The 40704-nt window shown below is 60.5% G+C and carries 38 protein-coding genes; 17 read left to right on the top strand and 21 right to left on the bottom strand.

Going from position 1 to position 40704, the window contains the following annotated elements; genetic code table 11:
• Positions 1-122: 122 nt before the first annotated feature.
• The 9 genes from mutM to WCA10_RS26400 all read right to left on the bottom strand — a co-directional run bounded on the left by mutM (position 123) and on the right by WCA10_RS26400 (position 8587).
• Positions 123-986: a bifunctional DNA-formamidopyrimidine glycosylase/DNA-(apurinic or apyrimidinic site) lyase gene (mutM, locus tag WCA10_RS26360; protein WP_472825539.1), complete on the bottom strand. Its 864-nt coding sequence runs from the start codon at positions 984-986 to the stop codon at positions 123-125.
• Positions 987-1058: 72 nt separating this feature from the next.
• Entirely contained in the window at positions 1059-1619 is a 561-nt protein-coding gene (locus tag WCA10_RS26365) for a nuclear transport factor 2 family protein (protein ID WP_472825540.1), read from the bottom strand.
• Between the two features lie 194 nt (positions 1620-1813).
• Complete coding sequence (locus tag WCA10_RS26370) at positions 1814-2101, bottom strand: putative quinol monooxygenase (protein WP_472825541.1); 288 nt, start codon at positions 2099-2101, stop codon at positions 1814-1816.
• A gap of 50 nt (positions 2102-2151) precedes the next feature.
• Positions 2152-3468 carry an adenylosuccinate synthase gene (locus tag WCA10_RS26375; RefSeq protein ID WP_472825542.1) on the bottom strand — a complete coding sequence of 439 codons (1317 nt, stop codon included), beginning with the start codon at positions 3466-3468 and terminating at the stop codon, positions 2152-2154.
• A gap of 446 nt (positions 3469-3914) precedes the next feature.
• Positions 3915-4922 (bottom strand): hypothetical protein, encoded by a 1008-nt coding sequence (locus WCA10_RS26380; protein WP_472825543.1) that lies wholly within the window; start codon positions 4920-4922, stop codon positions 3915-3917.
• Between the two features lie 173 nt (positions 4923-5095).
• Positions 5096-6256, bottom strand: a complete 1161-nt coding sequence (locus WCA10_RS26385) for a hypothetical protein (RefSeq protein ID WP_472825544.1) — start codon at positions 6254-6256, stop codon at positions 5096-5098.
• 230 nt (positions 6257-6486) lie between these two features.
• Positions 6487-7398, bottom strand: a complete 912-nt coding sequence (ku, locus tag WCA10_RS26390) for a non-homologous end joining protein Ku (protein ID WP_472825545.1) — start codon at positions 7396-7398, stop codon at positions 6487-6489.
• A 180-nt stretch (positions 7399-7578) separates the two neighbouring features.
• Complete coding sequence (locus WCA10_RS26395; protein WP_472825546.1) at positions 7579-8340, bottom strand: hypothetical protein; 762 nt, start codon at positions 8338-8340, stop codon at positions 7579-7581.
• Positions 8341-8380: 40 nt separating this feature from the next.
• The gene (locus WCA10_RS26400) at positions 8381-8587 is read right to left on the bottom strand and encodes a hypothetical protein (RefSeq protein WP_472825547.1); all 207 of its coding nucleotides are present in this window, start codon (positions 8585-8587) and stop codon (positions 8381-8383) included.
• Between the two features lie 260 nt (positions 8588-8847).
• Here WCA10_RS26400 and WCA10_RS26405 point away from each other — a divergent pair, with 260 nt between their 5' ends.
• The 4 genes from WCA10_RS26405 (at position 8848) to WCA10_RS26420 (ending at position 11547) form a co-directional block, all read left to right on the top strand.
• Positions 8848-9810: a hypothetical protein gene (locus tag WCA10_RS26405; RefSeq protein WP_472825548.1), complete on the top strand. Its 963-nt coding sequence runs from the start codon at positions 8848-8850 to the stop codon at positions 9808-9810.
• A 39-nt stretch (positions 9811-9849) separates the two neighbouring features.
• Entirely contained in the window at positions 9850-10416 is a 567-nt protein-coding gene (locus WCA10_RS26410; protein WP_472825549.1) for an RNA polymerase sigma factor, read from the top strand.
• Positions 10413-10913, top strand: a complete 501-nt coding sequence (locus WCA10_RS26415; protein ID WP_472825550.1) for a hypothetical protein — start codon at positions 10413-10415, stop codon at positions 10911-10913. Before WCA10_RS26410 ends, WCA10_RS26415 begins: the two co-directional genes overlap by 4 nt.
• Positions 10914-10995: 82 nt before the next feature.
• Complete coding sequence (locus WCA10_RS26420; protein WP_472825551.1) at positions 10996-11547, top strand: DUF1697 domain-containing protein; 552 nt, start codon at positions 10996-10998, stop codon at positions 11545-11547.
• Between the two features lie 40 nt (positions 11548-11587).
• Here the strand turns inward: WCA10_RS26420 and folP are convergent, their stop codons facing one another.
• Positions 11588-12499, bottom strand: coding sequence for a dihydropteroate synthase (gene folP, locus WCA10_RS26425; protein WP_472825552.1), 912 nt, complete (start codon positions 12497-12499; stop codon positions 11588-11590).
• A gap of 110 nt (positions 12500-12609) precedes the next feature.
• Here folP and dacB point away from each other — a divergent pair, with 110 nt between their 5' ends.
• On the top strand, positions 12610-14304 hold the full coding sequence (gene dacB, locus WCA10_RS26430; protein ID WP_472825553.1) for a D-alanyl-D-alanine carboxypeptidase/D-alanyl-D-alanine endopeptidase: 1695 nt from the start codon (positions 12610-12612) through the stop codon (positions 14302-14304).
• Between the two features lie 124 nt (positions 14305-14428).
• On the opposite strand, the gene WCA10_RS26435 is transcribed toward dacB, so the two are convergent.
• From WCA10_RS26435 to WCA10_RS26445, 3 genes are read right to left on the bottom strand one after another with little or no spacing between them, the layout of a single operon-like run.
• Positions 14429-15544 (bottom strand): ABC transporter permease, encoded by a 1116-nt coding sequence (locus WCA10_RS26435; RefSeq protein ID WP_472825554.1) that lies wholly within the window; start codon positions 15542-15544, stop codon positions 14429-14431.
• Entirely contained in the window at positions 15541-16470 is a 930-nt protein-coding gene (locus WCA10_RS26440; protein ID WP_472825555.1) for an ABC transporter ATP-binding protein, read from the bottom strand. The genes WCA10_RS26435 and WCA10_RS26440 overlap by 4 nt, the downstream gene beginning before the upstream one ends.
• Positions 16467-17597: an HlyD family secretion protein gene (locus WCA10_RS26445; protein ID WP_472825556.1), complete on the bottom strand. Its 1131-nt coding sequence runs from the start codon at positions 17595-17597 to the stop codon at positions 16467-16469. The genes WCA10_RS26440 and WCA10_RS26445 overlap by 4 nt, the downstream gene beginning before the upstream one ends.
• Before the next feature lie 209 nt (positions 17598-17806).
• Between WCA10_RS26445 and WCA10_RS26450 the strand changes: the two genes are divergently transcribed.
• From WCA10_RS26450 to WCA10_RS26460, 3 genes are all read left to right on the top strand, one after another.
• Complete coding sequence (locus WCA10_RS26450) at positions 17807-18142, top strand: c-type cytochrome (RefSeq protein WP_472825557.1); 336 nt, start codon at positions 17807-17809, stop codon at positions 18140-18142.
• The gene (locus WCA10_RS26455; protein ID WP_472825558.1) at positions 18139-18564 is read left to right on the top strand and encodes a hypothetical protein; all 426 of its coding nucleotides are present in this window, start codon (positions 18139-18141) and stop codon (positions 18562-18564) included. Before WCA10_RS26450 ends, WCA10_RS26455 begins: the two co-directional genes overlap by 4 nt.
• Positions 18565-18664: 100 nt before the next feature.
• Complete coding sequence (locus WCA10_RS26460) at positions 18665-20722, top strand: S9 family peptidase (protein ID WP_472825559.1); 2058 nt, start codon at positions 18665-18667, stop codon at positions 20720-20722.
• Between the two features lie 69 nt (positions 20723-20791).
• On the opposite strand, the gene WCA10_RS26465 is transcribed toward WCA10_RS26460, so the two are convergent.
• Positions 20792-21082, bottom strand: a complete 291-nt coding sequence (locus tag WCA10_RS26465) for a hypothetical protein (RefSeq protein ID WP_472825560.1) — start codon at positions 21080-21082, stop codon at positions 20792-20794.
• A 68-nt stretch (positions 21083-21150) separates the two neighbouring features.
• Here WCA10_RS26465 and lipA point away from each other — a divergent pair, with 68 nt between their 5' ends.
• The 3 genes from lipA to WCA10_RS26480 all read left to right on the top strand — a co-directional run bounded on the left by lipA (position 21151) and on the right by WCA10_RS26480 (position 23366).
• Entirely contained in the window at positions 21151-22056 is a 906-nt protein-coding gene (gene lipA / locus WCA10_RS26470) for a lipoyl synthase (RefSeq protein ID WP_472825576.1), read from the top strand.
• Positions 22057-22128: 72 nt separating this feature from the next.
• A complete protein-coding gene (frr, locus tag WCA10_RS26475; RefSeq protein WP_472825561.1) occupies positions 22129-22713 on the top strand; it encodes a ribosome recycling factor in 585 nt (194 codons plus the stop codon).
• A 137-nt stretch (positions 22714-22850) separates the two neighbouring features.
• Positions 22851-23366 (top strand): DinB family protein, encoded by a 516-nt coding sequence (locus WCA10_RS26480; RefSeq protein ID WP_472825562.1) that lies wholly within the window; start codon positions 22851-22853, stop codon positions 23364-23366.
• 92 nt (positions 23367-23458) lie between these two features.
• On the opposite strand, the gene gcvT is transcribed toward WCA10_RS26480, so the two are convergent.
• A complete protein-coding gene (gene gcvT, locus WCA10_RS26485) occupies positions 23459-24613 on the bottom strand; it encodes a glycine cleavage system aminomethyltransferase GcvT (protein ID WP_472825563.1) in 1155 nt (384 codons plus the stop codon).
• Positions 24614-24731: 118 nt separating this feature from the next.
• Here gcvT and WCA10_RS26490 point away from each other — a divergent pair, with 118 nt between their 5' ends.
• From WCA10_RS26490 to WCA10_RS26500, 3 genes are all read left to right on the top strand, one after another.
• On the top strand, positions 24732-25313 hold the full coding sequence (locus WCA10_RS26490) for a CDP-alcohol phosphatidyltransferase family protein (protein WP_472825564.1): 582 nt from the start codon (positions 24732-24734) through the stop codon (positions 25311-25313).
• Positions 25314-25340: 27 nt separating this feature from the next.
• Positions 25341-25511 carry a hypothetical protein gene (locus tag WCA10_RS26495; RefSeq protein ID WP_472825565.1) on the top strand — a complete coding sequence of 57 codons (171 nt, stop codon included), beginning with the start codon at positions 25341-25343 and terminating at the stop codon, positions 25509-25511.
• 65 nt (positions 25512-25576) lie between these two features.
• Positions 25577-29542, top strand: a complete 3966-nt coding sequence (locus WCA10_RS26500) for a DUF2339 domain-containing protein (RefSeq protein WP_472825566.1) — start codon at positions 25577-25579, stop codon at positions 29540-29542.
• Between the two features lie 72 nt (positions 29543-29614).
• Here the strand turns inward: WCA10_RS26500 and WCA10_RS26505 are convergent, their stop codons facing one another.
• Entirely contained in the window at positions 29615-30049 is a 435-nt protein-coding gene (locus WCA10_RS26505; protein WP_472825567.1) for a hypothetical protein, read from the bottom strand.
• A gap of 168 nt (positions 30050-30217) precedes the next feature.
• On the opposite strand from WCA10_RS26505, the gene WCA10_RS26510 reads away from it, so the two are divergent.
• Positions 30218-30574, top strand: a complete 357-nt coding sequence (locus WCA10_RS26510; RefSeq protein ID WP_472825568.1) for a hypothetical protein — start codon at positions 30218-30220, stop codon at positions 30572-30574.
• An 83-nt stretch (positions 30575-30657) separates the two neighbouring features.
• Here the strand turns inward: WCA10_RS26510 and WCA10_RS26515 are convergent, their stop codons facing one another.
• A complete protein-coding gene (locus WCA10_RS26515; protein ID WP_472825569.1) occupies positions 30658-31755 on the bottom strand; it encodes a Rieske 2Fe-2S domain-containing protein in 1098 nt (365 codons plus the stop codon).
• A 361-nt stretch (positions 31756-32116) separates the two neighbouring features.
• Between WCA10_RS26515 and WCA10_RS26520 the strand changes: the two genes are divergently transcribed.
• The gene (locus WCA10_RS26520; RefSeq protein ID WP_472825570.1) at positions 32117-32923 is read left to right on the top strand and encodes a hypothetical protein; all 807 of its coding nucleotides are present in this window, start codon (positions 32117-32119) and stop codon (positions 32921-32923) included.
• 386 nt (positions 32924-33309) lie between these two features.
• Here WCA10_RS26520 and WCA10_RS26525 read toward each other — a convergent pair whose 3' ends face one another.
• From WCA10_RS26525 to WCA10_RS26540, 4 genes are all read right to left on the bottom strand, one after another.
• Positions 33310-34404, bottom strand: coding sequence for an electron transfer flavoprotein subunit alpha/FixB family protein (locus WCA10_RS26525; protein WP_472825571.1), 1095 nt, complete (start codon positions 34402-34404; stop codon positions 33310-33312).
• Positions 34404-35216, bottom strand: a complete 813-nt coding sequence (locus tag WCA10_RS26530) for a hypothetical protein (protein ID WP_472825572.1) — start codon at positions 35214-35216, stop codon at positions 34404-34406. Before WCA10_RS26530 ends, WCA10_RS26525 begins: the two co-directional genes overlap by 1 nt.
• Positions 35217-35287: 71 nt before the next feature.
• Positions 35288-37144 (bottom strand): hypothetical protein, encoded by a 1857-nt coding sequence (locus WCA10_RS26535; RefSeq protein WP_472825573.1) that lies wholly within the window; start codon positions 37142-37144, stop codon positions 35288-35290.
• The gene (locus WCA10_RS26540; RefSeq protein ID WP_472825574.1) at positions 37141-39366 is read right to left on the bottom strand and encodes an acyl-CoA dehydrogenase family protein; all 2226 of its coding nucleotides are present in this window, start codon (positions 39364-39366) and stop codon (positions 37141-37143) included. Before WCA10_RS26540 ends, WCA10_RS26535 begins: the two co-directional genes overlap by 4 nt.
• Before the next feature lie 517 nt (positions 39367-39883).
• On the opposite strand from WCA10_RS26540, the gene WCA10_RS26545 reads away from it, so the two are divergent.
• Positions 39884-40066 (top strand): hypothetical protein, encoded by a 183-nt coding sequence (locus WCA10_RS26545; RefSeq protein ID WP_472825575.1) that lies wholly within the window; start codon positions 39884-39886, stop codon positions 40064-40066.
• Positions 40067-40704: the final 638 nt, after the last annotated feature.

A 40704-nucleotide genomic window follows, 5' to 3' on the forward strand; every position in this document is an offset into this window, starting at 1 on the left:
CCACCCCGCTTACCCGGGCCGCGCCCTCGGCGCATACTGCCCCTCGATGCAACTCACAAGCCGCCAAAACACGCACGCTAAGCTTCAACCTCAAAAAACTCAGTACGTGTGAGACATCCAGGCTAGCGCTGGCAGTGCGCGCAGTAGTGGGTGCTTCTGCCCGCCACCACGATTCGCTTGATTGCGTTGCCGCATCTCAAGCAGGGCTCGCCTGTGCGCTGGTAGACGCAGTGCTCGAACTGGAAAAATCCCCGCGCGCCCTCGGCGTCGACATAGTCGGAAACCGACGAGCCGCCGAGCCGGATCGCCTGTTCCAACACATCGCGCAGTGCGAGCCTCAGTTTTTCGAGCTCCACGCGCGTGAGCCGTCCTGCCCTGCGCCGCGGACGGATTTCCGCGCGAAACAGCCCCTCATCCGCATAGATGTTCCCCACGCCCGCCAATAGGGTTTGATTCAAAAGCGCGGCTTTGATCGCCAGTTTTCGTCCGCGAAACAGCTCTGCAAACTCCGCCTGCTCGATCGCCAGCGGTTCCGCGCCCGGCCCGGCGAAGCCCTGCCGCTTGCCCAGGTCCCGGAACTCCAGCCGGCCAAACCGGCGCGGATCGACGAAGCGCAGCTCGCGGCCGCTCTGGAGCCTCAACCGGGCATGCGTATGCTTTGCGAAGGGGCCGTCCGGGGTTGTCACCTGCAGCCTTCCCGTCATGCCCAGATGCACAATCCACTGCGCAGCTATCGCGGGGGCCTGCCCATTCGAGTACTTCTTCCCACTGCGTGCGACCTCGTCGCCACCCAGTTCGATCACGATGTGCTTGCCGGTCCGGTGAACGGCTACGATCTCCCGATCAGTCAGCTCTTTGGCCTGTCGGGCCGCTGGCGTCTTAAAGGGTTCGCGATGCGTGCCGAACCAAACCTCGACGATGCGGTCACCGCGCACGCGCGCGTCGACGCCGCGGGCGATCGTCTCCACCTCAGGCAGTTCCGGCATTGGCTTATTTTAGAGCGAGAGGCCGGGGGCGCATCTTTGGGTGATTTCTCGGGAAAGAGTGGCAGACCCGCGCTAGTGCGGCTCTCCTTGCTCCCGGATCCTGCTGGCTTCGAAGCTTACGATGCGCCACACGCCGCGGGGGTCCTTTACATATACACGCGTGTACCGGTAGCTCCCGGAGATTTCGCCTTCTGGACCGGTAGCATTCACTTCGGCGCGCGAGGTCACCAGGGCGGTGGTTCCATACATGCGAATCTTTCTGTCGGTAAGCTCGATGGATTTGAAGTGCACGGTGCCGGAACGGAGGATGGCTAGCGCCTGCTCCTTGGATTGCAGGATGCCGGTTGGACTGATGGCGATGTAGTCGTCGGCGAGCAGCGCATCCATCGCCGTGATATTTCCCTTCAAAACGGCGGTGCGCCAGGCATCTTCGAGGTGTTCGATCTGATGCCGCGTCTCATGCTTCTCTGCGCGGGGCATGGCGGGTAGCTGGTCTGCCGCAAACAGCAGCACAACGAGGGCAACGCCCATCGCTAGACAACGGTCCCTGCTCGCCGGCGCGCTTGCCCTCCGCATTCCCATAGGCGTAACGGATAGTAGCCCGGAACTGCGGTTTGGGTCAATGCGCGCCACGTGAATGTTCCGTCATGCGAACTCCATAGGTCATTCGACGGCGTGACCGAAGGAATGTTCACGCATGCTCGTTTGACTGAGCGAAAAGGGGGTTGTCACGCTTGCGGCGCTTGCGAATTACTTTCGCCAAATCCTGAAAGGGATACGCCCAAGGCGTGCTTCGATCCTTCAGCCAATCCGCTCTTGACGAATTGTTACGCCAGCGCGGCCAGGTCTTCGCGGCTGCGTTCGAGCATCTTCTGGTAGAGGCCGGCGACGGCGTACTTTTTGAAGTGCGGCGACTGGCGGTGGGCCTCTTCGGCCATCTGGTCCTTGTATTGCTCGTAGATCAGCACGGCGCACGGCTCGCCCTGCACCCAATGCGGAATGAAGTTGACGCATCCCGGCTCAAGACGCGAAGCCTCAGTGAGCGCCTGCAGAATCTCGGCAATCTCCGCCCGATCTTGCTGGGCAAACCTCATCCGGACAGTAAAGCTGATCATGGAGAGCACTTCCTCAAACCAAGGTGAAAACTGCGGTCCGTCAATCCAGTCTATGCGTGAATCTCGTCAAGTGCCGCGGCAAATTCCGGGAGCACCATCGTCTGTTCGCGGTCCGGGCCCGTGGAAACCATGCCGATCTTCGCGCCGCTTTCGCGTTCCTGGAATCGCAGATACTCCTGCGCGGCTTTCGGCAGCTTATCAAATTCGGTGATGCCTTCTGTGGATGCGCGCCATCCTTTGAGTGTTGTGTACACCGGCTTGATGCGCTCCAGGCCCTGCACATCCGCCGGAATCTCGTCGCTGACTTTGCCGTCCAGCTGGTAGCCGACACAGATCGGGATCTCATCGAGTTCGTCGAGCACATCCAACTTCGTTACCACCAACCACTCCGCGCCGTTCACCAGGTTCGAATAGCGCAGCAGCGGGATATCGAGCCAGCCGCAGCGTCGCGGACGGCCTGTTACAGCGCCGTATTCGTTGCCGCGGGCTCGCAGCTGGTCGCCGATCGGGTCGTGAATTTCCGTCGGGAACGGACCCTCGCCAACACGCGTCACATACGCTTTGGTCACCGAGATGACCGTGCCGATCGCCGTTGGACCCACGCCCGTACCGGTGGCCGCACCCCCCGCCGTTGCCGACGAGGACGTCACAAATGGATAGGTGCCGTGATCGATGTCGAGCATTGTGCCCTGTGCACCTTCAAACATCACCGAACCGCCTTCGGCGATGATCTTGTGGAGCATACGGCCGGTGTCGGTGACAAAGGGACGAACCTCTTCGGCAGCGGCAGCATATTCGTCGTACATCTTCTCCGGATCCAGTGGATCGGTGCCGAACAGGGCATGGGCGATAGCGTTCTTTTCGCCGCAGGCAGCCTCGATGTGCTGGCGCAGCAGCGACGTGTTGAGCAGGTCGACGATGCGCAGGCCGCTGCGCGCCATCTTGTCTTCATAGGCGGGGCCGATGCCGCGGCTGGTGGTGCCGATGCGCTTGCGTCCCGGCGCGCTTTCAGCCGCAAGCTCGATCATGCGGTGATAAGGCAAAATCACCTGCGCGCGATTCGACACAAACAGCCGGTCGTCGACTTCAACACCCAATCCGCGCAGCTTGGCGACTTCTTTCAGGAAGGCGATGGGGTCAAGAACGACGCCATTGCCGATTATGCCTACGCAACCTGGCCGCAGCACGCCGCAGGGGATAAGCTGCAGCACGAACTTCTGGTTTCCGTGGATCACGGTATGCCCTGCGTTATGCCCACCGGCATAGCGCGCTACGGCGCTGAAGCCCTCGCTCAGCACATCCACAATCTTGCCCTTGCCCTCGTCGCCCCACTGGGCGCCCAATACCACTGCCGTCTTCGCTCGCATCCCTGCCCGCTTCCTCGAAAAGTCGCACACATCGGCCCGCCGCAGCGAATGCTGTGCGGGCAAAAAAGGTGGCGCAATTGCCTTGATGCCACGAACGATTCTAAACCCCGCGTTGCAAGGAAGGTGTGAGGAGAGGCAGTTCTGAATTCGCAGTTCGTAGTTCAGAGTTCGTGTAAAGGGCTGTTTCGACGGGGTCAGTGAGCGTTCAAAGAGATCGTCTTTTTGAAAAGCGGAAGTATCCTGCAAAGGCGACCACGAGTTTTTGCATTTGGTTTCAGGGGTTTAGCAACCTATGGACGGAGGCGGGGCTTGACACGGGCATTGTGCGGCGGCTTCTACCTGCTCCGTTCTGGGGCGAAATCGAGTCCCGGAGATGGGTTTTCTGGCTACGAATCGGGGTTCTTGAAGGCAAGGGCCATTTTTTCATGCGAAAGCACGCGCACCCGCTACCTGACGTTGCACTGTTTTTGCGCGAAGAGTAGTGAACTTCCGTCCGGTAATGCGGGAGAACCATTGTCCGCCTGGAGAAGGCCGACCATCATATTCGAGTTGATGAGAGAGTTCGCGAGAAGACTGCGCTGCGCCGTTCCGCCGATGTAGGCAGGCAGATCGAATTGCAGTCGCGCACTCCCCGTTGCGGTGGTCTGCTGGATGTTGCGGTTCACTTCGCCACGGGCTTGCCCCATGGTCATTTGCTGCGACGGCCCCCCCACGAGAACCAGATGCATCACGTCAGGTTGGCATGGTTGCGAAGTGCAGATTCCCGGCTGGATTGATCCCGATGCGGCGACGGCCTGAATGTGACCAAACTGGCTTCTCACAGTCTCCCCTGGAGTGACTCCTGCAGCGGCGCCGGCATCTACACCCTTGCCGAAGCCCTCGAAAGTTCCGTCGTCGTGCAGAACCAGCGGGACCTGGATTCCCTGCCCATTGTTAAGCGAACGGGCAGACCGTTCGGTGAGGCCCGCTGAGTTAATAGCGGTGGTGGTTATCACCTGCACTACAACCATGAACTGGGGACACACTGGCGACGGGCCTTTGCCAACGATCCTGTTTCCTGGACCACATCCAAGATGCTTCAGCGTTTCCTGGATCGCGTCTATCTCCGCTTGCAGGGCGCTCACTTCTTCCTGGAGCATTGTGACGTCAGTCCAGGGGGTTTGCCACGTCCAATTCCCTGATCGGCAGGAGGCGTCATGGAATTGTTGGTGGAGAGCGAAGTCCTGATCAAGGCAGGCTCCGGCAGATGCGGCTGGTACTCCGCAGAAAGGATCGTTGCTCCCGTTGAAGATGTCAGCATCCGGGAAAGTAGTGAGATCCTGGAATTGAAGCGCCTTCAAATAGGAGCGAATCTGCCCTTGCAAGGCGGTCCATTCCTGTTGACTGGCGATGGCTCCGGCGGCGGACTTCGTTTTGTTTGCGACCAGAGTCCTGATCCCTTCGAGTTTCTGCAACCGGTCTTTCAGTCTAAGGGCATCCTCACATGTGCACTTGGAAAGCAAGGTCGCTTGCGGTGCGCCTGAGCCTTGTTGTGCCCATAGGGCCATTGCACCCAACGACAAAGCCAGGCCGTTGAGCAAGCATCGAGTCGCTCCTCTGGCAGCCTGGTTCAGGAAAGTGGAATCCATCATGGTTTTGTTGCTCGCGCGTCATTGCTGACGGAAAAATCCCACACGGAGAAGAAGATACTCGTCTCGGCGCCGCCGCCAAGGCTTCCCTGTGCGCGTTTGCCTGGGTGAATTGCGCGCAGTACCACCGCGTATTCGCCCGGCTCCAGCGGTGCCCTGGGTTCAATCTGCACCTGGCCGCGCGCCAATCTCTCGGATTTTGCTGCGATGCGAACCTCTGTCACCTTTTCGTAGGCCTCGGTGCCGATCTGTCCCTGGGTGGTTTTCGTCGCCCCTACAAGACGCCAATTGTCTTTGCTTCCTACCAATCGGATGAGTTGCGGCTCGTAAGCGTCGGGATCGATGCCAAGCAGATTGCCGAAGGACATTTCGAATCGCGGATTGCTGCCCGACACGAGCGAAGCGGACTGCGGCCCAGGCAGCGCCCAGACATAGGTGACTTTAGGCGGGCCATGATGGCGACCCATGGCGCCCATACTTCCCATCATCCCCATGGCTATGCCTGCTCCGGGCCCTGCGAACATGCTTCCTCCGACCATGCCGAAACTCAAAGCCTGGCGGCCAAGACCCATCAACATTCCCGTCGCTGCAGATCCCGCTCCTGGCATGTTGTCGCCCTTTGTCTGCGTGCTTGCGACTTGCGCGATCGAAGGCTTAACGGGCTGTCGAGTATCTCCGGTCAGCTGGAACAGCGGAGGCAACTGGTTGGGATCGAGCATTCCAGACATGCCTGACCCAATGCCCGGACCACCTCGGCCCATGGCCATGGACATCATCTGCTGCAAGTAATCGCCACCTGCCCCCGGCATGGAGGGGTTCAGAACTGGCGCAGGCTGGCCCGGGCTTTGCGCAGGTGCGGGAGAGGTGCCCATCGACTGCCGCTTCTTGCCTTCCGCTTTCAGCATTGCCGCCATGACCGGGCTGCTCATGCCCGCATCTTTGAGGGAAGTCATGCCGCCGATGGAGACATCGAAGGCAGTGTCATTGGCATCGATCATGGCAACAATGACATCGTCGGTGAAGCCGCTCTTGACAAGCTTGATGATGTCATCGTTCGTGAGCGCGCGTTTTGCCTGGCCGAAGACTGGGATTGCAAGCGCAAGCACGAGCGCCAGACCAATGACTCGGAGGGCCCTTTGTGATCGCGCAGAATGGAGCATCGCTCACCGACCTCAAAGAATACGATAAGTTATCACTAAAACCGGGCCTTTGACATCAGAATGTAGACCGACGTCCAGTTCGCCGGAGCCGAAGAGGTTGGACCAGGTCGAGGCGAACACAGATTCGATCGGCGCGGCGGTTGAACTGGCAACGAAGTAGGCCGGAGCCACACTCGGGGCCGGGCGCGCTCAGGCGTCTGGTGCTTGACGCGTCTGGCGCCGAAAAAGCGTCAGGCTGATTTGCGTTTGGCGGACTTGGCTGGCGTCTTCACGATGCCAATGCCCTTGGCCGGTGCTTCCTTTACGCTCTTAGGCGGCTTCTTGGCCGAGGCTTTGTCCGATCCGATGCTCTTCCGCAATGCATCCATAAGACTGACAACGTTGCCGATGCGCTGTCTGGCCGGCGCTTCATCGATGGGCACGGGAAGGTGATTGACCTTCGCTTCCACCAGGGCCTTCACCGCTGTTTCATAGCCGTCTTCGAACTTACCGATGTCAAGCTCCGCCGACATCCGCGCGATAAGTGTCTCGGCGAGCTGAAGAGAATCGGCGTCGATGGCCGGCTGCTTGATATCGCGGAAGTAGTCCGCGCGGTTGCGGAGTTCGTTCTGATAGCGAAGGGTGTATGCCATCATGCCGGGGCTGTCGGCTCCCGCCGGCACGAGGGCGATGACGTTCTCCCGGCCGGAGAAGGACACTTTGCCAATGGCGGCCTTGCCGGACTTCACCAAAGCCTGTCGGACCACGTTGAAAGCTTCGGCCGACATATCGTTCTCGGGAGTGACGAAGTATGGCTTTTCAATGTATTCGGGATTCAAGTCGGAGACGTCGACGAATTGCGATACCGCAATGGTGTGCTTGGATGGGATGCGGAGGTTTTCAAGTTCGCTGGGCTCGATAATGACGTATTTGCCCTTGCTGTACTCGTAGCCCTTAACGATCTCGTCGCTTTCGACAGCCGTGGTGGCTTCTTTGCTTTCGGCCGCGCTCTCCAGTACTTTCTGGTGGCGGATGCGTTCGCCGGTGCGGTGGCTGATCTGGTGAAAGCTGATCTGGCCCTTGCTTTCGGTGGCGACGTAGAGGCTCACTCCAAACGCCACGAGCGAGATTTGAACGTTGCCGGACCAATAAGGACGTGCCATGAGACCTCCGATAAGGGCGGGCCGGAACGAGCAGAGGAAGCGCAAACCCGCAGACTGAGGAGTTTAGCGCATTTTGTAAACGTCGGAGAAGTGTATATATAGTAAATGACAGGACTTTCGTGTTGTCTTCGCCTCCGTTTTTCGCGGAAGATTCGAACGGGCAGCAACGACATGCCCTGGCTAGTGGGCGAACTCGATGCCGCGCCCGAGCACCACGATGTACGCCACACCGAAGACAGCCGCGACTATCCACCATGCCGCCTGGCGCGGGACCACCAGTGAGATTTCAGGCAGCGGCCGCGGAATCATGCCATCAAGCCAGAGCATGCCCGAGGATCCTCCAAACGCAGCCGGAATGGTGGACTCCAGAAGCAGCTTGATGCCTAGCGGATCAAAGATTCCGGCAGCGCAGCTGAAGATGCCGCTGGCGAGATAGGGCAACCGGCCGATGACGTTGTACGTTGCATGCGTGGCGCAGAAGGGCCGGACCGCGATGGCCAGCAGCCACGCAACCAAGACGTAGAGTCCGAGGCCGACGATCGACATCGCCGTGCGCAACAAGGCCTGGTGCGGCAGGCCGGCAATCACCTGCTCCCAGTCGCCGAAGCCGAAGATGCCGGAGAACATAAAGTAGCCGGTACCGGAGAAGAGATTATGCGCGGCAAGCAGCCAGCAGAAATAGCGAAGGCTGGCGCGTGTCCCGGCAGCGTGGGTGGCCAGGAGCGCCAATGTGCCGGCAGCCAGATTGACGAGGGTTCCGCCCGCCTCGACCCACCGATCTTCATGCAGGCTGGAGAGATGATTACTGGTGAGTTCGATCGGGACTCCGCCGCGGAGCCACGAAGTGACGGCATGGCCAACGCCCTCATGCAACAGCACGGTGAGGCCGGTGGCGACGATCGCCATGCTTACGATGGTTGCCTTGCTGTGGGCAGAGGGCATGGCGGGAATTCTATCTCATGGCCAACGCCGACTGCTCCGCTTACGTCCTGTGGATGAGATGGACAGCGGACCAGCCCACGGCAATGCCGACCGAACGCAGCAAGGTGGCCTCCAAGGGTAGAAAAAGTGCGAATCCGACAGCCGTGAAGGACCAGATGAAGAGGGCCCAGGTTAGAGTGTTGCGGCGATCTGCGTAGCTTTGCTTGAGTCGGGCGAGAAGTCTCGCCCGCTGATCATGGTCGTCCATTGTGTCGCTTGTCTCCTCTGCTGTGGAATCTATCGGGGAGATACCCGGAACACATCGTTTGAACCCAAAAGTGCTATCTGGGAATACGTATAAAGTAACCTGCCTTCGCCGTTACTTAAATACTCCTAACGGGGAATACCCCCACCCCAACGTGGATTTCAGGACAATTCGTGTCCACATAACTTTGTTAACGAGCCGACGGGTTCATTCGTTGTTCTCGATAGAAGGGCCGGGAAGGCCGCTTCGATTTCGGGGGAACAATGCAAACGCGTCGCCTGGTTTATCGGATCCTTTCTGCTGTTGCTCTTTCGGCACTACTTCTGGCCACCCTCGGCGTGGCACAACCTCGCACTTCGACCCCGGCATCCGCACCGGCACCGAGCGTCGAGACGGTTCCCAACGAGCGGGATGTGGCGGCGAACCAGACGGAACTCATCCAGCTATTGCGGCTGAGCCCGACGCTGACGACGGTGGTTGCGCGCGATCCTTCTTTGCTTTCGAACCAGGAGTACGTGGCGCGGAACAATCCGCAGTTGGCGGCGTTTCTCGCCGCGCATCCCGAGGTGGCGCGGAATCCCGAGTTTTACCTGTTCTCGCATCTCAAGCATGACGATGGACAGCCCGATGAGGCTCTGGAGCGCGCCGTGTGGCCCGATGTGTATCGCTCGCAGCCCAGGGAGTCTTCATTCGAACACGTGTGGGGCGATGCCGTACCTCTGTTGGCCTTTGCGTGCGGACTGACGGGAATCTTTCTACTGGCGCGCATGTTCATCGAGAATCGCCGGTGGGCCCGCATATTCAAGCTGCAGAGTGAAGTTCACGGCAAGCTAATCGACAAGTTCACCAGCAACCAGGAGCTAGCCTCCTATATGGAGACGGATGCGGGCAGGAAGTTTCTCGAGGCTGCACCGATTCCCATTGGCATCGAAGACCGCCGCATGCCCAGCGCTGTGGCGCGCGTGCTTACGCCGTTGCAGACAGGCATTGTGATGGTGCTGCTGGGCATTGGACTGCTCTCGCTGCGCCATGCTGGACCCGATATGGATGAGCCCATGCTGGTTTTCGGAACGGTCGTGCTGATGCCCGGAATCGGCTTTATCATCTCAGCAGGCGTTTCGTGGCTGCTGGCGGCAAAGCTGGGCCTGATGCCCGCCGACACTGCTGCGCAAAACAGGTTGGATTCGCCCCTCGGCGCTTCCTCGGGATTCAAGGACAGGCAGTGAGTCGCGGAGAGCGCTGTGAAGGTGAGGAAGCAGAGGCCCATGCCCTGGGAATCGACCATTCCGAACGTGCTGGCAGGCGAGAGACAACCTCTCGCCGCCGGTGCGCCCGCCGCGACGATGGATAACGAGCAGTTCGCCGGCTTTTATGCGCGCTCGGCCCGATCGCTCTGGGCGTACCTCGCGCGCGTGAGCCGCGATCGCGCGCTTGCCGACGATCTGACGCAAGAGAGCTATGTGCGTTTTCTGTGCGCCAGTCATCCTGCGGACGGCGAAGTGGCGGCACGGCGGTACCTGTTTCGAATTGCAACCAATTTGTTGCGCGATCACTGGCGGCGTCCGCAATCGTCCTCCATAGACGACATGCCGGAAGAGTTGTTCGCGGCGCGCTGCAGCCAGGGGCAGGCGGATTCTCTTGCAATGCTGGGCCCGGCAATGGCGCAGTTGCGTCCGCGCGACCGGCAACTGCTGTGGCTGGCGTATGCCGAGGGCTACTCGCATCATGAAATTGCCGAAGTAACGGGACTGGCTTCGGCGAGCATCCGGCTCCTATTGTTCCGCGCGCGGAGAAAGATGGCGCGATTGCTGCGTGAGCGAGGTGAAGCATGAGTCCATTTGCATGCACGCGCGAGCGAGAGGTAACGGAGTTGCTGCACCAGGGCTACTGGCCTGAAGCGTGCCCAGAGGAACTGCGCGCGCATGTCGAGACTTGCCGGTCCTGCTCGGATCTTGTGCTTGTATCCCAGGCAATGCAAGCTTCACGCAGGCAGACATTGGACATTCCACGCCTTGAATCCCCGGGCGCGTTGTGGTGGCGCGCCCAGCTTAGGCGGCGCAATGCGGCAATCGAGCGGGTAGGGCGGCCTATCCTGGGCGCGCAGATTTTCGCGTTGACGCTGTTGATTGTGGTCGGCGCGGGAGGGCTCGTTTGGAAGGGAAACCTGCTTAGGGCATGGCTGGAGAATCTGCCGCAGGCGCTGCATCTCGAGGCGCTGGTGCCGGCGGCGCTTTCGCAGTCCGGCGGCTTGGGGTGGATTGTGCCCGCACTGGCAACGGTGGCGCTGTTGAGCGGCGTTGTGGTTTACCTGGCCACGGAAAAGCAATAATCCGGTTGCATATTTCGTCTCTGCCAGTCTAATTCCATAGACCCCCGGACGCATTTACGATTTGACAGCAGAGGATTTTGCCATGCCGACCTATGTCATTCTTCTTCGCGCCGTCAATCTTGCCGGTCACGGCAAGCTGCCTATGGCGGACTTCAGAAAGATGCTGACCGGGCTGGGATTTGAGAAGGTCGAGACATACATTCAGAGCGGCAATGCGGTTGCCGACGCGAAGGGTTCAGCGGCAAAGGTCGCGCAGACAGTGGCAGCCGGCCTGGAGAAGCTGATGGGCGGGCCCTGCGGAGTGGTGGTGCGCACGCACGAGCAGTTGGATCGCGTGGTTCGCGAGAACCCCTATGCGGCCGAGGCGGCAGCGGATGGGGCCAGGGTGCATGTCGGCTTCCTCGCAGGCTCGGCCGGGACGAATGCGGTTGCCGGACTCGACCGCATCGTTACGATGTATCCCAAGCGGCGAGACCGGTATCACCTGGCCGGCGATACGCTCTACCTGCATCTGCCCGACGGCGCGGCGGAGACGAAGTTTACGGGCAAGGCGCTCGACAAAGCCATTGGCGTGATGGGAACCGCGCGCAACTGGAACACGGTTCTCAAGCTGCATGCGATGTCAAAGCGATAGGCAGCTGAATCTCAGCCGCCGAGAAGCTCCGGCGAGGCATCTAGTTTGCGGCGAGCACGGCGTCGGCAATGCGCGCGGCTTCGACTGCCGGCCGGGCATCGTGCACACGGACGATCGACGCTCCGTGCAGGATTGCCGCAACCAGCGCCGCGATGCCGGCGGTTTCGCGGAACTCGACGGGCGCCGAATCGCCACCAAAGAGCGGAGCCAGCGTGTGACCGAGAAAGGACTTCCGCGATACACCCGCAAGAAGCGGGCGACCGAGCGCGAGGAATTCGGCCTGGTGAGCGAGCAAGGTGTAGTTCTCGTCAAACTTCTTGCCAAAGCCGTAGCCTGGATCGAGAATCACGGACTCAGCCGCGATGCCTGCGCGCAACGCAAGCGCAAGGCTCTCAACAAGCCCGGCACGGATGGTTTGAATGAGCATCTCTGCGGGCAACTTCGCCTGCGTCCGCCATTCTTCGGGTCTGCCGCGCGTGTGCATCAGCACCACGCCGCATCCTGATTCCGCACAGACGCCCGGCATCGCTTCATCCCAGGTGAATCCGCTGACGTCGTTGATGATCTCGACGCCGGCGGCGAGTGCGGCGCGCGCGGTGGCGGACTTGTAGGTGTCGGCCGAAAGGATCGCATGGGGCCGCGCTTTGAGGATGCGTTCGATCACGGGAAGCAGCCGCGCCTGTTCTTCCTCCGCGCTGACCGCGGCCTCGGTGGGATTGCCGGCGCGGGAACCGGGCCTCGTACTTTCCGCGCCCAGGTCGAGCAGGTCCGCGCCGTCGTCGAGTAACGCGAGCGCCTGCGCCACTGCGGCTTCAGGATCGAGAAAGCGTCCGCCATCGCTGAAAGAGTCGGATGTAATGTTGACGACGCCCATCACCAGCGTTCGCCGGCCCAGTTCGAGCAAGCGTGTCCGCAGCTTCCAGTGCGAAATGGTGCGCGATAGAGGAGTCATCACATCGATCAGATTCACAAGGCCGTGAATCGCTACCGATTCGATTCTATGGGTTAGGCGGCATTCTGCGGCAAACGCGCGCAGGAATCACGGCCTGCTAAACTCCCTGCATGTTCCCCATCCGGCGAATGCTGGCGCTCTGCCCGGCGCTGCTTCTCTTCTCCGCCACCTGCACTTTTCCGCAGACCCACCATGCCCACAACTCCGCGCGGCGTCCGGCACACGCTGCGCCGACGAAGGGCACGATGGCCGAGCGCATTCAGGCCATCCTGTCCGATCCTGCGCTCAGCCATACGGAATTTGGCATCAGCGTAACTACGCTCGACGGTCAGCCGCTCTATGGACTAAACGAGGGCAGGCTGTTTACGCCTGCCTCGAACGCAAAACTCGCCACGACAGCCGCAGCATTTGCGCTGCTGCCGGTCGAGAGCCTTACATGGACGACCGATGTGGTTGCCGGCGGTGACATCGATGCTGGGGGTGTGCTTCACGGCAACATTCTGATCCTGGGCTCGGGCGATCCCACCATGAGCGAGCGGCAATATCCTTACAAGCCTCCTTCTCCGCCCGCACCGCCGCCGACACCCGCAAATCCTCCAGCGAAGTCGCCTACCGGGACGCCGGCTGCGACCCCGACGCCGCAAGAGGTTAAGGCTGAGCCGAGCGCCCTGAATGTCCTGGACCTGCTGGCCGAGCAGGTGGAGCAATCCGGAGTGCGGACGGTCGAGGGCGCCGTAGTGGGCGACGACAGCTTCTATCTCAATGAGCCCTATGGAACCGCCTGGGCATGGGACGACCTGCAATGGGGTTATGGTGCTCCCGCTTCGGCGCTTTCGTTCGCCGACAACACGATTGAACTGACGATAACAGCCGATCCGGCAAAGCCGGGAGCGACGCTGGGACAGTGGTCGCCGGACGTTGACTACTACACGCTTGAGAACTCGATGACGATGGCTCCGTCCGGGGATGTCGCGCATCCGGGCCTTGAGCGCAAGCCGGGAAGCTTGCTCGTAAGGGCCTGGGGAACGGCTCCAGCGCAGGGCCTGCACGCGCCGCTCGCGATCGAAGACCCAGCGGAGTTTATGGCCGCGGCATTCAAGGATGCTTTGCTGCACCGGGGAGTTAGGGTCGTTGGTGATCCGACTTCAGCACATCGCCTATCGATCGGGACGGGCGATTTCAGCGCGGAGCGTTCCGAGCCGCTGAAGCTGGCGCCGCGCATGCTCGATACCATTGAAGCGCCGCTCGATAATCGCAGAGTGTTGGCAAAACACGTCTCGGTGCCAGTTGCGCAGGACATCACCGTGACCAACAAAGTGAGCCAGAACCTGCATGCGGAACTTCTGCTGCGGCTGCTTGGCAGAACGTTTGCCAAGGATGGCAGTCTGGCGCAGGGTACGCGCGTGGTGCGGCAGTTCCTAGTGGACGCGGGCGTGAGCGACGGTGATTTCTTTTTCTACGACGGCTCGGGAATGAGCATGGACGACCGCATCACTCCGCGGGCCTATACGCAACTGCTGTCGTTCGCGGCGCGGCAGGCATGGGGAGTGCCATGGCGCGCGACATTCCCGGTTGCTGGCGTGGATGGAACGCTGGCTGGCCGGTTCCGGAATTCGCCGCTCCAGGGAAAGCTGTGGGCGAAGACGGGAACGCTGAATGAGACGAATGCAATATCAGGGTATCTGCAGACGGCGGGCGGAAGAACGCTGGCGTTCTCGATCCTGGTGAACGGACACCGGCCGGGGAGCCATGCGGAACTTCCTGCGATGGACAAGATCTGCGAAGCGATCGCGGCAAGCGACTGAAACCGGGTCAGACGAATGTTGGCACAGGAGCTAAAGCCCGCGCCTCTTATGCAGTCTTTCGGCACGCGACCCAGAGGGTACCCCGGGTCGTGCCCAAATACAAGACTGAATTGTACGCATGCTCTTAGCGAGCGCCTTGTTTGACGAAAAGCCTTGCGGCGAGCAGGGTGCTGCCGCAGCCCATCACGGTCAACACCAGCGCCTGGACCCATAGTTCGCGAATACCTGCTCCGCGCAGAATGATTCCGCGCAGAATCTCGATGTAGTACGTGGCGGGAATGAGCCGGCTGACACCCTGGAAGAATGTCGGCATGTTCTCGATCAGAAAGATGTAGCCCGAGAGAAAGACCGACGGCAGAATGGTTCCCATCGAAAGCTGGAACGCCTCGGCCTGCGTGCGTGCGCGCGTTGAGATCACAAGCCCGATGCCAAGCACGGTGAGCAGAAACGGCACGGAGAGCACGAGAAGCAGAAGCACGTTGCCGTGCACCGGCACAAGGAAAACAGTTCGCATAACGAGCAGGATGACGCAAAGTTCGCCGAAAGTAAGAACGCCATAGGGAATCATTTTGCCGACCATCAAGCCGAGCGGTGCCACAGGAGTCATGGTGAGCTGTTCGAGGGTGCCGCGTTCCCGCTCGCGAACCAGGCTCAGCGCGATCATCAGAATCGCCATAACTTGTAGGAGAATCGCAATCAGGCCGGGGACAAAGAAGTTTGCCGAGCGGGTTGCGGGGTTGTAGAGCACCGATGGGCGCACCTCGATGGGCATGGCGCCCCCGGGCAGCGCGCGGCCCAGCGACTCCTTGAGCGCGACGCCGGTGGCAGTGCTCATGGCCTGGCCTGCGACCGAAGAATCTGAGCCGTCAACGAGGACGAGGACGATGGCGGTGGTGCCATCCTGCAGGCGGCGGGCGTAGTCGTACGGGATGCGGATGCCGACGCGGACTTTGCCGCCACGGATCGCTTCGTACATCTGCTCCTGCGACTGTGCGTAGAGTTTCAAATTGAACACGTCAGACCCGGCGAAGGCCTGGAGCAGCCGGCGGCTGTCCTGCGTATTGGATTCGTCCAGCACAACCGTGGGGATCTGGCGGATGTTGGTATCGACCGCAAATCCAAAGAGAAACAACTGCAGCATGGGGATAAGCAGCGCGAAGAAGAGCGTGCCGGGGTCGCGGATGATGTGCAGAAACTCCTTGCGGCATATAGGCACGAGACCGCGAAAGAGGGCTCTCATCGTTGCGACTCCATGATGCGGTAAGTGAGGGTGACGAAGACGTCCTCAAGCGATGACTCGATGGTTTCGATGTGCGCTTGCGGAAGGTTGGCGCGCAGTTGCTCCATTTTGTCAGTCTCGGCAAGCGCGTGGATCGTGTGGCCAAAAACGGTGGCTTCACGAATGCCTGGAAGATGACGAATGCGGTCGAGCAATTCTGAAGGGTTTGGCACGTTGATCTGGATACGCGAGGTGCCCGTGGGATTGGCGTCGGGAAGTTTCTGCAACTCGGCGACAGTTCCGATGGCGATGAGCTTTGACTGGTAGATGTAGCCGACGCGACCGCAGCGCTCTGCCTCGTCCATGTAATGCGTCGTGACGAAGAACGTGACGCCCTGGCCGGAGAGTTGGAAGAGCAAGTCCCAGAGCGCTCGGCGCGCAACTGGGTCGATGCCGGCGGTGGGCTCGTCGAGAAATACAACTTCGGGCGAGTGGATGATGGCGCAGGCAAGGGCGAGGCGTTGCTTCCATCCACCGGAGAGCTGGCTGGTGCGGCGATCCATGTAGGGCTCGATGCCGGTGAGTGCCTGCAGTTCGCGTGTGCGTTGGGCGGCTCGATCAGCGGAGAGGCCGTAGACGCCGGCATAGAAACTCATGTTCTCGGCGACGGTGAGGTCTTCGTAGAGGCCGAACTTCTGTGACATGTAGCCGACGTGACGGCGAATTTCGGCCGCGTCTTCGCGGATGTCCATGCCGAGGATGTGGCCGGTCCCTTCAGAGGGGGGCAGCAGGCCACAGAGCGCCTTGATAATGGTGGTCTTGCCAGAACCGTTGGGGCCAAGGAAGCCGAACAACTCGCCCTTGCCGACTTCAAAGCTTACGTCGTCGACCGCCGTGAATGCGCCAAAGCGGATCGTCAGGTGATCGGCTGCGATGACGGCGGTCATTCCAGGCGCACCGTCGCCGACATGCCCGATTTCAAAACCTGCTGCGCATTATCGACGTACACCTTGACGCCGAAGACTTCGTGTTCGCGGTCGCTCTTGGTCTGCACGTTGCGGGGAAGAAACTCAGCTTGCGACGCAATCTGGCCTACGTGCCCCTCGAAGGCGCGATTGCCGAAGCTGTCCACTTGCACCGTCGCATGTTGACCGAGGCGGACGTGCGCCAGATCGGTCTCTGGAATGTAAACCTTCACCCAGAGCTGCGAGGCTTCGAGCATCGTCGCGACGATGCGGCCGGCGGGGACCAGGTCGCCGGGGCGGACGCTGACAACTTCAACGACAGCATCGGAAGGGGCGGTCAGCTCAGCCTCGCGCAAGCGTGCATCGAGTTCGGCCACAGAGCCTTGCGCTTCAGCAAGGCGTCCGCGCGCCGATTCAATGTCTTCCTTGCGGAATCCTTTGCGTGCGAGGATGGCGGCGGCTTCGGCCTGCTTGTATTTGTCTTGGGCAGCGCGCAGGTCTTCAGGGCGTGTGCCCGCCTGGAGCAGCGCTAGATGCTGTCGGGTCGACTCCGCGCGCTGTGCCGCGGCATCACGCTTTTCGCGGGCGTCGTCAAATTGCTGACGCGAGATCGTATCTGTTGCCACCAGCTTTTGCATGCGCTGGTAAAAGATCTCGGCGTTGGCGGCATCGGCGACGGCGGCAGCGAAGTCTGCCTGGGCCTGGTCGATTTCCTGCCGACGGGGGCCGTTGCGCGCCGCCTCGAATGTGGCTTGCTGCGCGCGGGCGGTGGCGTCGGACTGCGCGATCTCTTCGGGACGGTTTCCTCGCAGCATTTTGTCGAGATCGGCTTGTGCCTGCTCGAGCTTTGCCTCGGCCTGGACGCGCTGTGCCTTCAGTTCGTCGCATTCGAATAGGACGAGTGTTGTTCCTGCTTTGACGACCTGGCCTTCATCGACATGGACTTGGGTGACACGGCCGCCGATCTTCGATCCGATCTGGATTTCGCGGGTCTCGATTGTCCCGGAGTACACATAGCGGTCGCGCCGCGCTACCCAGGCGAAGATCCCCCAGATGACGGCAATCAGTACCGCCACGGCGACTCCGGCGATCAGGATGCGGCGCTTCATGCGATTTCCTCTCACAGAATCAGCGGCCGCGCACGGTATCGACGCGGGCCAACAATAAGCTTTGCGTTGCGTAGTGGAAAAAGGTTTCGCAACACTTTCAGCATGGCATGTGTGTGGAGAGGCGCTGTGAGCTGAAACACACAGTTCGGCGGGAAATCAATGGCTTATCATCGAAACCAGAGATGCGAACGCGGATTTGCAGTTCTTTATTGGCCCTTTTTGCTGGACTGGCAGCCTTCACGGCGACGACGGGATGCAAGTCGCTGCCACCCTCCAAGCCCGAGTCGGAGTGGACGCCGCAGGAGGCGCAGGGCGCGCAGGTGTTTCACCAGGCATGCGCAAAGTGCCACTATCCCACGTCGACCCACGGACTCCATGGGCCGGGGCTGCAGGCCATCACCAAGATCAAGGCCATGCCCTCGGGCGCACCGCCTACGGATGACCGCCTGTCGGCAGTAATCCTGCACGGACACGGCACCATGCCCGGCACCGCGCTCGACGACCAGCAGCTGCGCGATCTGCTGGCGTATCTGCATACGCTATGAGTGACGAAGAGCGCACGCCCGCAACCGAACCCGTAGGAAAGGAAAGCAGCCAGGTCGGCAATGCCGGAGAAGTGCGGAGCCTTCCGACGCTCAAGCGGGAGTTGCTGCCGTTGCCGGGGCTTGCCGCGATTTCGCTGTATCTCTTAGTCCTCGCAGTGGTCATCGTAGTCGGCGTGGTGGGCGGCCACTATCCCGCCTTGTTCCTGGTGCTGCCGGTATTTCTGTTTGCCGCATGTGGCGGATTGCTGATGCGGTTTCGCTGGGCGTGGGCACTGGCGTTGTCTGCCGTGCTGATGCTCGGCGGCTACAACCTGTGGATCTTCGCGCGCCAGTACATGGTGCCCTCGCTGATTCAGGGGATGCTGAACATGGTGTTCTTCTTCTACCTGGTACGCCCTGAAGTGCGGGAAAAACTGCGCTAAGTGCCAGCTTTCAGTGCGCTCAAAGTAAGAACGCGCGATGGTATTGAACTGAGAACATTCTCGTGGAATCCATGCGAGGCGGGATGGTAATCTCTTGCCCATGTCCCCGATAACATTGAGACGTGTTGCCGTTGCCTTCCTGATCATTGTCGCAACTTTTGCCGCAAACGCTGCAGATGCACCAAAAAAACGTGACATCAACCTCGAAGATCTTGCGAAGTTGCAACGCGTAGGCGGGCCTGTGGTCTCGCCCGATGGCGAATGGGTGGTCTACACGGTTGGCCAGGTGGATACCAAGGACGACAAAGGCCAGTCGCATCTCTGGATGGTGAAGTGGGATGGGTCGGTCCATCTGCAACTGACTTACGGCAAGGAAGGCGCATCGGCGCCGAAGTTCAGCCCCGACGGGCGCTACATCAGCCTCATGTCGTCGCGGCCGGGGACGGTGAAGGGCGACCAGGTGTGGGTGATGGATCGCCGCGGAGGCGAGGCTGAGCAGCTCACCAACATTACCGACAAGAACATCCAGGGCTATAGCTGGTCTCCCGATTCGAAGAAACTGCTGCTTACGCTTCATCCCAAGGCTGAGCCCGATCCGGAAGAGGGCAAGCCGCCCGCGCCTCCCAAGCCCATCGTCATCGATCGCTACCACTTCAAGCAGGACATCCAGGGCTATCTGCGCGACGACGCATACAACGCCCTCTACCTGTGGGATCTGACCACTAAGAAAGCCGAGAAGCTGACCACCGACAAGAACGTGAATGAGAACGACGCCGAGTGGTCGCCGGACGGCAAGTGGATCGCCTATGTGAGCAACCACGACCAGGATCCCGATCGCACCAACAATACCGATGTGTTTGTCGTCGAGCCGAAGGCAGGTTCGTCCGCGAAAAAGCTGACGACCTGGGGCGGACCGGATGGCGGGCGACTGGCGTGGTCGCCAGACTCGAAGTCAATTGCCTACACGCAGGGCGCGAAACTCGATCTGCTGGAATACTCGCAGGCGAAGCCGGCCGTAGTGACACTGGATGGAGCAGTCAGCTATCCCGCGGCGAAGTTCGATCGTGGCGTGAGCCAGCCGTTTTTCTCGGCGGATGGGCACCTCAGCTACCTCGTCGCCGACGACCGCAATGAGTATCCCGCGGAGGTGGAGCTTGTGGGGAATGGCATTAAGCGCGAACTCTCGCAGCAGGGCGCGGTGATGACGTGGGACCAGGCGGGCGCGCACACGGCCGTTCTCTACACCAACGACACCGCGCCGGCAGAGATTTATGCGCTTGAGAACGGTGCGCTGCGCAAGCTCACCACGCACAACGACGTGCTTGTGGCAGAGCTGAACCTTGTCTCAAGCGAAGACATTGAAGCAAAGGACAAGGAAGGCATCGAAGTCCACGGACTGCTGACCAGGCCGGCGGAAATCAAGGCAGGAACTCCCGTGCCGATGATCCTCTTTATTCACGGCGGGCCCAACGGGCAGGATGCGCATACCTTCGATTTCCTGCGCCAGTGGCTGGCAACCAAGGGCTATGCGGAGCTGAATGTGAATTATCGCGGCAGCTCGGGGCGCGGGCAGGATTATGCGAAAGCTATCGCAGGGGACTGGGGCCACTTCGAGGTCGAGGACCTGCTGGCGTGCGTGGACAAAGCCGTCGCGCTGGGCGTGGCCGATCCCAATCGGCTGGCAGTGACAGGCTGGAGCTACGGTGGAATCCTGACCGACTACACCGTGGCAAGCACCGACCGCTTCAAGGCCGGCATCAGCGGAGCGGGCGTGGCAGCGCCGATGTCGTTTTACGGAGTCGACCAGTACATCCTGCAATACGACAACGAACTCGGACCACCGTGGAAGAATCCGCAGCTATACGTCAAGATGAGCTATCCCTTCCTCGAAATCGACAAGCGGGTGCACACGCCCATGCTCTTCATGGGCGGAACCTCGGACATGAATGTGCCCCTGATTGGCGGCGAGCAGATGTACGAGGCGCTCAAGTCGCTGGGGCGGCCGACGGAACTGGTGGTGTATCCGGGACAGTTCCACGGATTCACGCGGCCGAGCTTTATCAAGGACCGCTATGAGCGCTGGCTCGGGTGGTGGGACAGGTATCTGAAGCCCGCGACTCCAGCGCCGGCGGCTGCGCCGAACAAGCAGGCGGAATAAACAAGCCGCTCAACACGGAATCCGGCAGGCGTTCGGCGAGAAGTTTTCCTCGATAGGCATGTGGAATTCCTATTCCTCGAATGCAGAGTCGCGGTGCCTGGTCGTCGGCGCGACGTCGCGCTTGCGGCGGAACATCCCGATCAGCGCGATTACGGTAGCGACGATCAGCAGGAACGAACCGATCGAAACCAAACCGACGGCCCCAGGCACGCCTGCGCCAGTCGTGGTGATGTCGATGTGAATCGAACATTCACTGAGCGCTGTGCCGAATTGCACGCCGGTGGTGCCATGGCAAAAGTAAAAGATGACGAACAGCCCCGCAGCCAGGCAAGCGACAGCAGTTACCAATACACCTTTCATTCCGAGCCCCTTTGCGCAGAATTTTAAACCCCGCTTCCGTTTCGCGCGCGCCCCGTACAATTGTGTTGATGGAACTGGTGCAGATCGAACCGGCGCGCAAGGCCCCTGCTCCCAAACCGGAGTGGCTAAAGGCACGCGCCCCGGTGGGTGAAAACTTCCACGCCTTGAAGCGGCTGGCGCGATCGCTTGGTCTGCATACTGTGTGCGAGAGCGCGCAGTGCCCAAACATCGGCGAGTGCTGGCACCATAAGACGGCCACCTTCATGATGCTGGGCAACCTGTGTACGCGGCGCTGCGGTTTCTGCGCAGTGCCCAAGGGCCGGCCCGAGCCCATTGATCTTGACGAACCGCGCCGCGTTGCCGAGGCCGTCGCGACGTTAGGCCTGGAGCATGCCGTCATTACCAGCGTGAATCGCGACGACGATTTAGTCGGCGGCGCGCGCATCTTCGCGATGGTGATCGAGGAGATTCGCATTCAGGCGCCGGGATGCCGCGTCGAGGTGCTGGTTCCCGATTTCCAAGGCAACCGCGAGGCCATCCGCACGGTCGTTGCCGCGAAGCCCGAAGTGATGAACCACAATACGGAGACGGTGCCGCGGCTTTATCGCGTGGTGCGGTCGGGGGCACGGTATGAGCGTTCTCTCGAGTTGTTACGCTACTCCAAAGAATTAAGGCCCGGAGGGCTTACGAAGTCGGGCGTGATGGTGGGGCTGGGCGAAGAAACGTACGAGCTGCTCGAAGTCTTTCGCGATCTTGCTGCAGTGGGATGCGACATTCTGACCGTCGGGCAGTATCTGCGGCCATCGCGCGACCACCTGCCGATGGCGCGCTTGTACACGCCGAGAGAGTTCGCCGAACTGAAGACCGAAGCTCTGAAGATGGGCTTCCGCCATGTGGAGTCGGGACCGCTGGTGCGCTCCAGTTATCACGCGCACGAGCAGGCTACGGCTACGGGCCTCACCGATCTAACATAGAGTGCTGCGTCTGCCACCTGCCGCGCAGGTTGTAGAATAGCCGTTGGTAAAGGGCTTACTGAGGAAATCGCAATGGCTTCGTTTATGGATGGCAATCCAGCACTTAAAGGACTCTCCAGCGATCTGAAGCGACGCATGGATGCGGCCGTGGCAACGTTTCAGGCCAGTCTTGCTTCCACGCGCACTGGGCGCGCGAGCGCGCACATGCTTGACCAGATTCGAGTGGACTACTACGGCACGATGACGCCGATCACGCAGATGGCACAGGTGTCCACGCCGGAGCCGCAGACGATTCTGATCCAGCCCTGGGACCCTTCCATCATCAAGGAGATCGAGAAGGCGATCCAGGCCTCCGATCTCGGCTTCAATCCACTGTCGGATGGCAAGATCATCCGCGTCCCTGTCCCACCGATGACCGAGGAGCGGCGCCGCGAGGTCGTGAAGCACCTCAACAAGGTGCTCGAAGAGCATCGCACCGCGGTGCGCAACGTGCGCCGCGACGGCAACGACGCGCTGAAGAAGCTTGCCAAGGAAAAGAAGATCGGCGAAGACGAAGAAAAGCGCGCTCTCGAAGAGGTCCAGAAGATGACCGACGAAGAGATTCGCCGCATGGAAGAGCTTTCGCGCAAGAAGGAAGCCGAAGTGATGCAGGTCTGAGGTAGCACGGGCCCTGACCTGGGAATAATCGCACACTGACCGCAAAGCCCAATGCAGAAGGCGTTGCGGTCTTTTGTTTGCATCGCTCCCGATCGGTTTCGCATCGAGTGGATATGGCACACAACCTGCAAGATACAATGGCTCTGCTTGCGCGCACGCCGGCGGCTCTGGATGCGCTGCTGCGCGGGCTGCCGGAAACGTGGACTCACCGCAACGAAGGCGAGGGGGCATTCACAGCGGTCGATGTCGTTGGGCACCTGATCTACGCCGACAAGGAAGATTGGGTGCCGCGAGCGCGCATGATCCTGGAATACGGCGAGAAACGGCCGTTCGAGCCATTTGATCGCTGGGGACATGTGCGGGAGTGCGAGGGCCGAACTCTGGTACAACTGCTCGACGAATTCGCACGCGTGCGCGCCGGATGCCTTGACGACCTGCGCGCACTCAATCTGTCGCTCTCGCAACTGAAGTTGCGCGGACGCCACCCCTCGCTTGGACCGGTCACGCTTTCAGAATTGCTGGCCACATGGGCGGCGCACGACCTGACCCACGTGCACCAAATCTCGCGGATCATGGCGCATCAGCACCGCGACAAGGTCGGACCCTTTGACGCATTTCTGGGTGTGCTGAAGTGCAACGGGCACTGCGCGTGAAACAGTTCGAAATTCTGAGTTCGTAGTTCAGAGTGACGAGGCGAACCGACTGTGGACTACGGACTAAGAACTGTGAACAGACGCGCTGTATCCTACTTCTTCGCCCGCTTGTAGAACGGGATCGGGACATGCTTTGCCCTCACGGAGTTGGCGCGGCACTGGACCACGATGTCGGTTCCGCTGGCGGCGACAGCAGCAGGCACCAGGGCCATGGCGATGTTTGTTTTGAGGAACGGCGCGGGTGAGCCGGAGGTGACGACGCCGATCTGGTTGCCTTCGAGATCGTGTACCGCGTACCCATCGCGCCCGATGCCGCGGTCAACCATCTCGAGTCCGATGATCTTGCGTTTCGGTCCCCCGGTGGCCACGACGGCGAGCAACGCATCGCGCCCGATGAATTCGCCTTTATCGAGCTTGAGAAAGCGATCGAGTCCCGCCTCAAGCGCGTTGATCTCCTCTGAGATCTCGTGGCCGTAAAGGCTCATGCCGGCTTCGAGACGCAGCGTGTTGCGCGCGCCCAAGCCGCAGGGGCGGATACCGAATTCCTCTCCGGCCTCCATCAGCGCATTCCACATTTTTACTGTGGTGGCTTCGTCGGACGGGATGTAGAGTTCGAATCCGTCTTCGCCGCTGTAGCCGGTGCGCGCAATCAGCACGTTGTGAATGCCGGCAACCTGTCCCCAGGTAAACCAGTAGTTCTTGATCGCGGCGAGGTCGACCTTCGTCAGCTTCCGCATCGTCTCAAGCGCGCGCGGTCCCTGCAACGCCAGTTGCGAATAATAGCTGGAGTAGTCCGTGATGTGAATGCCCGCCCAGCCGCCTACCTGCTGGCGAATCCAGGCATAGTCTTTATCTTTGGTTCCGGCATTTACTACCAGCAGGTAGTCATTCTCGCTGAGACGATGCACGAGAATGTCGTCGACAAACGTGCCCTGCGGCGTGAGCAGCGCGGAGTAGTGCGCCTGTCCATCCTTGAGGCGCGCCACATCGTTCATAGTGATCTGCTGAATCGCTGCCAATGAACCGGGACCGCGGAACTGAATCTCGCCCATGTGGCTCACATCGAACAGCCCCACACCCGTGCGCACCGCCATATGCTCGGCGATCAAGCCGCCGCCGGGGCCCGGGTATTCGACCGGCATATCCCAGCCGCCGAAATCGACCATCTTGGCTTTGAGCGCACGATGGGTGGCGTTAAGGGCAGTCTTTTTCAACGCGGGGGCGACGGTCAACTCTGGAGTAGTCATTCAAGAATTCCTCTCACAACCATGCTGTACCCTACCAACGATAGGGATTGGGCGGCATCAGGGTCAAACTCGGCACGCCGCAACGACTTTGCTTTGGCGCAAATCCATTCCGTGGTCTATGGTCGTGAGCCGCGCGCTGCTGGGCGTGGCCATTCCCCTTGCGGCCGCGCGTCTGCGTGCTCCGGAGGCATGGCTGGGAGCGATGATCGCGGTGGGTTTTCTTTCCGATATTTACGACGGTGTGCTCGCGCGCCGCTGGGGAACCGCAACCGCTGCCCTGCGCATCGCGGACTCGGCAGCCGACACGGTCTTCTATGTGGGCGTGCTGGTTGCCGTTGTGGAGCGCCATTGGCCGGTCATTCATGCACGGCTGTGGCTGCTGGCTGTTCTGCTCGGGCTTGAGGCCACACGCGTCGTTTTTGATTGGGTGAAATTTGGCCGGATGGCGAGCTACCACTCCTATGCGTCCAAGGCGTGGAGCGCGCTGCTGGCCCTGGCGACCATCGCGCTGCTCTGTTTCAACGGTGGATTCTGGCTCACCACGGTGGCGATTGCCTGGGGAATTATGTGCGACCTGGAAGGCCTGGCCATGTCGGCGCTGCTGCCGCAATGGACGCATGACGTGAAAAATCTGCGACGAGCCCTGAGGATCCGCCGCAAGATGCTGGCGCAGCCTCAGCCGGTCGCAAATTCGAGGTGAGCGGTTGAGTTATACGGGGAGCTGTCGATGAATCCAGTGCGCGGAATTCTGATGATTGTGGCCTCGGCCTTCGCGTTCTCGCGGGGCTGGCAGATTCATCATGGCAGGTATGCGTGGATGGCTTATGGGCTGGGAATTCTGGCCCTGGCACTGTCGGCGTGGCACTTCGTCCATGGCAGCCGCGATCGGTCGTTGTGAGGACGGGCTGCACGGCGCAGCCCCTTCGCTTCGAAATCCTCGTATAATTCCCGCCAATTACCTTTATGGATTATTTCCTGATTATTGTTCTGGGGATTGTTGTCCTTTCGGTCTGGAACAGCAGCCGCGACGCCAATGAACGCATGCGCGATGCCGTCAACCGGCTGGAGCGCGAGCTCGATTTTCTGCGTTCGCAGCTTGCGGCATTGGTGAGAGCGAACGCGAAGAGCGGTGAATCGGTTGCGCAATCGGCGCCCGCGCAACCATCAGGCGTAGAAGCAGCTCCCAAAGCGGCAACTCCGGCAGCAGCACAGGCCGCGCACAGTGCGCCGCCACCGATCGCAGCGTTTACGCCGGTAGCCACGCCCAAACCCGTCGAGCCGGTCGTTCCTGTCCCTGCACCTCCAAGTCCACAGCCGACTGCGCCGCCGCAAGCCGCGGCCGTTCCGCCAGCGCAAAAGCCCCCGGTTCAGTCGCCGGTTTTTGCGGCGATCCCGCCGGCAACATCGGATCTCCCGACCGCGAAGCAAGCGGAACCTCAAATTCCACCCGCAAAACCTCCGGAGCCGGTGAGACAAGCATCTGCGCCGCCGGCCCCGCCGGTTCATGCCGCAGCAGCCTTTCAAGGGGCACCGGCTGCGGCAGCCAAGGAGCCCGCTCCGGCGGCGCAACCCTTCTCGCTGGAACAGACGCTTGGCGCAAACTGGCTCAACAAGATCGGCATTGCGAGCGTTGTGATCGGGATCGCTTTTTGGCTCGCGAATAGGCTGCAAGCTTGGGGGCCTGGCGGCAAGGTACTCTGTGGATTCGCGGTCAGCCTCGTCCTTTTGGGCGGCGGAGTCTGGCTCGAGCGCAAGCCGACCTACCGCATCTTTGCGCGGGGCGGCATCGGCGGCGGATGGGCTCTGGCCTACTTCACCACCTTCGCCATGTACCACCTTCAGGCTGCGCGCATCGTCGACTCGCTCCCCTTCGACCTGGTGCTGATGATGCTGGTGGCAGCGGGCATGGTGGGCCATTCCTTGCGATACAAGTCGCAGACCGTGACCGCGCTAGCGTTCATGCTGGGCTTTGCCACGCTGCTCACGAGTCATGTGGAAGAACCGAACCAGACCGTCGTCTTCTCGCTGGCGGCGAGTGCGATTCTGGCGATTGCCCTTGTCGTCGTCACCACCATCCGCCATTGGGCGGTGCTGGAGTTCTGCGGCCTGATCGCCGTCTACGTGAGTCACCTCGTCTGGCTCACCAAGGTGCTCCCTGACAACCACGCCGACTTCGCCGAGTTCTGGCCATCGACGGCGCTCATTCTGCTGTACTGGCTGATCTTCCGCCTGGCCTACGTGCTGCGCACGCCGCTCGACAAGCGTGAAGAAAACCTGTCGAGCGTTTCCGCGATTGTGAATTCCGGCGGCGTCCTGGGTCTGCTCAAATTCCAATCCGCGCATCCCGAATGGGCTTTCTGGGCGCTGGTCGCTCTCGGCGCTTTCGAGATGGGGCTGGCCTGGTGGGCGAAAGAGAAGCGCCGCCAGGCGTTCGTCGTGCTGTCCACAATCTCCGTGGTCCTGCTGGTCTCGTCGGTACCCTTCCGCTTTCACGGCGTAAGCTGGCCGGTGCTGTGGCTGGTGCAGGCGCAGGTGCTGGCCATCGCCGGCTTGCGGCTGGGCGAACCCGTGTTCCGGCGGCTTGGTCTTCTTACGGGCGTGATCACGGGCGGCGTGCTGGCGCTGCACGATGTAATGCCTCTGGCGATTGAGCGGGTGATGGCAGGCGATACCAGCCGCCACTGGTCGCTCACGGTTGGATTGGCGCTGGCGGCAATTCTTTATTGGACCCATGCCGAGGTGTACCCGCGCCGCTGGCCGGAGATTGCAGCGAACGCCCTCGAGAGCCTGGCGCTCAAGCTCTCAAGCTGGCTGGCGCTGGGAGCGGCAGCAACATGCCTGTGGGTGGTGCTGCCGGAGCGGTGGCTGGCATTCGGATGGCTCGCTCTGTTTCTCGTTCTCGTGTTTGCAGGTCACCGCTTCCGCGCCACCATGCCGCTGGTGGAGGGCGATGTGCTCGCGCTCGGCGCAGCGGGGCTGCTGGTGTTCGATCACGTGTTGCCTCTGGCGTATTTCCGGCTCAGCAACGCGGACCTGGGCCATCATCCGGTCGACACATCGGTGCTTGCCTTTGCTGCGCTGGCCTACTGGTTGCGAAGCGAGGTGTTTCCGCGTGTCCTGCCGCAGTTGGACGAGCCAGGCTCGCCGGCGAAGACGCTTGCGGGCTGGCATGCCTTCATCCTTCCGTGCGCAAGCTGGCTGGGATTGGGCGCGGCCACTGCGGCCCTGTGGGTGTGGATGCCGGATCAATGGCTGCCGCTCGGCTGGATCGCGCTCTTTCTCGTGCTCGTGATTGTGGGGCATCGGTTCAAGGCCACCATGCTGCCGCTCGAAGGCGACATTCTCGCGCTTCTCAGCGCGGGCGTGCTTGCCTTCCATCACGTTCTGCCGCTGGTGTGGCTCCGGTTTCAGAATCCAGACTCGGCGCGCCATCCCGCGCTCACAACCGTTCTTGTTGTCGCTGCGCTGGCATTCTGGTCGCGCGCCGAGCTTCTTCCACGCTTCCTGCCTCGCCTCACCGCCAGCCCGATCTGGGATCCCGCCGCATGGGAAGCGGTGATGCTGCCGCTGGCAAGCTACATCGGAACCGCACTGGCCTCCGCGGCGCTATGGGTTGCGCTGCCTCCGGAGTGGGTCGCCGTCGGGTGGCTCGCCCTCGTCGTCGCGCTCGGTTTGGTTGCAGACGGCATCGCCGGCAAAGCGCTGGCGCTGCAGGCAGACGTGTTGGCGCTGGTCTCGGTCCTTGCCCTTGCTGCGCGCTGGGACTTGCAGCGAGGCGATTGGCATTATCGAACACCGCTGCTGGTCGCTGTTGCACTGCTCTATTCCGGCATGCGGCGAAAAACGATTTTAAGTGGACTCAACTATGTACCTGCGGCGTACTCGTGGGCAGCCGCATACTTTCTAGTGGCTCTGGCGTTCGACATCTTCAATCCCCCATGGGTGGCGCCTGTTGTTGTGGCGCTCGCTTTGGCTCTCTTTGAAGTCGGCCGGTTCGCACGCAAGGGTTTCCTTCGCTGGCAGGGTCACACGCTCTTTGCTGTGGCGGTCCTGCTCTCTACGGGTGCTGATCCTTCCACACGCCTTTACGATCACTTCAGCCTCATCCATTCCTGCTTGCTTGAAGTCATGATTCTCGCGGCGGGCGGCTACTGGCTCTATGAGCGCACGCGCATCACAGACCGATGCGTGCCTCGCGAACACATCGTCGGCATCATTGCCGATTTGGTGGGGACGTTCTCGATCGCCTTATGGTTTGTCGATCGATTCCCCCTGTACTGGACCGCGCCCGCGAACGGTGCCGCGTGGATCGCCGCAATCTGGGCGGCGATGGCCACTGCGCTGATGGCGCTGGCGTGGGTGATGCGGCGACGGACGTTCCTGGTGCAGGCGGTCGCGCTTGCGGTCGCGGTGGTGCTGCGCGGATTGCTGTTCGATCTGTTCGCCGAATCGCGTGGCGATTTCTGGCATGGGACTCTCTTTCATCTCTCTGTCGCCGCGCTGGTTCTGGTGGCTGCGCTGCCGTTCGCATTCAAAGTGCGCGGACCCGAGTTCTGGGCCGGCGGTTCCTTCAAACTTCCAGAACCCTTCGTGGGCCTGTTGAGCAAGCCGGATCAGTGGTTCTTCTTCGCGCCGTTTGGATTGATGGTGGTGGCTCTGGCCGTGAAGCTCAGCTCCGGCCACATCACGATTGCGTGGAGCCTGCTGGGGCTCGGTACATTTCTGTTTGCACTGGTCGTTGGCGAGCGGAGCTTCCGCCTTGCAGGCCTGGGACTGCTGCTCGTGAGCGTGGCGAAGATTCTGCTGATGGACGTATGGGCGCTGGCGCCGCCGGACCGCTACGTCACGCTGATTGTTCTGGGGACAGCGCTGCTCGCAGTGTCGTTCCTGTATACGAGGTTCAGCGAGAAGATTCGCAAGTACCTTTAGAACGGATTTCTTTCAAAGCGGTGGAGGGTCGCGACAAGATCTTGCGCTACGGCAGTGGCGTACGCATCAGTCTTAGCGACGCCGCGCTGCACGCCAGAAGCTGCTTACACCGAGATACAGAAACATTGCGATGATGACTGCCGCGGCGAGAAAGGTCCGGTGATCGGGGCCTTGCTGCCAGTTCGCTCTTGTTCTCCACAGGACGGGAGTGAACACCAGGACCGGCAGGAGAAAAAACACGCCTGTGACTTCGAGCCAAATTTTGCCGCCTACACTGCGGAAGGGCTTCAAGAAGCCGGCGAGCCCGCGCGAAACTCCACGCGTGGCCTGTCCCGCCACGCGCGCCTGGCCGGCGACGCGTCCATTGCCGATCGCGCTGGCCGTAGAGGCCGCCTGTTGTGTTGCGCCGGAGCCTTGCGTAGTCTCGCCCATGATGACCTGGCCGGCCGCGCGCCCTGCAATGCGCAGTCCGATACCCAGCACCCGGCCGACGGATTCAGGTCTCACTTCGTTACCACCCCTGCAACCACCCAGAGGGCTCCCGCCTGTTGCCGGGGACCCCGGATATGATGGTAGCAGCGGCGGACCTGGGTTGCTTCTTCGCATCCTATGGGGAGATGCCAATTGCCGGATGGCCGCTTGAGAAGTAAGGTATAGAAATCACTCAGCCGCTTCTTGCGCAATTTCTCGGCGCTGGCCGCTGCCGGAGGTAAACCCTTGACATCACGCCTGCGCGAACTGATCCAGCAACTGGGAGAAGCAATCCACGAGTCCGTTATTGAAAGCGAACAGATCGCCGGCGTCGTCCAGGACATCCGCAAGCACGGGTTCGACGTGCTCCTTATGCTCGAGGCCACCATTGGCCTCAACGAGGTCTCGAAAGAGACCGAGGAAGCCGATGCCGCTGCCGAAGCGGCCGGGGGCACCTTCACCAAAAACGATGTGAACTTCCTGCGTTCGCTGCGCATCTCCATCGAAGGCGAAGACAATGACGAACTGACCGCAGGCGAAGACGAGCCCCAGGCAGGCTGACCGGCTCAGTCGAACAAATCACCCACTAACGAATCACCCGGCGCAGGAAATCCAGAAGAGCTTTGTTGCTGCGTCCGACGCAATTAGCTGCGCCAGTGGAGTTCGACAGGCGCATCGAGCGGATGCTTGCCTGTTCCCTCAAGCCGCGCCTGCTTGAGCGCGAAATACCACTTCGCCGGTTTGTCGGCGTCGTCAATCAGCATCAGGCTTGGATTGTGCTTCAAGCCCTCGGCTTGCTGGATCATCGTCTCCTGATCCTGGCGGACAAATTTAGCGCCAAAGAATTTCGCGATCGGCGTGAGGAACGGGACGTTGTAAAAGACGTTCCATGCGGCGATCACGTCGATGCGGCACGTGGACGCGGTGACCGGCGTCACCGTCGTCAGCGATGAAAACCACTTGTCGCCGCAGCGGATGATTTCCGTGCGGCGGTTGGGCAGTGTGAAGTCGATGGTGGTTTCGACAGGTTGGCCATAGACGCCGAGCAGTTTGTAGGGAGCCGAGTTGCCGCTCGGCGCGTGCGCGCTCATGCGAAATCCTTCCGGGATTGGCTCGAACTTCTTGGTCTTTTCGCGGATGCTGGATCGCGAACGCCACCACCATGCCTGGTGTACGAAGGGGCCGTGGGCCGGATCCATCAGGCCGATGATGCCGTGGTCGACGTTGCAGGGCAGGTCCGCGGCGAGGTGCGCGGTGCGGAAGCGCGCGCCGAACTTGGCGAGTTCCGGGACCTTTCGCCGCTCCGTGGTATCGCCTTTTCGTCCTGATCCGGGACTTGCGATATAAACCCATGCATGCTCATCCCGCTCTTCGCACGGAAACGCAGTCGCATAGATGCGCGTCGCATCCAGATGGTCGTGGCTTGATAGCGAGGGAATTAGTTCGCAGCGCCCGCTGCACGGCTCGAACTCCCAGCCATGGTAGCGGCAGGTGACGCGATTGCCATCGAACCAGCCTTCGCTGAGCGGGATGCCGCGATGGGGGCAGCTGTCGCGCATCGCAAACACACGCCCGTCGCTGCGCCTACCCAGAACCAGCGGAAGACCAAGCAGCATCGCCTTCGCCAGCTTGCCTTTGCGAAGGGTGTCCGTGCGCAAGGCAGGGTACCAGTCGTCGTAGATCAGCGTGGCGCTGGGGCCCTGGATCGGCACTCCGGCTTCGCTTGTGGTGACCAGCGGCATGTGGAACAAAAATAACAGGAACAGTGGGCGGTGGACAGCGGACAACAGAAAGTGGACCGTGGACAGTGAAAAGCGGACAGTGAACTCTCAACCCCGCATGAACCTTGCCGGCAACACAATCCTCTAATCCGCACATTCCACAACGAAAAAACTTCCGCCAGGTTTGCAGGTAATCTCCACCCTCCGGCGCACAACAGGCTTACGAGAACTCTAAAAGCTCACCGGCCACTTATGCCTCGGAAAGATTAAAGTTAAAGATGCGCTCTTCCGTTGAAGAACCGATTTTGAAATGCCTCGCGGATTCGCGAATTTTCAGGAGAGTTGCGCAGAAATCAGCGCGAATTATGAAGGTGTTTGTCTTTTGAAATCCAAGCGAAAACACTCCAAGATATGGACCTATGCGATCGCGGGGATCGTGATCATCGGTGCCGCGCTCACGGTGGTGTATTACCGGCACAGTCTGCAAATCGAACGTTCTCGCCACGTTCTGCGACCTTTGGAGCATGATGCTGCGAGTGTTGTGGACAGTCAGATGCTTCAGGGAAAATTTGACAAGGCCGTCTCCACGCAAGATCGGCAGGTTGTCGAAGCTGCGTTACAGGCTTCCGATCAGCCCAACCTCCCGCAGACTCAAACGGCACAAACTGAAACACGCTTGGGCAAACAGCGGATCGTTCTGACCCAGCCACTGGGAACGACTGTTGAGGATGCGGAACCCACCCTTACCTGGGATTCGCCCTATGGCGGCTGGACCTACCGCGTTCACATCGAGGATCGGGATTCCCATGAAACGGTTGTCACAAGCTCAGTTCTCGATGAGGCTCTGTGGCGGGTGTCAAGTCCGCTGCTCAGAGGGCGCACATATCTGTGGCGCGTTGATGCAAGCGGCGCCGGAAATCATCCCACCGCGCCTGCTGTCACCAGCTCGACCGGTCAGTTCTCGGTTCTTTCCGATCAGGGCGAGCAGCAGATCCAGAATGCGAGAGCCGGCAATCCCTCGCACCTTCTCCTGGGCTCTCTCTACTCGCATTACCAGATGTGGCGTGAAGCTGTGTTGGAGTACCGAAAACTGGTGAACGAGGTCCCGGATTCGCCTGAGGCAACCAAGCTTCTTCGCAACGCCGAGCTGCGCTCGAACGCACAACTGGCTGGAGCTGCCCCGCAATGAGGGTGCGTTTTTCGTCGCGCGGAGTTGAGCGCGCACTCACCCTCGGCAGGGCAAGTGCGCGCTTAGATACTTTCTACGGTTGCGATTCAACGGGAAAAGAAGAAAACAGTTATAAGCTACGGATAAGTCAAGGTATCCCCTCCGCGGGGAAGAAGGCTCTTCTTGGCATTTAACGGAGCGATCATTTCCGGTGGCTCCATAATTGCTGCGAGATTGTGCTTCGGTGCTCACCGTTCGAAGAGATTCTCGAGACCGACCGATCAACCAATCGGATGAGTACGGCTCGATGAAGATGTTCCCCTTCTCCATGGCCTGACGAGCGATGCGCCTCGATCCGGAAGAGACTACACGGCCTTTGGCTGGATACGTTCATCGAAGCGGAGGGATTAGGAAGTTCCGTCTGGAATGGCGAGAGGAATTCGCGATTTCAGAAGCGAGTTCAAGCGCTCCACGACCTGGAATGCATCGGCCACGTAAACGACATCGGCCTTTCCGCGTGTCCAACCGCAGTTGGGGTCAATGCTGATGGCACGCCGTTCGCCGATGAAACGCCAGCCCACGACATGAGGTTCTTCGCCATGGCAGCACGTGGCCAGCCCTTTCGCATGTCTTGGGGTCGAACCGGTTTGGCCCACTTGATTGAGGTGCGTGAGAAACGTAAGAACGGGGATTCCTTCATTGCCCTGATCGACAAGCGACTTTGAACTACCCAGGGATGCACCTGAAGCGCGCAGGAATTGCAGGATCAGTTCTCCCGCCTCAACGGCATGAACCTTTCCGTCAGGCTGCTTCTTGGTCCACCCCGCTCCGGCTACGAACAAGAGCTTGGCATCAGGCCGGATCGTTCCAGAGCCGCGTGAACTTTCTTCGCTGAATGTTCCGGTTAAGATCCCACGTTGCTCCGGCGCGCGATTTCCTAACACGTTTGTGCGCAATGCGGGTAGCTCGACCGGTATTTGTTCGACCTGGACCGGGGCGACCTCGCCGATGAATGCAGCGTGAGTTCTGGCATCGAGCAGGAGAAACCATGGACGCGATTCGCGTGTCACGACAGCTTCCATCCGCTGGCGATAAAACCATCGCGTTGCCTCGATCTTGTCGGCCACGCCAATTGCCGTGACGTGCGTCTCAATGCAGCCGTGCATGCGATGCGCGACGGCGGGCATCATTCGCGCGAAGCGTGAACTGTGAGGCGCCACAACGATCGTAGGCTGCGCGGCGCGGCAAATTGCTTCGCACGCAGCCGCGTCGCTTGCGTAGCGCGGTTGCGCGAACTCCTCGCCCGCGACAGCGAGCAATCGTGCTTCTACAGACGCCAGGTACCGGGCGACGACTTCTGAATTCCTGCAAACGATGCCGATGGTCAACTTCGCACCGAGCTGCGCAGCCAATTCTCTGCCGACAGACACGGCTTCGAGCGAGCCTTTGCTCGGTTGCTTGCCAGCCTCATCGCTGTGGGTCAAAACCAAAATCGATTCCATCACTCCGCTCCTATCCACTCGACCAGCTCACGTGCGATCTGGTCTGCCGTCAGGTCCTTCACCACGCGCGTTATGCGTTGCTGGCTGGGGAGACTAACGGAGACGTAGCGCAGGCTGTTGGTTTCAAGCGTTGCCGGCTTTGCTTTCTGGAGGGCCGGCATGATGGTGCGCATGTTTGCCATGCCGACTTGCGGGTTGTTGCGTGGTTCGCCGAGGCTGCCCGTTGCCCAGCCCAGTACCGCGGGAGTTCCCGCACAAATCGAAAGCTGGTGCTTGCCGCCTTCGACGCGCTCCAGCACTTCGAATGAGCCGTCGTCGTGCGGATCGATCCTATCCACGCCTTGAAACTGATCCGTGATGCCCAGTCGTTCGCCCACAATTTGCAGCGTGATTCCCGCGCCTCGCGATGCAGACTCCCAGCCACCGAAGAGGAGGAGTTTTGTGCGATCGAGTCCGGGGATTGCAGCGATCGCATCGGCGACTGTGGCAGCGGTTGCATGCGCATCGGTGAAGCCACCAATCGGTCCGTCGATGGGCACCAGCTCGAAGCTCGCCTTCTGCGCTATGGTCATCATCAACTGCTGCAGCTTTGCTTTGGGACCGAGCGAAACCAGCCAAATCTTGCTGCCGGGGCGCTTCGCTGCCAGACTAGCGGCTTCATAGAGCGCGCTAGCGGCCCACGGGTCGAGGACCGCAGGAAGAAGCATTTCGTTCTTGACGCCGGGTCCGTTCGGCCCGCTTGTTGGTTCAAGTGTTTGCAATGGATCGGGTACCATTCCTGCGCAGACAACGATATGAAATGAATCAGGCATACAACTCCTTCTCAAAATGGCGTGTGTCCGCAACGCACTGCCGGACTTTCCTTTTTCGCGACAACTTGCGGTCAGTTTTCGGCCGAATGCAACCCTCCGGCACCGGCAGAAAATTCAATGTTGCTGGTTTTGCCATTGGGCGAATGCGCGCAGTTCCATAGACAAGCGCCGCAGTGCACACACTTTTCACGCTCGAATGCAGGCGCACCATCGGCACCCAAGGTGATGGCCTGACCGGAACACATCGCGATGCAGGATTTCTCAATGCAGGACCTGCACAGTTCCGGATCGAGAAATCGAACATGATCGGCGAAGCCGGGCATCGCCCGGACCTTGCCGCCCATCAAGAGTGCATCCTGTTGTGTGACTAAGAGCCGTCCGTCGAAGGCAATCTCCGGCCAGCCGCGCGCCGTTAGCAACACATCGTGAAAGGAGCGGCCCTCATCGGAGGCGCGCGCCGCGATTTCTTGGAGGTTCAGATCTGCTCCCTTCTGCGCAGAGAAGGGGCGGATCTGCTTTGAAGCCGGCGGAATGTCTGACTTTAGCGAAAAGCGACCGCCAGTCAACCCGGCTAGCGCCATCCCAACCAAGCCGTGGACAAATCCGGTGTGAAATCCATCACGGGCGTGTTCGGCTTCGCGTGCTTCGCGTTCCACCCAGCTTGCACGACGCCGTTTTTCGTAGGTGTTGGCAAGGTTTTCCCCTATGAAGGGAAGTTTGTCGCGCAGCAGCTCAAGCACCGCCTCGCCTAATTGCACTCCGGTGGTCCAGGCTTCATCGACGCCCGAGCCGGTGAGCATGTTCGTTGAGCCAGAGCCTTCCCCGATACGTGCAAACCCATCGCCGGTGAGGAATGGTTCGCCGCGTCTTCCGGATTCCTCGAGTGACTTTGCGCCCCAGGAGCGCAGTGTCCCGCCTTTCAGGTACTTCCACAGGACCGGATGCTGGATGTAATGCTGCAAATATCTGTATCCCGTGCGCGTCGGATCGCCAAGCCACGAAGGCACGAAGATGCCGACGGAGACAAGTCGATCCGGATGCACGTACATAAATCCGAAGATCTCCGGCTCCGGAAATCCGAAAGTGTGCCAGACCGTGCCCGGCTCGAGCGTCGAGTCTTCAGGTAGCTCGATGACCATCTTCATGCCCAGCGCCCAATCGCGGCCATTCAGTTCGTTTTCGCTTTGATTGAGCGCTCTCCCGATCTGGCCTACCGGCCCGTCACCCACTACGGTCAAGCGCGCGCGCACATCGAGACCGGGCATAAAGCCTTCGGTTGGCATTCCGTGAGGGTCCACACCCTGATCGGCAAGACGAATTCCAATAACCGCTCGCTTACCGGCGCCCGACTCATCAGCGAAGATCGGACGACTCACCGGGCTTCCCGGCCAGATCTGCACCAGTCCGCTCGCCATCAGCTGGGAGGCAACCCATTGGTTGAACTGTCCGATAGAAAATACAAGGCCACCACGTTTGTGCAGGAATGCCGGCGTCCAGGGAAGTTCGAATGCATCATCCTTTACGAACAGCTTTCCGCAAAGGCGAAGAAAGAAATCAGCCACACGCAATGTACTTGAGCGCCTGGCTGCTCCAATGGGATCGAGCAGGTAAAAGACGCGCTCTTTCTTTACGTCCGTGGCCATGGGGATCTGGGTCGGATCGAGTGAGGGAAAGCTTGCGCGAATTCCCTTCGCGCGTGTCACAACCCCACTCACGCCGGCCGAGAGATCGTCGGCGCGCTCGTAGCAGTGCACCTGCAATGGCATGCCCGGAGCGATTCTGCTTTCGAAAGCCGGATCGCCAGGAGACAAGTTCCACGCCTGCGTCAGCGTGGTCAGAAATCCGCCCATCGCCGGGCCAAATCCGATACAGGCGATGTCCACTTCCATCGTCTGTCTGTCGGCCCCGACTGGCTCCGTGAGACTCATGCAGGCCCTGTCGCCGGATAATCGAGCGCTTCGGGAATCATTACTTTGCTTACAGTGTCGGCCGCGCGATCTTTCGCCAGCCGCGAGCCGGTCAAGCACATGGTCAGTCTGCTTTGCAGCCGCAGGAACTCGGCCGATCCTGCGCAGCCGGCGCACGGTCCGGCCTTTTGCGGATGGCTGCCGTCTTCTGCCAGCACATCCAGGCCCATCGCCATGATTCCCGGCATGGTTCCTTCGAGGTCTTCAAGTTCGCTCGCGAGGAAGCAGCTTTTGTGCTCGGTCTCGTCCCACGCGGGATGCCGCGTGTAACCAAAGACCAGCTCGGCGCAGATGCGCGAAACTTCGCCCGCTGCTCGGGCGGCTTGCGTGTGGCACAGGTCGCTCAGGAATTGCACGGTCCCGGCCAATCCTTCGGTTGCCTCAGCATTCTCTGCTCCGTGTTTCTCCAACTCGAGCACGTCGAGAATCTGCCAACGCGATGCGACGAGCCAACACAGTGCATCGGCCAGGGCAAATGTCACACCCTGACGCTGGCCGTGATAGAGCTTGTTGCCCGACGGGTCTGCTGTCTTTTGCAGATAGTTCAGCGACCATGCCCACAAGTTCATCGCCGAAGCAAGAATGCACGCGCCCGTGCCGGGTCGGGACGATGCAATTTTCCGCATTTCCTTTGACCACGCGCTGAACTGCGCAAGGAAGACCTCGCTGGTCATGGTTACCGTGAGTTGGCGCCGCTGCACCGCCTCGGGCCCTTCATAAGTCGCTTCGAGTTGTGCATCCATCCATTTGTTCGCCAGAAAGCCCGGACAGTCTTCGGTGATGCCGTATCCTCCCATCAGACTTACCGCTTCACGCATCACGTTGGCGCCGTGTCCCGTGTTCCAGAGCTTGGTCGCCGGACACAAAACATTGGCCTCAGCATCCATCAGAACGTACTGGACCAACGGATCAGCTTCAAGTTCGGCGCGCAGCGGGTCGTCGTCCTTCAGCGACAGAAGTTCGAGAGCGCGCCGCTCGCTCTGTTTGAGCGCCTTCATCTCCGCGCGACCGCCCTGGACTCCACGCTCTTTCAGCAGCGCCGTTTTCTGCTTTTCCAGGGGATCGAGCAGATCAAACAATCGCGCCGCGGCGAAGCCCAAGGATGCTGCGGCCTCGCCGGTGGCCCACACATCCACGAGGCGGTGCAGCGCGTCTTCGCGCTGCTGAATGCCTTGCTCGTAGCGCACCGAGCCTGGCGTTGCGCCATCGGCACCGCGGAAGCGATGACGCTGGTAGCGAATCACCGGTTCGACCGCCGATAGTAGCTTTGCCGCGGTCATCAGGCCGACCGGGACTCGCGTGCGCCGAAAGACGGCTTCGATGATCTCGCTATGGTTGAAATTGGGCACAAGCACGCCGTCCTTCACCGTATATCCGCCTACGATGCGGCTCGCCGGCACCCGCAAGTCGAAAACCGGATCACCTGTTGAGGAGAGCTGGTGCACAAGTTTTTTGGTAGCTGTTCCGCGGTCGAATGTACCCTCGTCGCCTTCCTCCAGGATCACCATGCAACTTCCCTTGATCCGCTCGTCGGCGGAGTTCACCGCCGCGGTGACGAAGTTGGCGAACCCGATGCCGGTAATGAACCGTCCACGCTTGCTTACCTGCAACCAGGGCTCTTCACCCTCTTTCCACTCCGCAACGCGAAGTTTGCCGTTCAACATGCCGGTATCGACGCCCACGTAGGGGATCGGCTCGGTCAGTGCGAATGCTCCGCGCCAGGCTTTGCGATCCTCTCCCGGTTGGGGAGGCGCGGCCAACTTTTTGTAGTGAGCAACCTGATCCGGCGTTCCACGCTCGTGGATGGGGGCGAGAGCGAGAAATCCAGCCAGGTTCGCGGTTGCCGCGCCGGCATCCACCCACGCCAGTTCGAAGGCCGCGAGACCGAAAGCAAGATTCTTGGGTCCGAAAATGAAGCCGCCGTCCTCGGGTTCCATAAAAGCGGTGGTGATGCCGGCAGCGTCAAACGCATCCATCATTCCGTTCTTCGCCGCGGTCCATTCGTGCGTGTTTCGTTCGCCCGCCGCCACCAGCCGCGCCACGGGTCCACGCGCTACGTCGCGCGCAGACTGCACAAGCATTTGCAGGTCAAAACGATTAGCGAATCGCCATTGAATCTGCCGCACCGCATCGCCCGGAAGGGTGAACATGGTTTTCGTTTCAGATACCGTCATCGTGCCCATCGAGTTGGCTCCCCAACAGCGCACATTCTCTTTGAACGAAGGCACGATGGCATGTGACTCACATCACCACGGGACGGGTGGTTTGCCACCGTCGATCACGAGACACTCGGCATTCGCTACCTGGTCACGGCGTTCTCATTCCTCATCATCGGTGGGCTGGAAGCGCTGCCGATGCGGTTGCAACCGACGGGTTCGGACATGGCGGTGTTGACGCCCGAGCTGTATAACCGGCTCTTCACCAATAGCTTCCGCGACGAATTCAGGATCCAATTGCTCCTGGGAGCATCGCCGGAGCGTCTGCCGTTCACGCGTTCTTTCGTGCCTGTCCAGTATTCAATGTTGTGCCATCAGAGGCGCCCATTGCTTTCGATACTCTGCTTTAGCTTCCTGCAAGACGGGGATATCCGGGTCCGCATTCTTCCATCGATTCAGGAAATCCTCATCCGCTGCTTTAGGCTGCGCAGATTTCGTACGATGCAGGCACGCCTTGGTCAGACGGCTACGGGGAAGGTAATTCGTGCTCGGACAATTCCGGCGCGGGCAATGCGCGCTGCGCGGCGTGACCGTGATGGAAAACACCGACACCGGCGTGCGCGGTGAAACGCAGATCGGCACGGAGCAGCAGGTGCTGCGCAACTGCGAGCGGCGGGGCATCCGTTGCCGCCCGGTTCCGGATGACCAGCTGGTACAGCCACAATGACCGCAGTGAAGCCAGATAGAGGTTGCTGGGGAAGTCACATTGGATGGAAGCGGGAATCTGACTCCCGCATAAGGGGGAAAGCATCCAGGTGCGCTTTAGCCGGGGACGCAAGTTCTCCGCCAAATCCGGACTTTGACAGCAACCTCAAAAACCAGTTTGATCCATCGCCCATGCCGGCGCCCGAGCCTCAGGTAACTCTGCTCAATGGAATCATCCGTCGGCGCCGGACATTTCACTTGGCATCATTTGCAAGTCATCGAAAAAGGTTTCTACTTCTGACACAAACCGAGATCGATACTGAAATGTCGGCATGGCGACTGGAATCTCATGACCTATCGTTTGTAAAGGATCGCCATTGACTTGGGCGTTTGTCCGGAGTTATCCCGACAATCACGCACAATCTGCCATTAATGAGCGGTTTAGACTGTTCTCGTCATCCGAGTGCGCAAATAACCCTGATTTCCGTCACTCGGACGAAAGGGCAATTATTGGATCTACCTTCGTGGCGCTCCTAGAGCATTTTCATAATTACTGTACTCCGTAACCGCAGTGCCGGAAGAAAGCCTGCGCGTTTTGGGGAGTGATGGCGTCGATGGCCCGCGCGATGGCTGGTTCCAGCTGATCGAGCGCGCGGGCCT

The sequence above is a fragment of the Occallatibacter sp. genome, from assembly GCF_049582745.1.
Lineage (GTDB): Bacteria > Acidobacteriota > Terriglobia > Terriglobales > Acidobacteriaceae > Telmatobacter.

What these genes read in the sequence shown, in the direction of transcription:
- mutM (WP_472825539.1), bottom strand. Translation starts at nt 986, where the DNA reads ATGCCGGAACTGCCTGAGGTGGAGACGATCGCCCGCGGCGTCGACGCG.
- WCA10_RS26370 (WP_472825541.1), bottom strand. Translation starts at nt 2,101, where the DNA reads ATGATCAGCTTTACTGTCCGGATGAGGTTTGCCCAGCAAGATCGGGCG.
- WCA10_RS26375 (WP_472825542.1), bottom strand. Translation starts at nt 3,468, where the DNA reads ATGCGAGCGAAGACGGCAGTGGTATTGGGCGCCCAGTGGGGCGACGAG.
- WCA10_RS26385 (WP_472825544.1), bottom strand. Translation starts at nt 6,256, where the DNA reads ATGCTCCATTCTGCGCGATCACAAAGGGCCCTCCGAGTCATTGGTCTG.
- ku (WP_472825545.1), bottom strand. Translation starts at nt 7,398, where the DNA reads ATGGCACGTCCTTATTGGTCCGGCAACGTTCAAATCTCGCTCGTGGCG.
- WCA10_RS26395 (WP_472825546.1), bottom strand. Translation starts at nt 8,340, where the DNA reads ATGCCCTCTGCCCACAGCAAGGCAACCATCGTAAGCATGGCGATCGTC.
- WCA10_RS26400 (WP_472825547.1), bottom strand. Translation starts at nt 8,587, where the DNA reads ATGGACGACCATGATCAGCGGGCGAGACTTCTCGCCCGACTCAAGCAA.
- WCA10_RS26405 (WP_472825548.1), top strand. Translation starts at nt 8,848, where the DNA reads ATGCAAACGCGTCGCCTGGTTTATCGGATCCTTTCTGCTGTTGCTCTT.
- WCA10_RS26410 (WP_472825549.1), top strand. Translation starts at nt 9,850, where the DNA reads ATGCCCTGGGAATCGACCATTCCGAACGTGCTGGCAGGCGAGAGACAA.
- WCA10_RS26415 (WP_472825550.1), top strand. Translation starts at nt 10,413, where the DNA reads ATGAGTCCATTTGCATGCACGCGCGAGCGAGAGGTAACGGAGTTGCTG.
- WCA10_RS26420 (WP_472825551.1), top strand. Translation starts at nt 10,996, where the DNA reads ATGCCGACCTATGTCATTCTTCTTCGCGCCGTCAATCTTGCCGGTCAC.
- folP (WP_472825552.1), bottom strand. Translation starts at nt 12,499, where the DNA reads ATGACTCCTCTATCGCGCACCATTTCGCACTGGAAGCTGCGGACACGC.
- dacB (WP_472825553.1), top strand. Translation starts at nt 12,610, where the DNA reads ATGTTCCCCATCCGGCGAATGCTGGCGCTCTGCCCGGCGCTGCTTCTC.
- WCA10_RS26435 (WP_472825554.1), bottom strand. Translation starts at nt 15,544, where the DNA reads ATGAGAGCCCTCTTTCGCGGTCTCGTGCCTATATGCCGCAAGGAGTTT.
- WCA10_RS26440 (WP_472825555.1), bottom strand. Translation starts at nt 16,470, where the DNA reads ATGACCGCCGTCATCGCAGCCGATCACCTGACGATCCGCTTTGGCGCA.
- WCA10_RS26445 (WP_472825556.1), bottom strand. Translation starts at nt 17,597, where the DNA reads ATGAAGCGCCGCATCCTGATCGCCGGAGTCGCCGTGGCGGTACTGATT.
- WCA10_RS26455 (WP_472825558.1), top strand. Translation starts at nt 18,139, where the DNA reads ATGAGTGACGAAGAGCGCACGCCCGCAACCGAACCCGTAGGAAAGGAA.
- WCA10_RS26460 (WP_472825559.1), top strand. Translation starts at nt 18,665, where the DNA reads ATGTCCCCGATAACATTGAGACGTGTTGCCGTTGCCTTCCTGATCATT.
- WCA10_RS26465 (WP_472825560.1), bottom strand. Translation starts at nt 21,082, where the DNA reads ATGAAAGGTGTATTGGTAACTGCTGTCGCTTGCCTGGCTGCGGGGCTG.
- lipA (WP_472825576.1), top strand. Translation starts at nt 21,151, where the DNA reads ATGGAACTGGTGCAGATCGAACCGGCGCGCAAGGCCCCTGCTCCCAAA.
- frr (WP_472825561.1), top strand. Translation starts at nt 22,129, where the DNA reads ATGGCTTCGTTTATGGATGGCAATCCAGCACTTAAAGGACTCTCCAGC.
- WCA10_RS26480 (WP_472825562.1), top strand. Translation starts at nt 22,851, where the DNA reads ATGGCTCTGCTTGCGCGCACGCCGGCGGCTCTGGATGCGCTGCTGCGC.
- gcvT (WP_472825563.1), bottom strand. Translation starts at nt 24,613, where the DNA reads ATGACTACTCCAGAGTTGACCGTCGCCCCCGCGTTGAAAAAGACTGCC.
- WCA10_RS26490 (WP_472825564.1), top strand. Translation starts at nt 24,732, where the DNA reads ATGGTCGTGAGCCGCGCGCTGCTGGGCGTGGCCATTCCCCTTGCGGCC.
- WCA10_RS26495 (WP_472825565.1), top strand. Translation starts at nt 25,341, where the DNA reads ATGAATCCAGTGCGCGGAATTCTGATGATTGTGGCCTCGGCCTTCGCG.
- WCA10_RS26500 (WP_472825566.1), top strand. Translation starts at nt 25,577, where the DNA reads ATGGATTATTTCCTGATTATTGTTCTGGGGATTGTTGTCCTTTCGGTC.
- WCA10_RS26515 (WP_472825569.1), bottom strand. Translation starts at nt 31,755, where the DNA reads ATGCCGCTGGTCACCACAAGCGAAGCCGGAGTGCCGATCCAGGGCCCC.
- WCA10_RS26525 (WP_472825571.1), bottom strand. Translation starts at nt 34,404, where the DNA reads ATGGAATCGATTTTGGTTTTGACCCACAGCGATGAGGCTGGCAAGCAA.
- WCA10_RS26530 (WP_472825572.1), bottom strand. Translation starts at nt 35,216, where the DNA reads ATGCCTGATTCATTTCATATCGTTGTCTGCGCAGGAATGGTACCCGAT.
- WCA10_RS26535 (WP_472825573.1), bottom strand. Translation starts at nt 37,144, where the DNA reads ATGAGTCTCACGGAGCCAGTCGGGGCCGACAGACAGACGATGGAAGTG.
- WCA10_RS26540 (WP_472825574.1), bottom strand. Translation starts at nt 39,366, where the DNA reads ATGGGCACGATGACGGTATCTGAAACGAAAACCATGTTCACCCTTCCG.